Origin of the sequence: Pseudomonas fluorescens (assembly GCF_001307275.1) — a bacterium.
Taxonomy (GTDB): Bacteria; Pseudomonadota; Gammaproteobacteria; order Pseudomonadales; family Pseudomonadaceae; genus Aquipseudomonas; species Aquipseudomonas fluorescens_AA.
On the sequence record NZ_CP012831.1, the window covers coordinates 6,764,468 to 6,822,138 of the forward strand.

A 57,671-nucleotide genomic window follows, 5' to 3' on the forward strand; every position below is an offset into this window, starting at 1 on the left:
GTCGATGAAGGCCCCCAGCGACAGGGTGCTACCGCGCACAAACGTCCCGATACCGTGGCGTGTCTCGACCATTCCAGCAGCCTGCAGACGCGACATGGCCTCGCGCACCACGGTTCTGCTGACCCCATGCTCAAGCATGAGGACCGATTCGGTGGGCAACTGTTCACCACCACGCAGTCGTCCCTCAAGAATGAGCCCTGACAGCAGCGCCTCGAGCCCCTGGGACAGGCTGCCGCGTTTTTTCCCACCGGCCGCCGGCACGTTCACACCTCGAAAATCGCGACGGCGCGGACAAAGCCGGCCGAAGCGTGCCTGATTTTGTAGGGGAAGCAGGACACCTGGAAACCATGGGCCGGCAGGCATTCCAGGTTGGCCAGTTTTTCCATCTGGCCGTAGCCGATGTCGCGCCCGGCCTTGTGCCCTTCCCAGATGATCGAGGCGTCGCCCGTGGCGGCGAAGCGTTCGCGTGTGTACTTGAACGGCGCGTCCCAGCTCCAGGCATCGGTGCCGACCACGCGCACGCCGCACTCGAGCATGTACAACGTAGCCTCGCGGCCGATACCAACCCCGGCATCCAGATACCCTGGCTGACCGAACAGCGCACCGGCGCGAGTGTTGACCAGGACAATGTCCAACGGCTGCAGCACGTGGTCGATGCGCGCCAGCTCGGCTTGCACTTCGGCGGCGCTGACCACATGGCCATCCGGCAAATGACGAAAGTCCAGCTTCACGCCGGGTTGCAGGCACCATTCCAACGGCAACTCGTCGATGCCAAACGCCGGCTTGCCACCGTCCGTGGTCGAGGCGTAGTGCCAAGGGGCATCCATATGCGTACCGCTGTGCGTCGTGATCTGCAGGCGCTCAGCCGCCCAGGATTCGTCGCCGGGCAGTTGCGCCTTGGACAGGCCGGGGAACATCGCGGCCATCTCCGGCCAGCCTTGCTGATGGTCCATGTAGTCGATTTTCGGCAGCAACGGCGGTGGGTCGGTGTAGGGGTTGTTGTCCAGGGTAACGGACAGGTCCACCAGGCGGCGTTTAGTTGATTGCATGATCAGTCACTCCAAGCGCCACCCGTCCACGCACACGACGCGCCGGGGCAGCAGCGTTCAAACTGTTTCGTATCAAAGCGGCAGCCGAGCCGTCATGGCGAAAGCCAAGGGCACGGGCCAGAGGGGTTTTCATTGCAGGAAAGTTGCCGAACAACGCTTGCAGCCCGGCATCCGGTGCGAAGCTGATCAGCGCGCGGCGTTCCTGGCCGTAGGCAGCGGCCAGGGCATCGATGACCTGGGCAATGGACAGGTGCAACAACGGCAATTGCCAGACACGTGACTCGCCAAGTTCGGCGGCGGGCAGTTCGGCGGCCCGTAACAGGTTATCCACGCAACACCGTACGGACATCCACCAGGCCTGCGCCTGCGGCGAAACCGGGCAGCAATACGGCTGGCCTTCGGCGAAGGCGTGCAGCAGATCGCTCATGAACGCCGAACGCAGTCCATTGGGTTCACGTGGACGGGCGACAATGCCGGGCAGGCGCACGGCACGACCGTCCACCTCGCCTCGTCGGGCAAGGTCGTTGAGGGCCATTTCCACCATCGCCTTGTGCGCACCGTAGCTCAACTGCGGGCGCGGCACGGCACGCTCATCGATGCGCGCCGGCAGGTCGCCGCCGTACACCGCCACGCTGCTGGCATACACCAGCACCGGCGCACCAGGCTGCTGGCGCAACTGGTCAAGCAGCTCCAGGCTTGCCAGCAGGTTGACCTGATAGCCCAGTGAATAGTGCTGCTCGGCCGCTCCACCGGGGATGCTGACCAAGTGAAAAACCACATCGATGCCATCGGCCAGCGCGCGGCGCAGTAACGCGGCATCGGTCACACTGCCGCAATGCCGACGCAGGCGCTTATCGTCGGCAAACCCTGCCAACTCTTTATCCAGCAGTATCAACGCGCTGATCGACCGGCCTTGCAGTTCATTGGTTTGGAGCAATCGTTTCACCAGCGCCCGGCCGACAAAACCATTGGCCCCGGTAATCATCACGCGCATGGGAGGCCTCCGCGCACGACACACTGGTCTATCGCCCCGAAAACCGACTGCCCTTGCAGGTCGAAGACTTCCATGCGCACGCGGTCACCAAAGCGCATGAAGGGTGTCTGTGGCGCCCCTTGCTCGATCATCTCAACGGCACGACGTTCGGCGATGCAGGCCGCACCAACCGTGGGGTCGGCATTGGAAACCGTGCCAGAACCGATCACGCAGCCGGCCCGGAGTCGCCGGGTCATGGCCGCATGGGCGATCAACTGATGAAAGCCGAAATGCATGGCGCCGCCATGGGCATGACCAAACCACTGGCCATTCCATTCGACCCTCAGCGGCAGGTGCACGCGCCCGTCGCGCCAGGCCTCGCCCAACTCGTCGGGGGTGATCGCCACCGGGGCAAAACTCGACGAGGATTTGGCCTGGATAAAACCGAAGCCGGTCTTCATTTCACGGGGGGCGAGCGCACGCAAGCTGACATCGTTGACTTGCACGATGAGCCGAACATGGTCGACAGCATCTTGCGCCGAGCAGCCCATGGGGACTTCATCGACCAACACCGCGAATTCACCTTCGAAATCGATACCGTGGCTTTCACTGGGTAGCACGATGTCGTCGTGGGCTCCCAGAAAATCATCGCCACAGCCTTGATACATCAGCGGCGTATGTTCAACACCTTCGATCGGGTCCAGTGCGAACGCTTTCTGCATGCGCTCGCCATGACTGAGGAAAGACGAGGCGTCCAGCCACTGCCAGGCACGTGGCAAGGGTGCGGCGGCTTGCTGCGGATCAAAGGGGAAGGCACCGGTCAGCATGCCTTCGTTCAAGGCGTCATACCGCAAGCGCAAGGCCGCTTCGACGCTCGGCCAACGCTCGATGGCATCCTGCAGCGTCGCGGCAATATCGCTGGCCTCCACCGCCCAGGCCAGGTCGCGCGACACCACCAGCAGGCGACCGTCGCGGCTGGGATGCTTGAGAGTACTGAGCTTCATGACGGTTCTCCTTGCAGCTCGGGGGCGAAGCGGCCATCGAGCAGGACGAAGAGCATGCGGGCCATCTGCTCGGTGCGATTGCTCCAGGCGTGGTTGGTGCCTCGCTGCACGACGATGTCACCGCGCTTGAGATGCACTTCCTCGCCATCGAGCACCAACCACACCTCACCCTCCGTGACCACGCCGTAATCGAGCGTTTCGGTGCGGTGCATCAGCTTGTGTCTCGAATCCGCCTGTCCCGTGCCGGCATGGGCCTGGCCAATTTCGGCGAAGGCGGCCAAGGCGTCCTCGGCGCTGATTTGGTTCTGCATGCTGTCGGGCGGAATATCCACCACCCGGATCACACTGCCCAGCGGTGCCGGACTCAACTGGAGCGGCTTACGAGTGGGGTCGTCGCCGTTATCCAGCACGGCCGGGCTGGCGCCACTGTTCCAGATCTCATGGAAGACCGTGCCGGGTACGGACTTGAGCGGGAAGCTATTGGGCGTCGGTCCGCTGAGCGCGACCACCGCCTGGCCCTGGGCGTCGTGCCCGGTGACCACGCGTTTGAAACCAGGAAGTTGTTGCATGTTCGACTCCTCAATCAATTGGCGAAACACGGCAGCGGGTAAAGATGGATGCATGAAAAAACCTTAAAGATCGAGCACCAGCCGGGCGCTCCTGGCACGCGAGCAACACGGCGTGAACTGGTCGTTGCGGGCCCGTTCGGCATCGGTCAAGAACATGTCGCGATGCTCCGGCTCACCTTCCAGCACGCGCGTGATGCAGGTGCCACAGATGCCCTGCTCGCAGGACAAGGGAACATCGATACCCGCCTCCAGCAGCACCTGGGCAACGCTGAGCGCGGCTGGCACGTGGAAACACTGTCCCGTGCTAGCCAGTTGCACCTCGAAGCTGCCCGCCTCACCCGTCGGGACAGCGGCGGCGCTAAAGTACTCACGGTGCAATTGCGCCTCGGCCCAGCCCTGCTCGCGCGCCGTGCCGAGCACGTGCTCCATGAAGCCAGTAGGGCCACAGACGTACAGGTGGTGATCACTCGCCGGCGCGGACAAGACCCGAGCACTGTCCAGACGCTGAGCATCCTCACCATCGTCCACATGAACGTGCACGCAATCGGCAAACGCCGAATGGCGGGTGTGCTCGATAAAGGCCATGCGCTGGGCCGAGCGACCGCAGTAGTGCAACTCGAAAGGCGCACCGATCCGCGCCAGGCGCTCGGCCATGCAGAGGATCGGCGTGATGCCGATACCGCCCGCGAACAGCACGCTGTACTCCGCCCCATGCTCCAACGGGAACAGGTTGCGTGGCTCGCTGATCCGCAGCCGGGTACCTTCGTGCACTTGCTCGTGCATGGCCTGCGAGCCGCCGCGAGACGCCGGGTCGAGCAACACGCCCAGCAGGTAGCGGTGGTGCTCTTGCGGGTGATTGCATAGTGAGTACTGGCGCACCAGGCCATTGGGCAGATGCACGTCGATATGCGAGCCGGCACTGAAAGCAGGCAGCGTGGAATCGTCGGCCGGGACCAGTTCGAAGCTGTAGATGCCTTCGGCTTCGCGATGCTTGCGGGTCACAACGACATCGATCATCACTGGGCACCCACTGAATGTTCAGCGGCAATCAGCCGATCGAGCACGCGCCGCGCGCGAATGGCTCCGGCATCTCCGATCAGCAAGACCGGTTTAAGGTCCCAGAAGCCCGCATCTCCCATCATCCGCTGCTGAGCCTCCAGCATTGGCAAATCTTCATCGGCAAAAGGCTGGCTGATCGCGGCCACCTGCTCATCAGCGAGTCTCTCGGCGAACTCGCCCATCGCCTTGGGAAAACAGACTGAGAACCAGTAGTGCGTCGTGGTTTCGGTCTCTGGGGTGAACAGATGGGGGATCGGCGTGGAAACGCCCTGCTCCCTGGGGAGCCCTGTCGCCACTGCACCGGAGAACAGCAACATATTCGCAGGGGCATCCCAACGCACGTCGATCCAACGATCCACCGGGATGCCTTGGGGGATGTTCCAGGCCTTGTAGAGAAACTCAGGCATGATTTCCGCAACAGTTTGGCGATTGGACCAGACGGTGTCGCCGTCCTCCCGGACGTTCGTCAGCGCGCTCTTGACACCATCGCCACCCAACGTAGCCGGGTGCAGAAACTCGATATGACTCAGGTCCATGATGTTGTCGGTTTCCAGCACGTAGTTGGCCTTGGCGTGCAGGTAGCGTTTGCCGACATACCAATTGTCATTGTCCATGCAACTGAAATCCGGGATCAGCGCCGCATCGGCCTGGGGCGTATCGCCCATCCAGATCCACAACAAGCTATGCCGTTCAACCAGGGGATAGGCCTTGACCTTGGCGGCCCGGGGAATAGCACCATCGCCGTGGGGGTTGTGCACGCAGGTGCCATGGCCATCAAACGTCAGGCCGTGGTACGGACACTGCACCGCATCGCCCTTGAGCACGCCCATGCCCAAGGGCGCAAAACGGTGTGGGCACCGATCGGCAATGGCTTGAGCGGTGCCTTGGGTATCACGGAAAAACACCACGGGCTCATTGAGCAGGGTTCGTTGGAACAGCGCCCCGGCCTTGACCTCGACGCCCCAGGCGGCCGCATACCAGACGTTGCGTAGAAAACTCATCGCAATTCCTCTTTTCAAAACGACAGGTGGGTCACAGGCTGGCTTGTGTCCTTGCCCGCTCGGCTTCAATCAACCGACGCAGAACACGTCGGCAACGTACGGCGCCGGCATCGACTGGCAGCAACACTGGGTTAAGGCCGAGCAGATCAACTTCGCCAATCTGGCGCTGTTGAGCCTCGACCATGGGTTTGTCTTCACCGGCGAAAATACCGATCAACATGTCCTGGACGAAGGCATTCAACTGAGCATTGTCCTGCTCGAAACTGCGTGTATTGGCAAAGAAGTAATGGGTGTTCGTCGCGTCCTGCGGTGTCATCAGGTGCAGGTTCCATGTCACGGGACCCTCTTCCCTGGGGCACCCTGGAGGCGTGGCGCCACTGCCCAGCAGCATCAGGCCGGGTGCGTGCCAGATGACTTCGGCCCAGACGTCTGCCCGGGTCGGGTCTTCAAGGTGAGCGCCGAAAGCCGGCGGGGGAACGTCATCGGGCGCCCACCAACTGATGCGCACGCGATCGTTGGGCAACTCCTCGATGGTGGCGCGCGTGCGTGACAACGCCCCGCCACCAAGCGTATCGGGGTGCAGGAAATCAACGTGGCTCAGGTCCATGATGTTGTCGGACAGCAACTCGTAGTGCGCACGGGTTGGTAAATACCCATGCCCCTTGGCGTGGGTTGGAGCCTGTTCGAGGAAGGAAAAATCAGGGATCAGCCCATCGTTGGCCTGGCTCGAATCGCCTGGCCAGACCCAGATCGCCCCATGGCGCTCGACGACCGCGAACGCGCGAACACAGGCAGCCTTGGGGACGGTGCCATCGCCATGGGGGTTGTGCGTGCATTGGCCACTGCCATCGAAACGCAAGCCGTGGTACGGGCACTGCACGCTGTCGCCGACAATCTTGCCCATGTGCAGCGGGGCAAAACGGTGCGGACAACGATCGGCGAGTGCCTGGATCACACCCTGGCTATCGCGAAAGAACACGATGGGTTGTTCGACGATGGTTCTGCCAAGCATCCCACCTTGCGCCAGCTCGTCTGCCCATCCAGCGATATACCAGGTGTCGAGCAAATAACTCATGATGTTCTCCTCATTGTTCTTATTTTGATGAAACGACGAATGGGCAGGTCAGCGCTCAGGGTCTGCGGCAACCGCTGTGGGAAAAGCAGACCCGCTGCCCCGCAAACGAATGCAGGCCAAGGCCACCAACAGTTGAACGCCCGCGACGATTCCCAGGGCGGCCGGCAAAGCGCTGATCACCCCACCCGTGATCGCCAGCACCACCAGCGGGCTGGCGAACTCACCGGCGAAGAACATCGCCGTGAAGCCGCCGGCGGCGCGGCCACGCTGCTGGAAATCGACCTGGGCCATGATCCAGGTGAGCAGGGTCGGCATCATCAGGCCGATGCCCAGGCCGTTGATCAGGACGGCGATCACCACCAGCCCATGACTGCCGGCCACCGCCAGCAGCCCGCCACCGATACCGGCCGCGACAAAGGCCAGGAGCATCTGCCGGTGCGCCGGGACACCACGGAACAATCGGAAACCCAGAGCGCCGACCAGTACGCCGAACTGACTGGCGCCCATGGTCATGCCGATCTGCTGCGACCCTTCGACATGCAGCAGGTTGAGCAGATAGCCCACTTGTACCGGCACGATGAACAAGCTCAAGCCGGCCAGGAATGCCAGGGCATACAACGGTGCCAGGGGACGCCAGGGGAATGCCCGGCTCATCGTCGTCGCAGTGACAACCTGCCCACGCGGCTCCCACAGCAACCAAGCCATCAGCGGCAGGAACAGCAGCCCCAACCCATACAGGGCAAACGGGGTGCGCCAGCCGTGCTCGCCGAGCACGCCACCGACGGCAATGAAAATCGCCGCCGACAACGAGGTCGCAACCATCTGCAGGGCGAACATGCGTTCACGCCGTGCACCGCTGTAGTAGTCACCCATCATCGTGGTGCAGCAGGTCATGATCGCCGCCTCGGCCACACCGATGCCGGCGCGGCTGATCACGATGACCTGCAGCGACTCCAGCCAGAGCGGCAGCACGCCACAGACGGTGTAGAGCACCATCGCACCGATCAGCAACGGTTTGCGCCCCAGTCGGTCGGCGATGATCCCGGCCACGGGGGCCAACAACGCAATCATCAACGCCGGTAGCGTCAGGGCAATGGGCACCAGCACCGCCACACCCGGCGTGTCGGCGAAGTGCTCCTGCATACGCGGCAGGATGGGCGCCAGCAGCACCGCGCCAAGTACCGGCAGACAACTGCCGAGCAAGAGCAACAAGGATTGCGGCAGCCGCGCCTGACGTTCAACGTTCATCACGCACCTCCGCTGGTTGGGTCGCGCAGAACGCCATGCCGAAGGCGCTCAGGCCGGCGATAAGGTCAAGCCATAGAGACTGCTGGAACAGATACACACGAGGCATGGGAAAGTCCTTTCTTGTTGTTATGACGCGACGGAATTAGCAGCCGCCGTGGTCGTTTGATCGTGTCCCGACGGCAGGCGCAGTGAGTGCTTCGCGCAGGCCCCCTCCTCGGCTGCGGCAGGCATCAGCGGCAGGCTCGTCGAATGGTTGGGCTTAGCCTCGGCTTGCCCCGTGCTCACCCGTTTGCTCGGCAACAGGAAGTGAGCCAGGGCCGGCAACAGAACCAGCGCGCCGACCATGTTCCAGACGAACATGAAAGCCAGCAGCACGCCCATGTCGGCCTGGAACTTGATCGGCGAAAACATCCAGGTGGCCACGCCGATCGCCAGGGTCACACCGGTCAGCATCACCACCTTGCCGGTGGACAGCAGTGCCCGGTAATACGCCTGCGACAGGCTTGTGCCCTGTCGCATATGACCGAGCAGGATGCTCATCACGTACAACGCGTAGTCGACGCCGATGCCCACGCCGAGGGCGATCACCGGCAGGGTCGCGACCTTGACGCCGATGTTCAGCCAGACCATCAGCGCCTCACAGAGGATCGACGTGAGCATCAGCGGGATCACCGCACAAATCGTGGCGCGCCAGGAGCGGAAGGTGATCAGGCACAGCAGGATCACCGCGCCGTAGACCCAGAACAGCATTTCGCGGTTGGCCTGCTTGACGACAATGTTGGTCGCTGCCTCGATCCCGGCATTGCCAGCGGCCAGGAGGAACTGGACATCGTCGGTATTGTTCGCCGCGGCGAATTGCTCGACGTGATCGACCAGGCGGCTCAGGGTTTGCGCCTTGTGGTCGGAGAGGTAGACGTACAGCGTCAGCAGGCTGCAGTCTTCGTTGTACAGGCCGCGCGGCGCGCCGGCGGTGACCATGTTGAGCATCGCCTGGTTGTTCTGCAGCTCATACCACTTCGGGCTGCCTTCGCTGAGGCCCACCAGCATGCGGCGGTTGAGCAACGCCAGGGAGTTGGTCGAATCGACACCCGGCAAGGTGCGCAACTGCCAGTCGAGGGCATCGACCTTGTTCAGGATGTCATAGCGCGAACAGGCGCTGGCGGGGGTCTTGATCATGACCGCGAACAGATCGCTGCTGGCGCCGTAATGCCGGGTGAGGAATGCATCATCCTGGTTGTAGCGCGAGTCGGCCCGCAGCTCGGGCGCGCCCGCATCCAGATCCCCGACTTTCAATTGCAGGCTGACCACGAAGCCGAGCGTCGCCAGCGCCAAGCTCAGGGCGATGCACAACGCCGCCCAGCGGCGCTGAGTGAACAGATCCAGGAAACGCCAGAACCCATGGCGATGCTGGCCCGCTTGTTCGGCATGCTCGCTTTTCAGGCTCAGTCGCGCCGCGCGGCCGCTGACCCCAACGTAGGAAAGCAATATGGGTAGCAAGATCAAGTTGGTGAAGATCAGCACAGCCACGCCGATACTGGCGATCATCGCCAGGTCCTGGATCACCTGAATCTTGATGATCATCAGCACCGCGAAGCCGACCGCATCGCACAGCAGCGCGGTGAGACCGGCAAGGAACAGGCGACGGAAAGTGAAGCGCGCGGCGACCACCCGGTGCATGCCGCGCCCGATGTCCTGCATGATGCCGTTCATCTTCTGTGCGCCATGGCTCATGCCAATGGCAAACACCAGGAACGGCACCAACACCGAATAGGGGTCCAGTTGATAATTCAGTAGCGGCAGCAGGCCGAGCTGCCAGACCACCGCCACCAATGAGCAGAACACCACCAGCAAGGTGCTGCGTATGCAGCGGGTGTACCAATACAGCACAACCGTGGTGATCAGGATCGCCACGGCGAAGAAGATCAGGATCTGCTGCAGGCCGGCGATCAGGTCACCGACTTTCTTGGCGAAACCGGTGATGCGAATGTCGATGCCGTCGCTCTGGTATTGGCTGCGCAACGACTCCAGTTGTTGCGACAGCTGGGTGTAGTCCAATGGCCGGCCATCGGGGGTCCGCTGCAACAGCGGTACCTGGATGATGCTCGAGGTCTGGTCGAGCGCCACCAATTGGCCGATTTCGTTGGACAGCTGCACATTGCGCCGCAATGCTGCAAGGCTCGCGGCGCCGCCATCGTAGTTATCCGGAATGACCGGCCCACCCTCCAGGCCCGCCTCGGTCACCGCCACCCAGCGCGTGGCCGGTGTCCAGAGCGATTTCATGTATGCACGGTCGACACCGGGCAGCAGGTAGATCTTGTCGCTCAACGCCTGCAGGGTCTTGAGGTAGGTGCTGTCGTAGATATCGCCCCGCTTGTTGACCACCGCGATGCGCACTGCATTACCCAGCCCGCTCAGTTCCTTTTGGTGCTCAAGGTAGTTGGCGATATAGGGCTGATGGGTGGGGATCATTTTTTCGAAACTGGCATTGAGCTCGACACGACTGGATTGCCAACCCAGCACCAGCGTGGTCGCCAGGCACAGCAGCAACACCCACAAGCGATGGTTGAACAGGGCTCGCTCGAGCACCGAACCGGAACGCGGATCGAAGTCTTCGAACGCATTCGCAGGGGACTGGGAAAAATTACCAGGGGACGTCATAACCTCACTCCGAAGCGGCAGTGGCTGGCTGCGCAAGACGCTGCAGCCCGGTGAAACCGGCAACGATCAGGCTGCCATCGGCGGCCTCGATCACACTTGAAACAGGCTTGCCCAAGGGGTTGCCCAGTGGCAGAAGCGCCGCCCCGGTCTGCTCGCTGTTGCGAAACAACGTGCCGCCCTGATTGACCAGCAGCAGTTGGCCGTCGGCCAGGCGGGTGGCGTCGTTGAAAGAGATGGGTACGGGTACCGACAGACGCTGGAAACTGGCACCAGCGTCGTGGGAGATAAAGGCATTGCCCTTGAGACCTGCGACCACCAGCGCGCCATCCGCGCGATTCTGCAAGGTGAAGAAACTGCCTTCGTAGGGGCTGTCCAACTGGCTGAACGACGCCGCGTCGTCGTCCGAGCGCGCCAGGTAACCCTGTTCGCCAGCCAGGAACCAACGTGTGCCCTGACGACTGATGGCGTACAAGTGCAAGCCGTTCGGGTTGGCGACATGCCCCATCAGCGACTGCCAGGTGGCGCCACCATCGGTGGTCAGCAGCGCCAAACCGTAGGCACCGACGATCAACCCGCGGCGCGCATCGACGAATTCCAGCGCCAGGAACGGTTTGTCTGGACCATCGGCGACAAGACGCTCGGCATTTTGTACCCGTACCTGGGCGGCATCCAGGTCGGCAGCCGTGGCCTGGTCCGCCCTGGCGGCGTCCAGCTCCAGCTGTGCCACGCGCGCACCGTCGAGCTGCAGCGTCCAGTGTTCACCACCATCCAGCGTCGCCAGCACCACACCCGCGTGGCCGACAGCCCACCCCTTTTGCGCATCCACGAAGCGCACCGCCGTCAGGCTGACCGAAACCGGTACCGAAGCCTGATGCCAGCTTTGCCCATTGTCGTCGGAGAACAGCACCAGGCCGCGCTCGCCCACGGCCACCAGACGCGTGCCGGCACGCGCCAGGTCGATCAATACGCCATTCTGCGCAGCCGGTACCCGCATGGCCGGGGTATCGAGCGGCACGCCCACCGCAACCGGCCCGGCCAGGCACACGCTCGCGGCGAAGGGCAAATACAGGGCCAAGAGCAAAGCGCCCGCCTGACTGATTCTGTTCATAACCTACCTCGGACAAACACTCGTACCCCAAGGACACGCCGACAGGCATGTCCTTGACTCTCAGCTCAGTTAACGCACGCCGCGCCCCGCCATCGCCGCCGGCGAGAACTCCGAAGCCTTGTAGCGATCAACCGCGTGATACTGTTCCGGCAAGCCGGCGTAGAGGTTCTGGATAAACCACGCGCCGGAGGTCAGGTCATAAAAACCGGCAGACAGTTGCACCAGGCCTGGCAGGTCGGGCAATACGGAAGGCAGCGACCAGAGGGTCTTGGCCAGTTGACCGCTGGCATCCCAACGGTCACCGAGCAGGGCCTGCCAAGTGTCCTCGTCGAGGTAGTAACGGCCCTTGGGCAACTGGTGACGCTTGCCGGCGGCCAGCGTCGACTCGACCACCCAGACGCGGTGTAGCTCCCAGCGCACGTAATCCGGGTTCAGATGATGCTTGCCTAGCAGGTCCTGCGGCTGTGCAGCGTTCTGCGCCTTGTTGGTGTTGTAGGGGACGTACATCTCCTGCTTGCCCACCAGTTTCCAGTCGAACCGATCCGTGCGACCGCCCCATACGCTCAGCTCGTCGAAGGACATGACCCCGGCGGTGGACGGCGTCGGTGTATCGCAGCAGGCGTTGGGCAGCGTGCGCACCCGACGCTGGCCGCTCAGATAGACATGGGCCTGGGATTTGTCGCCATTGATGTTCTCGCGCCCCAGGATCTGCTCGCCGGCACGAATCGCCGGGCCAAGATTGACAAAGTGCACCAGCCAGTAGTCACCCGAGTAGTTTTCAGGACCGCCCTCCTCGAAGTAGTAGGGCATTTCCTGAGTCAACAGGCCGTCGCTCGTCATCACCTGGTTGCCGTCGGCCGTCATCAGATAGTGGCGAAAATGCGCCGCGACCGAGGTACCGCGCCAGTTCAGCAGGTGGTTCCAGATGGCTTCGGTACCGTTCTGGGGAATCGGAAACGGGATCCCGCCATAGGCACCGTCGGGGATCAGGCCGGCGCTGCTATTGACCAGTTTGGCGCGGGTCGCATTCTTGAGCGTGTTGTCATAGACCCACTGCGGCGCGGCCGCCGTGCGCCGGGTCGGATAGACGTCGATGCGATAGGTCTCCGGGAAGCGCTTGAACAGCTCCTTGGTGCCGTCACTGAGCTTGTCGGCGTACTTGGCCAGGTTCTGGCTGGTGATGCTGTACAAGGGTTTGTCCGCGGCAAACGGATCACCCCGCTTACCACCCGGGACGTAGCTCGGATCGACCTTGGTGTAGCCACCGTCCCAGGCCGGGATGCTGCCATCGGCATTGCCGGCTTTCTCGGCACCGAAGGGTGTCAGGGTCTTGCCCAGCGCGGCCGCTTGTTCAGCGCTGGCGGCCAAGGTCATCGGCGCGGCGGCGGCCAGCAGGGTTAAGCACAAGGCCTTTAGAGTGAACTGAATGGTCATGCGCAAATCCTCTTAGAACGTGGTCTTGACGGAGAAAGCCAGGTAATCCCGGTCCTTCAGCGACTGCTTGTAATTGAACTGGTTGGCGGCGTTGAGGCTGGTGTCCTCGGGACCGTAGAAGTGGGTGTAGGTCAGCCCCACGGTCACTTGGTCCAGGTAGGTGGCGGAGACGCCGATGTTCATGTCCCCTCCTCTGTCGGGGCCGAACCCGCTGATCACAGCCGACTTGCCCATGGGGAAATAGCTGATGCCCAGCGGCACGCTGATGTCCACGCCCGGGAAGAACTGGCGATAGGTGGGTGTGTACACCAACTTCAAGCCCAGGCCGTCATCGGTGGCGTTAGGGTCCAGGGCGGCGCGGTTCCTGGTCACGGCGAGCAGGCGGTTCCAGGCGATTTCCCCTAACAGGCTGGCTTCATTGGCGACGAAGGAAGGGCCCAGCGATGCCAGGACGTTGAGGTTGACGTGGGCCGTACGGCCGACGGCATAGAGGGCGTCATCGTTGTTGTCCGCCTCGACGCCCGGCAGGACGGTCTGGGCGTTGGACACCAGCGGCATGTTCCAGCGCATCGATGCCTCGCCGGCAAAGCTGTACTCGTCCACGGAGGTCGCGAAACTGGCGCCCAGGACACGGATATCTTCCGGGTAGACCCAGGAATATTCGCCGACTTGCCCGGTACTGAAGTTCGGCCCGGTGGCATTCGGTTTCAAATACAACGTCGGCGTTTTCTCGTGATATTGCAGCGCGTAGAGGCCGTAATCCATCGTCCCGGTGTTGTACTTGAGCTGCAGGCCGCCCTGGCCGGAACTCCTGGCTTTCTTGTCCTTGCCATGGAAAAACGCGGCCGGGCTGTTGGCATTACCGCCAAGAAAATCCGGAAACGGCCCGCCAGTGATCAGCCGTTCATTGCCGTCGCCGATGGTATCGCTGGTGGAGAAGTAGCTGCCGGCGCCCGGCAAGCGAGTGGCTTCCCACTCCAACTGGTAGAAGGCCCCCAATGACACGTCATCGGTCAGTTGGTAGGCGGTCGAGAGCTGGTTGACCGGCCGGGTGATTTCCTTGAATTGGGTGTTGGGCACCGATTGCGCCTTGACCACGTCCACCGGCGCCATGGCCCCGGCAATGCCGTTGCCGCCGAAGAACAGGCTCTCGCCCCAGATCAGGCCATGGCGCCCCGCGCGAACCGACAAGGTACGGTCGGCCAGCTCACCGTTCCAGTAGACAAAGGCATCCAGCAGTTCACCGTCACCGCCGTGCAACTGGCGGGTGTCGCTGGTGAATTCGTCGAAGCCCACCGAGCGCTGGTTGGCACTGGCCGCATCGTTGTTGTCGTTACGGTCCTGGTAGACGGTGTCGTACCAGGCCGCACCGCTGAGACGGGCCCCGAAGTTGTGAAAACCGATATCCAGTTCGGAAAGAATATCCAGGCGATTGGAGATCAGCCCCTTGCCGAAGTTGTGATCGCCGTCATTCTGGTTCAGCGCCGTCTGGCCCTCGCTGAGTTTGCTGCTGGGGTCCTTCAGGCGCCAGGCGGCGCTGTACTTCAGCGTGTTGTCCCAGCGCAAGCTGAGATCGGGATTGCCGGTATCGATCTGAAAAGCCTGGGCAGCCGAGGCGCCAAGCCCCAGGCTGGCCGCAAGGGTCAGGGTGAAGGGGACGCGCCGTGACGCAGCGATCTTGCGAGTAGCCATCGAAGTAACCCTCTTTATTGTTGTTGTATGTCAGCTCTTCTGGTGAAACAGCGCCCGCAGTCCAACCGGGCCAAGCCTGTACAGGCATGAAGCATCCATGGGAGAGCGAATTCAGTTTTTGCCGGTGCCTCAGATGGGCGCCGCCGTGACGTCGAGCATCCGCCTGACCAGACCGATCCGGTCGAAGCTGCTGTCGTGGGCCATTTCCTTGTCACCGGCCAGCACCGAGCTGTCGCTGATGAATTTGCAGCGCTCATAACGGCGCGCCATAAAGCGTTCGAGCTGCTGTGCGACGCTGCCGCCGGCGACCAACTCTTCGCCAAGCACGACGGCATCCTCAATGGCCATGCCGGCGCCCTGGCCCAAGTGCGGCGTCGTGGCGTGCACCGCATCGCCAATCAACACGACACGGCCGCGGAACCAGGGCTCGCTGACGAACACCACCTCCAGCGGCTTGTAGACGACTCGGTCGCTGTCGATTATTTGCTCGCGCAGTTCGCCGACCAGCCCGGTGAAACCACTCAGGCGCTGGCGCATCTGGGTCGCCAGCGTGGCGGCCTCCATCCTGGGGTTGGCAGGCTCATGGGAGGTCACGAACAGGTACATCTGGTCGCGGCCCAGCGGTACCAGCCCGGCATTGCCGGCGGCTCCCTGGAAGGTGGCCAGATGATCGATTCCGGCGGCGCGTGGAAAGTTGTAGCGCCACACCGCCTGGCCGGTGAAACGCGGCGAGTACTGCTCGCCGAACAGCAAGCCGCGCATCTGGGAGTACAGCCCGTCGGCGCCTACGACCAGGTCGTAGCGACCACGACGGGTATCGGTGAATAGCACATCAACGCCCTCGCCCACCTGCTCCAGCGATTCGACGCTCAGGCCCAGACGAACCGAGACGCCAAGGGCAGCCACGGTTTCGCTGAGGACTTGATGCAGGGCCAGGCGCGAGATGCCGACGTTGGCTGGATACTCGGGGCCCGCCAGGCGCTGGCCGGGGATTCGCGCCAGCTGTTCACCGGCGGTGGTATTGATGGTCACATCCTCGAACGCGTAGGCGGCATCCAGGTAGCCGTCCAGCACACCCAACTTGGCCATCTCACGGACGACATTACTCTGCTGGATGATGCCAACGCCGTAGACTGTCCACTGCGTCTTGAGCTCGACAAGATCGACTTCGATGCCCTGGCGACGCAGAGCGATTGCGGCGCATAGACCACCGATACCACCACCGACGATAAGCACTTTTTTCACTGCGTTCATGCTCGTCTCACTCTTATTCTTGTTATTCACGCAAGCGCTCCGCCGGAGCGATCCCAGGCTGCACTGCCGGCTGTTTCTGCACGCATTCGCTACCGCGTTGTGTTCACTTTCTCGGCAAAGCAGGCGTTTGACTAATCGCATGTAGGGATACGATGTATCAGCTACCGCGATACGTTAGCTAAGGTGCTCACGCCTCCAATTGACCGGCTTCGAGCACCAGCCAATCGGCCTCTGCATGCCATTGCAGCGCACTCAGGCTTTCCCCCAGACACGGCCCGTAGACACACAGGCCACTGTCCGGAAGGAAGCGGGCACCATGGGCGTAACAGACGATCTGGCGGCCATCGACGCTGAGAAAACGATCCTTGCGATACTCCAGCCGCACCTCCAGGTGCGGGCAGCTATTGCGATAAACCCGCACCTCGCCGCCATGGCGCAGGGCGAACACACTGTCCTTCCCCGTGCCCAGGGGATCGAACCCGCGTGCGTGCCCTTCGACCAACTCATCCAGGCGACAGAGAACATGAGTGTCGTGACTCATGGACGACATCCGCACTCAGGCCTGCTTGGGCGGCGGGCCGCTCGGGAACCATTTTTCCCGGGAGGTGAACAGGAACAACTGCGAGTTGTCCGCCGACAACGGCGCCTGGCGCGCTTGCCAGGCGTCATCGTGCTTGTCCATGTCTGCGTCGTATTCGATGTGGCAGCCCAACGGACTGTTGAAGTACCAGAACCAGTTGGAGCCAAAGAGGTGCCGCCCCGGCCCCCAGAAGCTGGTCCAGCCTTGTTGCTCGAAGCGACGCCCGGCCAACAGCACCTCCGTGCCGCTGCCCATGTGAAAGGTGAAGTGCTCGCAACCCTTCATGTGCGGTGGCGTCTGGATCATGAACAGGCAGTGATGATCATCGGAACCGGCCGGGCGCATGAACGGACCGGCACCGACAAAGGTGTCGGTGGTCACGAAGCCCAGGCGCTTGTAAAAAGCTTCGGCCTTGGCCGCATCCGGCACGAAGTACACCACGTGGGACAGCGTCCGCGGCAAGGCCTGCATATCAGGGTTGATACCCGGCTGGTTGACCGGTCGCTGGGGGGCATGGCCGGGGGCATTGGTCAGGTCGGCTGGTGCGCTGTAGGGACGCCGCACACTGATCTGGAACCCAATGGCAAACCCCATATCGTCCACGCTGTGCACGGAGCCATCGGCACCGCGGGTCACCAGGCGATCGTGCCCCAACTCATCGGCGATGGCCTCGAGATCAGCCACGCTTGCCACGCCATAAACGGTTTCACGAATCGAGGGGGCAGGCCCGATGGCTGCCGGCAGACGGGCGTCGTCAGCACGACGGATGATCACCGCCGTACCGTCGAGCGCTTCAAAACGTCCGCCCTCGCTGTCGACATCGACAGGATGCAGGCCATAGTCACGCAGGCAATGGGTACAGGCTTGAATGTCGTCGACGCCAAAAATCAAGGCATCAAGGCCAATGATGTTCATTGAGTTACCACTCCATTGTAATTATTCAGCGCAGGCCGGCACCCCGCTTACGGGAGCCGTGCCAGGCGCAGCGCTGCCGAGGCTGGTCTTGGAGTCGATCAAGCGTCACGCCAACCGACTGTGGGCCGATACTGAAGGGGTACAAACCCACTGACTAATCGCTTGTCAGGATGCGACCTATCGGCAAATGCGATACCTGGCTGCACAGCGCAAAGGGTCTGGAAAATCGAACAGGCATCGTTCGATTCACCCACGCTCGGGACTTGACGCCGCGATAGGAAGGCCGGAAGGTATTTACAAAATAAATACAAGAATCGAGACCGCCATGCGCTTTAACCACCTGGATCTCAATCTCCTGGTGGCGCTGGATGTGCTACTGGAAGAGCAGAACATCACCCGCGCCGCCGAACGCCTGCACATGACCCAATCCGCCACCAGCGGCGTGCTGGGCAGGCTGCGCCTCTACTTCGAAGACGAACTGCTGGCACAGGTCGGGCGCAAGATGCAGCCCACGCCCTACGCCCGCGAACTGGCGGCACCCGTGCGCCAGGTGCTGCTGACGATCCAGTCCTCGATCACCGCCAAACCGGTGTTCGACCCCGCCACCAGCAAGCGTCATTTTCGCCTGATCACTTCGGACTATCTGATCAGCGTCCTGTTTGCCCGGGTGATCCAGAAGATCTCCCTGGAAGCCCCGCACATCACCTTCGAACTGCTCGGCCCCGGCGACACGTCCACCGAAATGCTGATGCGCGGCGAGGCCGACATGATGATCGTGCCTGAGCGCTATCTCATCGAAGGCCATCCATCGCAGCTGCTATTCGAAGAAGAGCACGTTTGCGTGGTGTGGGACGGCAACACCCAAGTGGGCGACAGCATCACCCTCGATCAATACATCGAGATGGGCCATGTCTCCGTGATTTTTGGCCGCAACCGGCAGTTGAGCGTCGAAGAATGGCTGATGAGCCAGTACGGTTTCACCCGTCGCATGGAAGTGGTGACCCACGACTTCAACACCCTCCCGCAGTTGATCGTCGGCACTCAACGCGTCGCCACCATGCTCCAGCGCATGGCCAGGCTCTACGCCAACTACCTGCCGCTGCGCATCCTGCAACCACCGGTGAAAATCCCGGTGATGCGTGAGTTCATGCTCTGGCACCGGACCATGGAGGGGGATCCGATGCACCGTTGGCTGCGGGCGAAAATCAGTCAGATCATCAACGAGCTGGAGCAGTAGTTGCTGCCGTAGCCTGGAGACGAGTCAGGTACGGAAGTGCCCGACGGCCGTCTTGAGCTCGCCGCCAACCCGTTGCAAGTCGTTCGTTGAGACTTGCAGTTGCAGGCTTTCCCTGGCGCTACCCTCCGCCACTTCGCGCACCCGCGTCATGCTCTGGCTGACTTGCTCGGCCACCACGCTCTGCTGCTCGGCGGCCGCGGCGATCTGCTGGTTCATCTGCTCGATGCGGGACACCGCCCGGGTGATCCGCGCCAGCGCCTGGGAAGCTTGCGCGGCAAGCACTACCGTTTCATCGCTTAGCGCATGACTGCCTTGCAAGCGCTCGGCGGCCTGTTGGGCCACACCGCTCAAACGAACGATCAACCCTTCGATTTCCGTGGTCGAACGCTGAGTGCGCCGTGCCAGGCCACGCACCTCATCGGCAACCACCGCGAAGCCACGCCCCTGCTCGCCCGCCCGCGCGGCCTCGATGGCGGCATTCAGCGCCAGCAGGTTGGTCTGCTCGGCCACCGCCTTGATGACATCGAGCACGCCACCAATCGCCGCGCTCTCCACCAGCAGGTTGCGCATGGCTTGCGCGCAGCCACTCATTTCCCTGGCCAGATGGTCGATCTTGCCACCCGCCTGGCGCACCAACTCATCGCCCTCGCGCGCTTGTTGATCGGCATGCGCCACCGCTTCGCTGGCCTCACCCGCGTTGCGGGCGACCTCCTGCGCCGTGGCGGCCATCTGTTGCATCGCGGTGGCGGCCAACTCGGTTTCCTGGCGTTGGTGTTCGACACCGCGACTGTTGCTCAGGGTCACTTCAGCCAGGCTGCCGGCCATGCCGTTGAGCGAGCCGACACCAAGGTCGATGCGCCCGACCAATCCACGCAGGCTGCCCAGCATGCTGCCCACGGTGCCCAACAGTTGGCCCAGCTCATCTCGACGACCACTGCCTGACGGCGGATCACTCAAGTCCCCCGCAGCCACGCGTTGGACCAACTGCACGGCCTGGCGCAGTGGCTGCACAATCAACTGGCGAATCAGCAGACTGGCACCCATGCCCAAGGCCAGTGCCAAAACAGTGATCAACCCCAAGTGGCGATCGGCATCGCGGTTATCGTCCAGCACCGCCTGCCTTTGCTGTTCATCGGCCTCGGCCAGCAACCTGCTCACCTGGTCGGTCTGTGCGTTCATCGCCGCGCTGCTTTGCGCGCTTTGCTTGCGGCTGTCGACGAACTCGACGAAGGCCTTGCGATAGTCGCCCAAGGCCCTGCTCGCCTCCTGCAGCGACTCACTTTGCTGCTCGCCAAGATCCAGCGCCTGCATGGCGGCGAGCAGGTCACTCATGCTCATTTCCCAGTCGCTGCGGTAACGCTCCTCGCCATCGAGCGAGTAGTACAGCTCGCTGTCACGCAGCTTGGCGAGCTTGTCCCGCAACGCGACCGTCTGTTCGAGCAACACCATCTGCTCGCTGCTCGGTGGCGCCCCCTGCCCCAACCGAGTGTTAAGCGCATCCAGTTGGTCGAGAAACAGCAGGGTAAAACTGTCACCAGCGGTCTGCGCCAGTGCCTGCATGCGCAATCGCGCTTCGCGAGCCCGGCGCAACGAATCGGCATAGCCGAGGAACTGCTCCAGATAGGCGCTGACGGCCGTGCGTACGCTGGCGCGCGCTGCGCTGTTGGCCGGATCATCATCGAGTTGTTGATTCAGTTTGCCGATCGTCTCGCGGACCTGGTCCAGGCGCTGCGGAGCGAGATCCAGGGCAAATGCCTTCTCGGCGATACGCGCACGCAGGATCAGTGCCTGGATCGATGACTCCTGACGCGATTGCTCACCGCGCTGCTGCAGCACACCCAGGGAACGAAAAGCCGTGAGCGCTACCCCCAGAGTCACCAGCAGCACCAGGCCGAACCCCAGCGACAGCTTGGCCCCCACCGACAGATTCGCGAGCACGCGATTCAGTACGAGCATGCCCGACTCCTCGCACGGTCGTGGAAAAACAGCCTGCCCTTGGCGCCCGGGCTGATCGTTGTGCCGCAATGGGACTCACTCATCTGCCAATACCTTGTTCTTGTTGTTTTGTACGCCCGAGGCGCCAACCAACGGCGCGGTGCAGCGCCAACTCTAGTGAGTCGTCCCCCAATGACACCAATCGCATCCTGCGTTATGAGCAATCGCAAAGTACGATGGTAGGTATCCGGATTCGCGGCTTGATCGGAGAGGAAAAACCTCCTGGGTCGACGGCGCACATACGCTCTATCTCCGTTCGCAATACCTCCCATCCCGACTCGCGATTGGCCAAACAATGGTCCTCCCCTTAGCCTGCTTCGAACCGCCAGGGCTGGCGATCTCCGCCCGGACCTGGCCGCCTGCCTTTGCTTGCACAAGGACAATCACCATCATGTTTCGCTACTTCCCGACCAACTACGTGTGGAATCTTTCCGTCGACCTGGCCATTGAAATGGGCGCCCGCATCGGCGAAATCGAGGAAATGTGCGCGCCGCTGCAAGAGGCCGCCAAGCAACCGGACGCCGCCGGCAGCAAAGCCTTTCGTGAGACCTGGGCGAACATGGCCGACAAGCTGTGCGGCCTGGCAGAAGAAGACGAAGGCAAGGGTCGAATGTTGTCTGCCGGTGAAAAATACAACCGCGCCGCCACCTACTACCTGAGCTGCGAACGCCTGCAGGCCCATGGTGCCCCTGGCCGTACGCAGCTGTACCAACGCTTTCTGCACACCTTCCAACGCGGCATCGAGCTGGCACGAGAAAACTGCGAGCGCGTTGAAATCCCTTACGAAGGCAAACACATATCCGGTCTGCTGGTCCGTGCCGAAGGCGTCAGCGGCCCAGCGCCGATTCTGGTGCAGGTCAATGGACTGGATTCCACCAAAGAAATGAAATACCGCGTCGGCCTGCCCGCCTGGCTGGCCAAACGTGGCGTGTCGTCATTGATCATCGACCAGCCCGGCACGGGCGAGGCGCTGCGCCTGCATCACCTGACGGCGCGTTTTGACAGCGAGCACTGGGCCAGTCGTGTGGTGGATTGGCTGGAGACCCGCGACGATGTCGACGCCAAACGCATTGGCCTGGAAGGTGTGTCGCTTGGCGGCTATTACTGTCCGCGCGCGGTCGCCTTCGAGCCACGCTTCGCGTGCGGTGTGGTGTGGGGCGCCAACCACGACTGGCGCGATGTACAGAAACGCCGCCTGGAGAAAGAAGGCAGCTTCCCGGTGCCGCATTACTGGTCGCACGTGGCTTGGGTCTGGGGCGCCAAGGACACCGACGAGTTCATGGCCATTGCCGAGAATGTCCATCTGGACGGTATTCTGGATCGCATCAAGGTGCCTTTTCTGGTCACCCACGGTGAAAAGGATTCGCAGATTCCACTGAAATGGGCACACCGCACCTACGAGCAGTTGGTCAACAGTCCGAAGCGCGAGCTGAAAGTCTTCACCGAACGTGAGGGTGGCGTGCAGCATTCGAGTTTCGACAACAGTATCAATGCCGGCCAGTACATCGCCGACTGGGTGGCTGAAGTGCTCGGCGGTCGCACTGCATGACAGGGGTGAAATCCAGGCTCCGGTACGCGGCCAGGGCTTGAACCTTCGGGGCGACGGCACGATTGGGCGATGGGTGTCTACTCACCCATCCCCAAGCATCTGCCACAACGACGCCCCCACTCCGGTAATGCTCTCCCCGGCAATCAACCCCGCCGCCGCGGTAATGGCGAAGCGTTCGGTGAGGCTCGGCCAGCGACAGCTCACCAGCCACGTCAGCACCGCACCGAGCGCCATCATCAAGGACACGGAGGCCGGCAGGACGAAGGCCAGGCCCAGGGCCGCCGTGCTCGGCAGGTAGCGGGCCCGATGCGCTGGCAGCAGGCTGTCGAGGATCCCCAACAACAAACCCACCAGGCCGCCGATGAAAATCGCCCAGCGAATGCTCGCTGACAATGAATCCAGACCCAGGGTCAGGGTTTGCGCCACGGCCTTCCAGGTGGCGACCGCCGGGGCCGGCCACTCTTCGGTGAGCAGCATGGTTTGCGGGTCCGGGATCAGGGCCAGATAGGCCAGCACGCCGACGATGCTACCGATGAAAATACCCAGGGTCTGGGCGATCAATTGCTTGCGCGGCGTGGCGCCAATCGCCCGGCCGACCTTGAAGTCGTTCATCAAGTCGGTGCACTGCCCGGCCGAACCACCGGCGGTGTTGGCGCTCATCAGGTTGATCGGCACCTGGCCCGGGGCGACGATGCCGAAACTCAGTTGGGACAATTGCCCGATGGCGCCGATTGGCGGAATACCCGTGGCGCCGACCACCCGGGCGGCCACCGCCGCCAGGCAGATCGCCAGGGGAATGGTCAACAAGGCCATCCACGGGTTGATACCGAACAACAGCACTTGCAGGCTGATCACCAGGATGATCGACAGTGCGAAACCGGCGGCAGGCCCAGGCTTGGGTATCGTCCAGATCGCCCCGCCGCCCGCCTTGGTGGACCGGTGCAATGCCCACAAGCGAATCGCCAGTGAGGCCAGGGTCGAACAGACCATCAGGCTCACCCCCGGCCAGAGCAACCACTCCACCAGCGCCGCGAACTGCGGGCCGCTGCTGCCGTGCGGCAACTGCACCAGGCCCTGTTCCAACAGCCACGGCGCCAACCCGCCCCACGCCAGCACAGCACCGAGCAGCAGGGTCAGGCCCACGCGAATACCGATGATCCCGCCGAACCCCACCAATAGCAGCGAAGGGTCAGCGGTAAAGGTCAGGCGCTCCAGTTGAGCGCTCGGAGACCAGCGCGGGATGGCCCACATGAAGGTGTCGACCGCCTTGACCAGCCCGGACAGCAGCGCGGCGCTGAGCAGCACCTTCAAGCGCGTCGCGGCTTCGTGGCCGTGGTTGTAGATGTGCAGCAACGTTTCCAGGGTCGCCATGCCTTCGGGAAATTTCAGCGCCTTGTCATTGAGCAGTGAAGGTCGCAGGTACCAGGCGATCCAGATCCCCAGGAAACTCACCGAAAAGACCCAGGCCACCATGGGAATGGCATCCAACTGCTGGCCGGTCAGCAGGGTGTAGGCCGGGATGGGCGCGACCAGCCCACCGGAAGTGATCGACGCCGCGGCAGAAGCCACCGTCTGGTTGATGTTGCTTTCGTGCAGGGTCCAGGGCAGTCGCCCCACTGATCGACTGGCCAAGCCTTGCCAGATGCCATAACCGATCAGCAAGGCAATGATCGACATGTTGAACGACCAACCGATCTTCAACCCGGCATAGACATTGGAGGGTGTCAGCAGGATACCGAGGACGATCCCCGTGCTGACCGCGCGCGGGCTGAGCTCGCGTTCAACTGTGGCGTTCAAGGGGAATGTGGATGAGGTTGGGTGCATGCGAAGTCCTTATCGGCACTGGGGCCACCGTCAGATTCAGACTGCCCCCCTGTGGGAGCGAGCTTGCTCGCGATGACGGTGGATCAGTAACAGGGATAGAGACTGACGCTCCGTCATCGCGAGCAAGCTCGCTCCCACAGGGTCATGTAAAGCGGCAACTCAATAAGTGAACGCAGTATTGGCGCAAGGTTCACACGATGGAGGGAAAACCTGGCAAGCGTACTCGCCAGAATCGTCAATCCATGGGCAGGAAGTGAGGCATGTCGCGAGCGCTGCCAAGGGCCAGGCGGCGCATCGCGACCAGGCAGCGTTCGACTTATTGCTGGCCCTCGCAATTGACCATCCAGGCGATTCCGAAACGGTCTTCGAACATGGCGAAGCGTTCCGCCCAGAAGGTCTTGTCCAAGGGCATCTGCACGTGACCGTCCTCACTCAAGCGCTCGAACAGCCGCTCGGCCTCCTTCACGCTGTCGACATTGAGGGAAATCGATACGCCTTGTGGTTTGCTATACGGCTGGCCCGGTGGGCAGTCGGACGCCATCAGGCTGAAATGGCCCACGGTCAGGCAGGCGTGCATGATCAGGCTGGCGTCCTTGGGCATGCCGACGTCCTCAGGTGCCTCGGCATAGGACATGGAAAACAGATCGCCGCCAAGCACGTCCTTGTAAAATGCAAAGGCTTCCTTGCAGCGGCCGTTGAAGGTCAGGTACGGGATGATTCTCATGCTGGGTTCTCCTGTCGTCGGTTTCACGATTGACCGGCCATCTGCGCCCGCAAGCGCTCCTCCTGCTCGCGCAACTCGGGGGTAAAGGACTCGCCGAACTCCTCGAGTTCGAAGATCTGGCGGATTTCGATTTCGCTGTCGCTGACCATCGGATTCGGGCAACGCTTGACCCAATCGATGGCCTCCTGCAATGACTGGACCTTGAAGATCCAGAAGCCGGCGATCAGCTCCTTGGTCTCAGCAAAGGGCCCATCGACGACAGTCCGGTTCTTGCCGGAAAACTGCACACGCACGCCTTCGGCACTGGGATGCAGGCCTTCACCGGCGAGCATCACCCCGGCCTTGACCAACTCTTCGTTGTAGGCGCCCATGGCGGCCAGCAGTTCTTCGCTGGGCATTTCTCCGGCTTCCGATTCCGGACTGGCCTTGACGATCACCAAAAATCGCATGCTCGTATCTCCTGAGAATGGCCACCCTTGTGGCGGCTCTACGGACTAATCGAATGGCAATGGTCCAAATCGACAGGTCGACGCGATTATTTTTCGATAGATCGTTGGCGGCCTGGGAGCCATGTCAACGCTCAGGGATTCCATTGGAATCGATAGATCTCTCGATAACCATTGCTTGGGTCGTACAGCAGCTTCGTCCCGCCGTCCAAAGCGATATTGTCGGCATTGACCAAGTGAACCGGTGCCACGAAGCCGCTCACCGGCTGGCCCGCCATCAGTCGATTCAATTCATCGATCACTTGCCAGCCATGCACATTGAGCGGTTCGGCCACGGTGACGGTCTGGTAGTTTTTTTCCTGTATGCGCAAGAACGCCGAAGCGCTACCGTCACCGGCAGACAACAGACTGATGCCGTCGCGGGGTATCGCGGCGCTGGCCAAGGTGGCAACCGCATAGTCGAAATAGATATCGTTGATGGCCAGTGTGTGGGTCCAACGCTTGCCATGGCGCTGAAGCAGTTCCGTGGTGATCGCCGGCATCTTCTCGCGACTTTCGGAGATCGCGACGTCGCGCACCTCCAGCAACGAGCACTCCCGACAGGCCCGAATGACGCTTTCCATGGCCTTGGCCTTCGCCATGGCGATGCTGTACCTGGAGTCGGTCAGGATCACCACACCGGCCTTTCCGTTCGACTGTGCCACTGCCGCCATGGCCGTGATGCGAGCCACTTCGAGCGGGTCGGTCGTGACATTCATGGCCATCGGCGTGCCAACAATCGGCCCGGGGCGCTCCCCGGCGTGCCAGCCCACCACCGGCACGCCCTTGTCGGCGAAGACGGCCAGCGCCGCCTTGTTTTCAAGGGCATCGGCACCGCACAGAATGAGCCCATCGGGGTTCGCCGCCAGGGCGTCGGCAAAGGCCTTTGCACGCCCGGCCGAGGATCCAGCGCCATCGAATACCCTCAGCGTCCAGCCCATCGCCTTGGCGGCCTCGCGAGCGCCCTGGGCGACGCCGACAATGCCGCCGTTGCGCATATCTTCCGCGACAATGGCGATGCTCTTGCCGCGCTGGGCGGGCGGGCCGGACTCGGGGCCGCTCCAGGGAACGGCGCCGAGGGTGGCCTTGGCCACCATTTCCTGCGCTTGAGCCACCGTCACCGTCGTGTCCGTCGCGACGGGCAGGTCCTGGGCATACCCAGGCGTTGCCGTGAAAAGACAAAGCATCGTCATTGAAACTATCCGGAGCAACCGGGACCTGGTCAAACAGCTTCGATCACCGCGTGAGATGCCGGGCCTGGAGCCTATGGCGCGATCATAATGTGACATGGCGTCTCTTTTTTTATGGATGCAGCGTTTACGTTCAGTGTCCGCAAGGATAGTCGCTCTGCTGTCATCGGCCCGAAAGGGAAATAGCAAGTTTGTAACATCCTTTCTGCCCCGGCCCCCTGATCGGTTCCGGATCGCTGAAGGCCCACCCTTGGCGCGCCCAGCCTGGATCTGGACAAGCAATCGTGCTCGACATCCATTGTTCGACGCACCACGAAGTGAGGAACCTGTCGCGCGCATAGTCTGTGAGCCACCCTGGAGGAGATGGCGATGACACACACCCGTTTTTTTGGCAAAACCGTACTGGCCTGCACGTTCATCCTGGCGATGATCGGTTGGGGAATCGGCTTCTATGGCCCGCCGATTTACATGCAGGCGGTCATTGAGCGCACGGGTTGGCCAATCGCCCAAGTCTCGGCTGCCGTGACCTTGCACTTTCTCAGCGGCACGATGGTCATCGCCAACCTGCCACGCCTTTATGCACGCTTCGGCATCCCCGCCATCACCTTGCTTGGCAGCATCGTCCTGGGCATCGGCGTGAACCTCTGGGCGCAGGCCAACCAGCCCTGGGTGCTGTATGCCGGCGCCGTCTGCTCGGGTATCGGCTGGGTGACATTGGGGGCCGCGGCCGTTAACACCCTCATCGCGCCGTGGTACGTCAAGGAAAGACCCAAGGCCTTGGGCAAGGCCTATAACGGCGCCAGCCTGGGAGGCGTGATCTTTTCGCCGCTGTGGGTGTGGCTGATCGAGCGTTTCGGCTTTGCCCCGGCGGCGGCGCTGATCAGCGTCATCGCGGTGCTGCTCATAGGCGCTTTCGCCTTCCTGGTTTTCAACAAAACCCCACAAAGCCAGGGACAACATCCCGACAATGCAGCCCCGCCGGCCCCCGTGCCAATCAGCGCCAGCCCCGCGCAGTGGACCGTCATGCAGACGCTCAGGTCGGCCAGTTTCCGCACCCTGGCAGCCGGCATGTCCTTGGGGCTGTTCGCCCAGATCGGCTTGATCGCGCACCTGTACTCGATCCTGGTGGGACGCATGGGGGCCCATGACGCCTCATTCGCCATGGGGCTGGCCACCGCCAGTGCGATAGGCGGGCGATACGTCGCCGCACGCTTGATGACCCAAGGTATGAATCGCCGACAGCTGGCTTGCCTCGGTTATACCGTCCAGATGCTGGGCACGCTGATGCTTCTGGGCCTGGACCTTCACCCGACAGTGGCCTGGATAGCCGTGGTGCTGATCGGTTCGGGCATTGGCAATGCCACCTCCTTGCCGCCGCTGATAGCACAGGCGGAGTTCAGCCGTGAACACACCGCCAGGGTGATCGCCCTGATGGTTGCGATCAGCCAGGCCACCTACGCCTTCGCCCCGGCCTTTTTTGGCCTGTTGCGCGCCGCCTTCACCGATCCGAATCACGCCATCGTCGCTGTCGTGACAGCAGCCGTCATCGTGCAGGTGCTGGCCATTTTGTCGTTCTATCGGGGCGTCTCCGTTCGCCCCTTCAAGAAAACCGTTTTCTGACTCCACTTAGCCAGGCAATGGGTTGATCGGGCGGCAAACTGACCGCCCGTTTCACCGTCAGCGTTGCGCCACCCGCTACGAACGAAACGCATCGACCTTGAGCCCAAATCGACTCATTTTGTTGTACAGCCCGCCACGTGACACATTCAACCGTTGAGCGGCCAGGCGGATATTTCCGCGCGTGTCCTTGAGGGCGGCGATGATGGCATTCATCTCATGGGTGCCCAGGTCCGGAGCCGTCCGCGGCTCAGGCACACCTACCCACGGCGATGGCCGTCCTCGCTGCCTGATTTCCAGCGCAAGATCGCTCGGTTCGATCAGTTCGGTCAGCGCCAGGTTGGTCGCTCGCTCAATGACGTTTTCCAGCTCACGGACATTGCCCGGCCAGTGATAGCCGCCAAGCATCTCCAACGCCCCTGGTGAAAGGTCCTGCATCGTCTTGCGTAGCGACCGGGCACACCGCGCAAGAAAATGCCGCGCCAGCAACGGCACATCTTCGCGGCGCATCCGCAGCGGCGGCACCGTCAGGTTCAGCACGTTGAGCCGGTAGTAAAGGTCCTCACGAAAGGCGCCCTCGGCCACCGCCTGGCTCAGGTTGCGATGGGTGGCGGCGATGATGCGAACGTTGACCCGCAGCGATTTCTTCGCCCCCACCCGTGTCACCTCGCCTTCCTGCAGGACACGCAGCAAGCTGACCTGCGCATCGAAGGACATGTCACCGATTTCGTCGAGGAAGATCGTCCCGCCATCGGCCAATTCGAACTTGCCTGCCGACCCACCGCGAGCCGATCCGGTGAAGGCGCCTTCGACATGACCGAACAGTTCGCTCTGCACCAGGTCACGGGGAATGGCCCCGCAATTGACCGCCACGAAAGGCCCGCCACTACGGTCGCTGGCATTATGGATGGCCTGGGCGAACAGTTCCTTGCCCGTGCCGCTCTCACCGAGGATCAGCGTGGTGGAATCACTGCGACTGGCAATCCGGGCCAGGTGCAGTGCATCCTGAATCGCCTGTGAGCGGCCCAGGATGGTTTCGAAGGTGTAGCTGGCCTGGGTGCCAATGATCCGCCGGGTGATTTCACGGATGCGTCGGTTCTCGCGCAACGAAACAATCCGTCCACCTTGCTCCAGCGGGCAGACCGACACCAGGCAGGCCAGATGGCTGCGGTCGTGCAGTTCAAAGGTGCAATCCAGGTCCCGTACCCCTTCCCCGCCCCCGAACAGGACCGCATCGGTCAATTCGCTCTTGCCCAGGCTCTTGAACGGACTGCCGAGCAGGTCATGCCCCACGCGGAACAATTGTCGGGCGTAATGGTTGAGCGCCTTGATGCAGCCGCGCTCATCCAATACCACCAACCCCTCGTTGAGCACTTCAAGGACGGTTTGTTGCTCCTCGAGCAAGGCTTGCAGTGTCATCTGCCTGGAGACGGCCTCGGCCGCGGCCTGGACGGTGCCCAGCGTATGGAAATGAAACCAGCCCGGCTCCGCCGTCAAGGTCAACATACCCAGCGTCCGGCCCTGGGCATCGCGGATTGGCGCGGCGGCACAATGCATGCGGCGCTGGCGCAGGCCAAGCCCGAAGTTCTCCTCGGCCAGCACATACACCAAACGGTCTTCGACGATCGCCAGACCGGTGCAATTGGTGCCCTGTATCGATTCCAGCAGTCGACTGCCTATGGGGGTGAGGTCCAGGCCACAGAAGTACAACGTGGTGCCTTCGGCATCGGTCAGGTTGATATGGCCCCTGGGGTTATAAGCGAGCAAACCGCGCATGACTTGCGCCGCCGCGGCGATCAGCAGCCGGTTGGCGGCCAGTGTCGCGGTCAGGTCGGCAGGCGCGACAAAACGGTACTCGCCGTCTTCCGGATCGAGGCCGGCATTGACGCTGCGCAACCAGGACGCCCAAATCACCCGCCGGATCCCGGCAGGACGATCAATCTCCCCCCGCAAGCACGCCCGCCAGGCCTCATCCAGCGCCGTGCTGGGTCCTTCGTTCAACGACGCAGGGCCCAGGGTGGTGAGGTAATCACGGTCTTCGGCGCTCAACGCTGCAGGTTGCTGATCCATTGTCCCGCCATATGTTCATATTTTCGACATGTCAGTATAGACATGTCATTCAAATGAACAGCAATTCAAATAAAAATCGTTAAACATCAACAAGATAACTATTGGCACAGCGCTTGCTCCCTGGATGAACAGACGAGGACATTCTTACCGCCGAGTCGTAAAAACAATAAAGGGAGTCATGTTCATGAGCACATCCAAGATCCTCCGCCTGGGCCTTATCGGCGCTGGTCGCATGGGCAGTTTTCACGGCCTGACCGCCGCCCGGCACATCCCCGGCGCGTGCCTCGCCGCCATCGCCGATCCTACCCCTGGCCAGGCCGCACGCCTGGCAGTAGAACTGGACGTACAGAAGGTCTATGCCGATCCACAGCAATTGCTGGATGACCCGGACATCGACGCCGTGCTGATTGCCGCCCCGGCACGCAGCCATGCCGAACTGGTGATCAGTGCGGCCCGGGCCGGCAAAGGGGTGTTCTGTGAAAAACCGATGGCCATCACTCTGGACGAAGCTGACCGCGCCATCGCCGCCGCTGCCGATGCACGAGTGACGCTACAAGTCGGCTTCAACCGCCGTTTTGCCAGAAGTTTCCGCACCGCTCACCTGGACGTCGTTGCCGGCCGGATCGGTACGCCACAGCTGCTGCGCTCGCTGACCCGCGACCCGGCGCTGAACAACCCGGCCGCGTCGCCGCAATGGGTGATCTTCCTGGAAACCCTGATCCATGACTTCGATACCCTGCGCTACCTGAATCCGGGTGCCGAGGCGGTTGAGGTCTTTGTGATGGCCGATGCCCTGATCGCCCCCGCCTACAAGGACAAGGGCTTTCTCGACACCGCGGTGGTCACCATCCGTTTCGACAATGGTGCCATCGCCACGGCCGAGGCCAACTTCCAGGCCGTGTATGGCTACGATGTCCGCGGCGAAGTGTTCGGCAGCGCTGGCATGCTGACCATGGGCAACGTCAACGACTCTGACTTGCTGCGGTACCTGGCCAATGGGGTCCAGGCCGACACCCAGCGCATGGACACCGACTTGCTGCGGGATGCCTATGTGGCCGAGCTCAACCACTTCGCCAACTGCGTTCGCAGCGGAGAAAAACCCTTGGCCAGCGGTGAAGACGCGCGTGCGGCACTGGCCATCGCCCGCGCCTGTATCGAGTCCTTCCAACAGGGCAAGACGGTGCGTGTGCAGGGAGCGCTTTCATGAGTTTCATACCGTTCAAACTGGCAGTCAGCGCCGAGATGGTTTTCATCGACCTGCCCTTCATCGAACGGGTCAAACGCATCCATGCGTTGGGCTTCAGCGTCGAGATATGGAACTGGGCGAGCAAAGACATCCAAGCCCTCGCCGCGACCGGCGCGGACTTCACCTCCATGACCGGCTACCTCTCGGGCAACCTGACCGATCCCGAGGCGATCCGGCAGCTGCTCGACAGCGCCCAGGAGTCCTTGGCCGTCGCCGCTCAATTGGGTTGCCCGAGCCTGAACCTGCACGGCACCGGCCTGGATGCTCAGGGCTTGCCGGTCAAACCCGTGGCCCAGGCCACCGGCCGCATGTGGTTGAGCGCCTGCAAGACGCTGGAAAAAATCGCCCGCCTGGGCGAAGACGCGGGTCGGGTATTCCTGCTGGAAAACCTCAATACCGAAGTCGACCACCCCGGCACGCCGTTCGCCCGCGCTGACGATACCCTGGCGCTGATCGAAGCCGTGGGCAGCCCGCACCTGAAGATGAACCTGGACCTCTATCACGCGCAGATCGGCGAAGGAAACCTGATCGAACTGATCCAGCGCGCCGGCAACGCCATCGGCGAAATCCAGGTCGCCGACGTCCCCGGGCGCATGGAGCCCGGCACCGGTGAAATCCACTATCCCGCCATTGCCAGGGCCCTGTTCGGCATGGGATACAGCGGTGTCGTCGGTCTCGAAGGCTGGGCCAGCGGTGACAGCGAGGTCGCGCTTGAGCGTTTCCGGCAGGCCTTCACGCTTGATGGATAAAGCCGCGCCGAATTCAAAACGTGCGGCAGATTTTCATCTCCTGGTGACGTACAACCCATAACAACAAAAGGAAAATCATCATGCGTCGTTGCACACTGCTTTTCGCCACCCTGCTGTTGCTGTTCAGCCAATGGGCCGCCGCCGAATACCGCATCGGCGTCAGCATCGCCAGGGTCGACGACAACTTCATGACCTATGTGCGTAACGGCCTGGACGAGGCCGCGAAAAAGGAAAACGTGCAGATCCAGTTCGAGGACGCCCAAGGCGATGTGGTGCGCCAACTCAACCAGGTCCAAGGTTTTATCAACCAGAAAGTGGATGCGGTCATTGTCCTGCCGGTAGACACCTCCGCCACGGCCAACATTACCCGCGCCGCGGTCGAAGCGAAGACGCCACTGGTCTACGTCAACCGTCACCCGGACGAGCGCACCTTGCCCAAAGGCGTCGTTACGGTGGCGTCCAATGACATTGAGGCCGGACAACTGCAGATGCGCTACCTGGCCGAAAAGCTCGGAGGCAAGGGCAATCTGGCGATCATCATGGGCGACCTGGCGCAAAACGCCACCCACGACCGCACCGAAGGCGTCAAACAGGTGCTCAAGGACTATCCCGGTATCAAGATCGTCGAGCAGCAAAGTGCCGAGTGGCAGCGCAACAAAGGGATGGACCTGACCAGCAACTGGTTGCTGGCCGGCAGTCGGTTTGACGCCATCGTCGCCAACAACGACGAGATGGCTATCGGTGCGGCCATGGCCTTGCAGCAGGCCGGCAAAGCCAAGGGCGAGGTCGCAATCGTCGGTATCGACGGCCTGCCCGACGGCCTGGCGGCGATCAAGCGCGGGATGCTGGTCGCCTCGGTGTTCCAGGACCCCAAGGCCCAGGCGACCAGCGCGGTACAGGCAGCACTCAAGATGATCAAGGGAGAGCCGGTGGAAACGGACGTCTGGGTGCCCTTTCAGTTGATCAAACCTGAGCAGTTGGCGGTGTTTGAACAACATTACAAATAGCCTCAGGCGTTAAACAATAACGCCGCTGTCCCGACCAGGGATCAGCGGCGTTTGTCGTTGTATGAACCGATTGCAACAGCTGCGGGATGAACCTCTTGTTGTGCGCATCAAAGCCGCTGAACGCGACGATAAAAGCCAGGCATCTCAGAAAGAACCAATGAAGAAGCCGACTGAGAAAAACGCCCAATGCTCGACTAGAAGTTCAGCGTATAACGAACAATGAGGCGGTTTTCGTTTGCGCTGTCGGCGTAGGTCGAGCGATTGGTCGAGTTTCTCCACTGCACGGCGACACCTTTCGCCGGGCCGCCTTGCACAACGTAAGTAAGGTCAGTCACACGCTCCCACTCTTTCCCCTCTTCGTCTTCCGCTCTCAACGCAGCCGCCTGGCGTGTCGTCAGCACCGTTGGGTCAACATCTTGGCCGCTCACATACTTGAGGCCGAGGGTAAGTCCGGGAACGCCAACGGCTACGAAGTCGAAGTCATAGCGCGCGAACCAGATACGTTCATTGGGCGCTGTAAATGTGCTCGCGAGCGACTCAGCGAACAGATAGGTGTCCGTTCCATTAACAAAGGCGAACGGGGTGTCGCCCCATGCTTTCTGATACCCACCGCCTAAGGTATGACCTTGAAGGCTGTAAGCGAAGTAGCTACTCAGTGTCCGATTGTCCACCTCCCCTAAGTTCTTATCTCCGGCTTCTTTCGCATCGAACAGGCGAATGTCTGCGATAACGCTACCGCGAGTGATGGGTTGGTTCAGCTTCATGCCAAAGAAGTTCGACCGATATAGATCCTCAAGCTGTGCGGCATGCGCACTGAGCGTCAGCGTGGGTAGAGCCTTATAGTCGAACGCAAGATAGTTGAAGTGATCGGCTTCAATAGCCCGATAGCCAAATGTGGTTAGAGACTCGAAGTCTGTGGAGTTACGCTGCCTGACGGCATTGACTCTTATCGCCGTAATGGAGAGTGGATCCAGGTCATTGGATACCAGCATGCCGCCGCGAAACACTTGCGGCAGCAGCCTGCTGTTGTTGCTCCATAGCAGGGGCATCAGCGGGCTGAGCCCGCCTATTTTCATTTCACTTCGCCCCATACGCGCTTTCGCGGTCAAGGTCATCTTTGCGTATTCGTCTTCGACGTTCCGCTGGGAATCGTAGGCGAGGAGTCCAGAACCCGTTCGATCCGAACTCGAGTCCAGCTTCACACCTAGAAGGCCTTGGGCATCGATACCGAAGCCAACCCGGCCTTCAGTGAAGCCTGACTGCAGATTAAGAATGAAACCTTGAGCCCATTCATCCCGCTTCGATTGAGTTGCCCCGTCGTTTCGGTAATCGCGGTTGTAGTAAAAATTACGGAGTTCCAGACTTCCTTTTGCATCCTTTACGATATCGGCGTATGCGACGGATGCAGGGGAAGCAATAGCTAAAACCAACCACAGTTTATTGTTTTTGTTCGACATTGTGGGCGCCCTTTGTTTTTGTAGTGTGCATGAGTGCTCACTGCTTGATGGGTGGCAGCGTGTGAGTTGGATGCGAAACGCTCGATGACGATGCGGTGGAAATATCAACGATTGAGCCCTACCGCCTTGGGCGAAATGAACTCGGCTCAACCACTCGATGCTAAACGCACAATTGCATCGCGACTGCCGGCTTGTTCTCGCAGAAGAAACTTCTGGATTTTCCCGGTCGCGGTCTTGGGCAACTCCATGAAGATCACTCTGCGAGGACATTTGAAGCGGGCAAGGCGCGCTTGGCAGAACGCGATCATGTCGGCTTCGGTAGGCCGCTCAGCCCCGCCTTTGAGTTCGATAAACGCGCACGGAACCTCGCCCCATATGTCATCAGGCTGCGCGACGACGGCCGCATGCAAAACAGCCGGGTGACAGTGGATGGCCTCTTCAATTTCGACGGACGAGATATTCTCTCCTCCGGAAATGATGACGTCCTTGCAGCGGTCGGTGATTTGTATATAACCGTTAGGGTGTACCACTGCGACATCACCGGTGTGGAACCAGCCACCTTCAAAGGCTTTGCGCGTCGCGTTTTCGTTTTTCAGATAACCCATCATCACGGTGTTGCCTTTGAGCAGCAGTTCTCCGGTGGTGTGGCCGTCTTTTGGAACCGGCTGCAGGGTGTCAGCGTCAGCCACCATCAGGCCCTCAAATCCAGCCGCGCGAGCGCCCTGGCGTACGCGCAAGGCGCCTTGGTCACTTTGCGCGAGCGCATTCCAACCGTCCTGCCAGACACAACTGATCGGTGTGCCGGATACTTCGGTAATGCCGTACACGTGGTCAACGTCGAAGCCTAAGGAAACGACGGCATCAAGCACGGTTGCCGGAGGCGGAGAGCCCGCCGTCAGCACGCGAACCGGCGTTTCAAGCGGGGGACGATCGGCTGAGTTGGCGATCATGGCCATCACAATAGGTGCCGCGCAGAAGTGATCGACACCCTGGGTATCTATCGCATCGAACACCGCTTCTGCCGAGACCTTTCTCAAACACACGTGGGTGCCAGCAGCGGCAGTGATAGCCCAGGTAAAACACCAGCCGTTGGCGTGGAACATAGGCAATGTCCACAGGTACCGTGGCGCCCGGGAAAGGGGCCAGTTGGTCATCTGCAGCATGCTCATGAGATAGGTACCGCGATGGCTGGCCACGACCCCCTTCGGATCGCCTGTGGTGCCGGACGTGTAATTGAGTGCGATGGGCTGCCACTCATCACTGGGCCACACGCCTTGGAAATCCGGGCTGCCGCGGCCGATAAAGGTTTCGTAGTCGACATCGCCAATGCTGCTGCCCAGGGGCGCCAAGTGATCATTGATGTCGATGACCACGGGTGGGTGCTCGAGGCGTTCAAGGGCGGCAACGGCGAGCGCCGCAAATTCGCGATCCACCAACAAAAGCTTGCATTCCCCATGACGCAGGATGAATGCCACGCCTTCCGCATCGAGGCGGTAGTTGACGGTATTGAGCACCGCGCCGCAAAGCGGCACGCCAAAATGGGCTTCGAGCATGGCAGGGGTGTTGGGGGACAGGATCGAAACCGTGTCCCCTGCCCCCATGCCCTCGTTGGAAAGCGCACTGGCGAGCCGATAGCAGCGTTCGCGCGTTTGGCGCCACGTTCTGCGCAGGTCACCATGTACCACGGCGACCCGGTCCGGGTGGACAAGGGCCGCGCGATCCAGAAAACCAAGGGGCGTCAGGGGCAGATAGTTGGCCTTGGATTGCTCCAACCCATTCTCGTAGGCACCAGGTTTCATGGTGTTGACTCCTTATTATTGTGATGAAACGTAGTGAACGCGCTCACTGGCTCACGATCAGTCACCAACGTATTTTCAATGCTGTTTTCGTCGGCGTAGCCAAGGCTCATTCCGCATACCAGCATCTGTTCGGCGGGAATCTCGAGCGCGTTGGAAATAACCTCGTGGTACTTCAAAAAGGCTGCCTGTGGGCAGGTATGCAACCCTCTTCCTCGCGCCGCCACCATCACCGCCTGCAAAAACATGCCGTAGTCCAGCAGGCTCCCCTCCTTGAGCACCCGGTCAATGGTGAACAGCAAACCGACAGGCGCATCGAAGAAACGGTAGTTGCGGCCGTGCTGAGCGTGCATGCGCTGCTTGTCACCCTTGGCGATGCCCAGCAGGCCATAAAGGTCCCAACCCACTTTCCTGCGCCGGTCCACGTACGGCGATGTCCATTCTCGTGGGTAGTACTCATAGGCGTCTTCAAGGTCACCGCTGAGCGACGGATCGTTGTCCAGTTCAGCGATAGCCCGTGAAACCTGAGCCTTGGCGGCACCGGTGATTACGTGGACACGCCAAGGCTGCATATTCACGCCTGTCGCGCAAAAACGGGCGACATCCAGGATCGCCTCGATTTCTTCCCGTGGTACAGGCGTGGGCAGATATGCCCGAATGCTGCGTCGTGAAGCGATCGCCCAATCAATCGTCTGGCTAAGTAGCTCAGCTGGTACTGGCGGCTGGGATAAGCGGTTCATTTTCATGCCTTATGGCTTACAGATTCGGGTACAGGGGATACGCAACGCTTCAGGGAGTGAGGGCCGCTGCCTTTCGAACGTGTGTAGAGTCAGCGCGCGACTGATTGATCAGGGTGACCGCGGCCGCGCCAATCAGGCCAGCCAGGCTGATGGCCATGAAGTTTTTCTCGAGCGGCAGGTTCAATGACACCAGCCAGCCGATAAGAACAGGGGCAACGATGGCGCCGATTCGACCGACCCCCGACGCAAAGCCCACGCCAGTCGAACGAATCGTTGAGGGGTAGAAATCACCCGCATAGGCATAGGCCAGCAACTGGGTACCCAAGGTGGACGCCCCGACAACGAATACCACCGGAAACAATAGCGTCGTTGAGCGCGTATAGCCCAAGACAGTCAGCGCAATGGCGCCCACGATGTAGAAACCGACCAGCACGTGCTTGATGTTGAGCTTGTCGCTCAGCCAGCCACCACCAATAGCACCCACGATGGCGCCCACGTTGAACACGATCACAAAATTCAACGCCGAGCCCAGGCTGAAACCAGCCATCGCCATCAGCTTGGTCAGCCACGAGTTAAGGGCGTAGACCATAAACAAGCCAGTCATGAACGCCGCCCAGATCATCACCGTGCTGAAACCCCGGCCCTCCTTGAACAGGTGCCGAACGGGTGCCTGCTGTTTATCCAGGACCGCAGCGTTGCCCACCATCACGGTGTTCTCGTCGATCTGGAGCGTCGGGTCTATTTTGCGTGCGATAGCCCGCAGTTCCTCCTGACGGCCGGTTTTGAGCAGATAACCGATGGACTCTGGCATGGTCTTCAGGATCAGGGGGATCAGCAGTACAGGCAGCAGTGCTACATAAAACACCCACTGCCAGCCGTAGCTCTCAATGAGCTGCTTGCCAGTGAGCGCCACCAGAATACCGCCTACGGAGTAGCCCGCGAAAACCAGGGTCACCAGGCGCGTGCGAAGTTTGAGCGGGGAAAACTCCCCCATCTGCGCTGTACAAATGGGCAGTACACCGCCAATACCAAGGCCGGCGACAAAGCGAGAGATGCTGAAACTGATAGGGTCGCTGGTCAGCCCTGCCGCGGCGGTAAAAATGCTGAACAGCGCTACGCAGATGGCGATCATTTTCGGCCGGCCAATACGGTCCGCCAGCGTGCCAAGAAAAATTGCGCCAAGCATCGTTCCAAAGAGTGCAGCACCGGCCATGACGCCGGCGCTGGTCGGATCGATGTTCATGTCTTTCATGATTGCCGGAAGAGCAGCGCCGACGACGGCGAGGTCATAGCCATCGATGATCAGAATGAGCACACACCAAAAAAGTATGAGCCCATGGAAGCGGTTGAACGTTGAGTCCACCGCAAGTGCATAAACATTTACCGGCTGCATAGTGTGTCTCCTTCGATCTTGTTTTTGTTGGTGAAGTGCACATGTCCCTGCGTCACGAGGCGCATGGTCGTGGTTGCGGTCGGGGAGAAGACACACCGGTTCGACAATCGGCGGCTTGCTTGATCGACGCGCACCCTGGGATTACCTGGTTCGCATCGTAGGAGTTGGGTTGGCTGTGGCCTATGCCCTACGGCATCGTTTTGCGTGACCGTTTTGGACAGTCGTGGCCGCCTGACACGTCGGGGCGGTGCTGGCGTGGAAGAACCGAGGGTTCAGGTCGGGAAACGAGTTGCGGTTTTCAAGGAAACTCTTGCGCGCGAACACATGCAGGGCTGTTCAGCCCTCGCTCGAGTCGTCGGCGTTAGATCGACGATAGGCGCCTGGGCTGACGCCAGTCCATTTCTTGAAGGCCCGGTGAAAGGCGCTGCTTTCCTGGAAGCCTGTGAGCGCCGCCACCTCCATGACCGTCATGTCTGGCTGACAGAGCAGATTGATTGCCATATCCCGCCGCAAGTTGTCCTTCAGGCGCTGGTAACTGATGCCTTCGGCCTGCAGCCTTCGCTGAAGGGTCGAATAGGACATGCCAAGAACCTTCGCCAGCTTGTCGAGCTCTGGCCATTGTTCCGGGTCAAGCCCCCTTAATCTCATTCGGACCTGGACGCTGATACTGTCTTCGTTGCGATATTTGACTAACAGGCTGGCAGGCGACTCCTTCATGAAGGTCGACAGGGTAGCCTGGGTCTGCACCACCCTCAGGTTCAGATAACTGCGATCAAATCGCACCCTGCTGGTTGGGGCGTCGAACTGAATGTCTTCGCAAAAACGCATGCGGTAGTCGCTGTCGTCAGCGGGCCGGGAGGGCCTGAAGCAGAGCGTCTGAATTGGAATGCGCCTGTTACCCAGCCAGCACAGCAGGCCATGGACCAGGATCAGCCAGGTTCCATAGCTGAACAGGCGTCGCTCAACGCCGCGATCATGAATGACGATGACGGCGCAGTCGCCGTCAAACATCAGTTCACCGTAGATGTCGTCGAGTACGAGCCGAAGAAACTTCAAAATCCGATGCAACGCCTGTTCTAGCGACGTGGAACCAATCGACGCCTGGCACATCAGTCGGAAGCTGCCTCTTCGCATTGGGTGACTATCGATGCCGAAAAACTCATCATCGAGAAGGTCTGAAAGCGCAACCCACAAACGAGAAAATGCAGCTGCCGAAACGCGCGCCTGGGGCGAGGTGAGGAGCTCAGGATCGATGCGTGCTTGCTGCAGGACGCCAGCGGTATCCAACTGGCGCCGCAATGCGCCCTCGAGGGCTTCATGCACCAAGCTGATTGAAGTAGTCCCTTTGTCTTGGGCGAGCACGCGTATTTCTCTCTGCGGGTGGCCTCGCGGTCGAGGTTGCGTCAATAAGTTCTCGCGCCAACGCAACGCGTGTCAACCCGAAGGTGGTGCAGGTTGAGATCAATTGGGTAACAGCGCCGTCAGGACCTCGATGCCAAGCCCCATTGTCCAAAGCGTTCAGCCAGGCTGAGGTGGTTGAACATTGCCGTGAGCCCTGGTCACCGCCACTATCCATTCCAGAACCTCAATGGTCATGACACAAAAAATGGAGACATCGCGATGGAAAAGGCGCTGTTTTGGGAAGACTTTACGCCTGGCAGAACATGGGCTGCCACGCAGCCTGCCGCCATCACAGAGGGGCAAATTATTGCCTTTGCGACCGAGTACGATCCTCTGGACATGCATATCGATCCGGACCTGGCCCATTCGAGCCCGTTAGGGGTGCACTGTGCCAGCGCGGTGCAAACCTTCGGTTTTGCGCAGCGCTTGATGTGCGAGGCGTTGTTTCTTCAAACAAGCCTCGTGGCGGGAGGGAAGATCGATGCGTTCAGGTTGATTGCTCCTGTAGTGCCAGGAGACAAGCTCAAACTTAGCGCCCAAGTCCTCCGATTACTCATTCACACCAGAAACCCAAACCGAGGCTGGGTTGTGTTCGATGTGGAAGTTGCTACGACAACGGGAAAAGCTGTCCTCGCGTATGAGATCACGGTGTTAATACTCCGCAGAAGCTAGGGCCCTTGTGACGCTCCGAACATTGTCCATTCGTAAACATTCAAAACGAACACGTGCCTGGCCCCGGACTAACGTGCCGGCTCCGACTGCGTCAATGTCAAAGGCTTCAGGGAAAACACCTGGTCATCCGTCAGTTTTTGCACATCGACACGATGGGGGAAAATGTTTTTTTCCACGAACAAGTCATCGACTTGCTGCAGTGCCTGGACATCCTGCGGTTCGAGCGGCAACAGCGCCTCATCCCCCCAACTGCGTAGTCGTTGCGAGACTTCCAGGGGAATATCGTTGACCTTGGCGAAGACCCGTGCGTACTCGTCAGGATTCTGCCGGGCCCATTCGAAGGCCTTGGCAAAGCGTTGCAATACGTCGCTAAGTGCCTTGCGCTTGAGGGGATCGGCCAGGACGTCATCGGAGGCGGTGATGAAGGTCAGGCCGGTATTGATGCCCTCGCCGCTGATCAGCACCCGCGCGCCCTGCTGCTCGGCAAACGCCTGATAAATCCCGAAGGTGGCCCAGGCTTCGATCTTGCCAGCGTTGAATGCGGACAAGGCATCGGTCGGCAGGACAAATCCGACATTGACCTCCTTGTCCTCGACACCGGCATTGGCCAGTGCGCGAATCAACAGGTATTGGGAAATGCTGGCGCGAGCCGAAGACACCACGACGTTGCGGCCTTTCAAGTCGGCAACGGTGCGGATCTGCGAATCAGCTGGAACCAGGATCGCAATGCCCCTTGATTGACTACGTCGTACCGCGACGATGCGCAGTGGCGTACCACCGGTCGCGGCGGCGAGCACCGGCGTATCGCCAGCCGGTGCCAAATCGACGGCACCAGCGCGCAAGGCTTCGAACAAGGGCGCGGCCCCCTGGAAGTTCGCCCATTCAATTGTGTAGTCGATCCCTTCCAATGCATGTGCCGCCTCGACCACAGTGCGCAAGCCCTTGGCTTGATCGCCCAAAATCAACTTGACGCCGGACAAGTCTGACTTGGCAGCAGATGGAGATTGGGACTCGACCGTGTCACCGCAACCGCTGAGTAGCAACGCGACGCAGGACAACAACACCAGCGCAGATTTGCGAACGTGTATCGGCATGACAGCACATCCCTGTATCAATGAATTGAAAGCAGCGTCAGCCATGGGCAAAACGCCGGACAGCCTTGTTCGTGAGCGGTCGTTCAGCCACGGCAACGGTCTCCACCTCGACCCCCAACAACCCCAGCAAGCGCGCACGGATCGCTTGGAAACCCTGCTGCCCGGTATCTCTAGCCCGCGGCAGATCGATCGACAATTGCTCGGCGATCTTGCCATTGGCCAACACGATCACCCGATCGGCCAGCAGGATGGCTTCATCCACGTCATGGGTGACCAGCAACACCGCCGGGGTGTGCTTGCGCCACAACTCGATGATCAGCCGATGCATGCGAATCCGGGTCAGTGCATCGAGCGCGGCGAAGGGTTCGTCGAGCAGCAACAGCTTGGGTTCGCGCACCAGGCCACGGGCCAGCGCCACGCGTTGCGCTTCACCGCCGGAGAGCGTCGCCGGATAGGCCTCCAGACGATGGGCCAAGCCGACCTCCGTCAGCGCTTGCACCGCTCGCGCCTTGGCGTCCGGGGTGTGCAGACCGAGAACCACATTCTTCCAGGCGCGCTTCCACGGCATCAACCGCGGCTCCTGAAACACCGCGGCCCGTGCCTTGGGCACCAGCAACTGACCGCTGTCGATACTGTCCAGGCCGGCCAGGCTGCGCAGCAAGGTGGTCTTGCCCGAACCGCTGGCCCCGAGCAGCGCGACGAATTCGCCTGGTGCGATGTCCAGGTCCAAGCCATCGATGACCCGTTGCTCGCCGAATTGGCGTACCACATTACGCAGTTGTACCGGTGCTTCTGACTGCAGGTTTTTTGCCGCGATAGTCGACATGTCAGTTCCTCACAAAAGATGGGCGCCAGGCCAGGGCAAAACGCTCGAGCGTGCGGATCAGTCCGTCGATCAATAAACCGAGGACGCTGTAGATAAGCAGGCAGATCACGATCACGTCGGTGCGCATGAAATCCCGCGCATCACTGGCCAGAAAACCGATGCCGGCGGTGGTGTTGATCTGTTCGACGAACACCAGGGCCAGCCAGGAAATTCCCAGGGAATAGCGCAAGCCGACAAAAAACGAAGGCAAGGAACCTGGCAAGATCACATGCCAGATCAACTCGCGACGATTCAGGCCCAGGGTGTTGGCGGCCTCGATCAGCTTGGGGTCGATGTTGCGAATCCCGGCGAACAGATTCAGGTACACCGGAAAAGTCGTACCGGTGACGATCAGCGCGATCTTGGTGAACTCGCCGATGCCGAACCAGAGGATGAACAACGGCACCAGCGCCAGGGAAGGAATGGTGCGCAGCATCTGCATCGGCGAGTCGAGGATGACCTCACCACGCTTGGACAAACCAGTGATCAGCGCCGCAATGACGCCGACGCTGACCCCGATGCTCAACCCCAGCAACGCGCGCTGCAGCGACACCAGCAAATGCTTGCCCAGCTCCCCGGACACAATCATCGCCCAGAGGGTGCCGCCTATTTGCGAGGGGGCGGCGATAATCCGTTGGGGGATCAGGCCGAGCTGCGACGCCAGTTCCCACAAGAGCAGCAACGCAACCGGACTGAGCAGGCGCAGAAGGACTTCCGGGGTTCGCCAGTTGTGTAGCCAGCCGGGAATCAGCTTCGACGCACCCCGGCTCTCAACAGCCTTGCTGACAGAAAACGAGCTACTCGTGCTCCGCGTATCGAAGGTCTTTTCGGTCATCAGGCTTCCTTCCTCATCAAGAATACGGCTTCGAATTCATGCTATTCGCATAAAAAACACCAGTGAAATTCTTTTTGGGAATAACCTAATATGATTAAAAATCAGATATAAAATAATCCAGATAAATTATTTGCATAATAAAAGCTCGCAGTCCACGTCCCGCGGCGGATGCATCCCTGACACACCTTAAAATGCGCATTTCTGATATTTATTATTTCATATGATTCATTTAATTAATAATTAACTTAGAACAAAACGGCATTTCACAGCCCTGCCCGCTGCGCCTACTTTCGACGTCACAGACCGACCCCCTGCCCGGTGGAGGCTTGAAATCACGCCTATCCAAAGACAAGGAACCCAGCATGAGCATCGAATTCATCGGTTACATCGGTGGCCATCAATCCTCGGAAACCCAGCCGCGCAGCGGCCCGGTGTTGCAGCCCGAATATGTAGAGACCGTCGCCCGCGCCCATGAGGAAGCCGGTTTCGACCGCGCCCTGGTCGCGTTCCACTCCAACAGTCCGGACAGCACGCTGATTGCCTCCCATGCCGCCAGCGTGACGAAAAAGCTGAAGTTCCTGATTGCCCATCGACCGGGATTCGCCGCCCCGACCCTGGCCGCACGACAGTTCACCACCCTCGATGTGTTCAATGGTGGGCGCACCGCCGTGCACATCATCACCGGCGGCGATGATCGTGAATTGCGCGCCGATGGAAGCTACATCGGCAAAGACGAGCGCTACGCCCGTACCGATGAATACCTTGATGTGCTGCGTCAGGAATGGACCCGCGAAAAGCCCTTCGACTATCAGGGCAAGTACTACCAGGTCGAGGGTGCGCACTCGCAAGTCAAGTCGCCGCAACAGCCACACATACCGCTGTATTTTGGTGGCTCATCGGCGGCGGCCATCGCTGTAGCCGGCAAGCATGCAGACGTTTACGCATTGTGGGGTGAAACCTACGAACAGGTGCGCGAAGTGGTGAATCAGGTGCGCGCCGAGGCGGCCAGGCACGGGCGCAGCATTCGTTTCAGCCTGTCGTTGCGACCGATCCTGGCCGACACCGAAGCGCAAGCCTGGGACCGTGCCGAGCGCATCCTGCAACAGGCCACAGCGTTGGCCGAACAGAACGGCTTTGTGCGTCGCGAACCGCCGAACGAAGGGTCCCGACGCTTGCTGGCGGCCGCGGCCCAGGGCTCGCGCCTGGATAAACGCCTGTGGACCGGGATCGCCGGTCTGCTCGGCGCACAAGGCAATTCGACTTCGCTGGTCGGCACCCCGGAACAAGTGGCCGAAGCCCTGCTCGACTATTACGACCTGGGCATCACCACGTTCCTGATCCGCGGTTTTGACCCACTTGATGACACCATCGATTATGGCAAGCGTCTGATCCCGCTGACCCGTCAACTCGTCGCCGAACGCGAACGGCAAGCGGCGGAAAAAGTCGCGTAAAGCACTGAGTATCTAATGTGGGAGCGAGCCTGCTCGCGATTAGGCCATCACAGTCAGCATCAATGTTGAATGTCAGTCCCCTATCGCGAGCAAGCTCGCTCCCACATTGGGTTGTGGTTGGATGGGCGATTCGTGCCCCGCCCACTCATCACTGTGGGAGCGAGCTTGCTCGCGAAAGCGGTGAGTCAGGCAAAGACAGAGCCGCCTGGCACACCGCTTGAAAACTCAGTTCTTGTAGTCGATGTCGGTCCGTTCCAACTGCCGGATCAGCGCATTCCAGTGCCGCGCAACACCCGGCCCGTCACCACTTTTGAACACTTCGGCCTGTTTCTCGACCTTGGCCACCACTTCGGCCGGAGGAAAGATCAAGTCGGCATTGCCGCCAGCCTGTGCCGCGATCTGAATGTTGCAGGCGCGCTCCAGCCCTTGCAGTTGCTGGAATGCGTGCTCGACGCTGATCCCCGCCGTCAGCAAACCGTGGTTACGCAGAATCAGCACACTCTTGTCCCCCAGGTCCGCCACCAACCGTTCACGCTCGTCCAGATCCAGGGCGATACCTTCGTAACCGTGGTAGGCCACCCGCCCGGAAAAGCCGATGGAGTGCTGCGAGATCGGTAACAGCCCGTCGCGCTGGGCCGATACCGCGATGCCATCGCGGGTATGGGTATGCAGGACCGCTTGCAGGTCGGGACGCGCACCGTGGATAGCGCTGTGGATCACGTACCCGGCGTAGTTGATGCCCAGGCCGGTCGGGTCGTCGACGATGGTTCCGTCAATGTCGACCTTGACCAGGTTGGACGCGGTAATTTCATCGAACAACAGCCCGAAGGCATTGATCAGGAAATGCTCCTCAGGCCCCGGCACCCGCGCGGAAAAGTGCGTGTAGATGTGATCGGTCCACTTGAACAGGGCCGCCAGCCGATAGGCGGCGGCCAGTTTTACCCGCACCTCCCATTCCTCGGGACTGACACGCTGGCGAACATTTTTCGAAACGCTGGATAACGGACTGACGCTGCTCATGGCAAAACTTCCTGGATGGCCTTAAGGATCTCCAGGAAGCCTAGGGGAAGGCAAAAAATAATAAAAAGCACATTTTAATCTAAGCTAATTATTATTATTTTTTATGATACGCCGCCCCTTCTCCCACTCATGCAGCATGCTTGACCTTCTGCAACGATCCAGCCACCCGTTTGCCGAAGGCATCCACCGGCCCTTGAAGGTTGCCCAGGAAGTGCGGGTAGATCAGCCATAGGTCCATCACCGGCTTGAAATCCTTCAGCGGCATCACCGCCAGGTGTTCGCGATGAACACTGCGTTCCAGCAGCGGACGCGGCACCAGGCCGAGGCCCAGGCCATCGGCGACCAGGCCCAGTTGCAATTCGGTACCGAAGGTTTCCAGGTTGACCCGCAAAGCCAGGCCCTGGTCCGACAGGGTTCTCTGCAACCCGGCACGGAAACCGCAGCCGTCCGGATTGAGGATCCAGCCATTCTGGTAGACGTCGGCCAGTTTGCAGGGACGCTTGGGCAACTGCGCGTTGGCGCACACCACCACCAGTTCCATCTTGCCGATCGACTCACCGACAATGTTGTCTGGAAAAATCTTGCCCGCGGGAAACAACGCCGCCGCTGCATCCAATTCGCCACGCTCGATCTTGCCGACCAACTGGCTGCCCCAACCGGTGACGACCTGGGCACGTAGCTCGGGGTACTCCACGCGCAAATGCTTGAGCGCATCGAGCAGTACCACATCCCCGATCGTTTGCGGAACGCCCAGGCGCAACAGGCCGGTAGGCGGCGCATCGGTGGCGACCAGCTCGCGCAGGGCATCCATCTCCCGCAGGATCAGACGACACTGCTCGTAGACTCGCGTACCGATCAACGTGGGCTTGAGCGGCTTGGTGTTGCGGTCGAACAATTCCACGCCCAACGCTTGCTCGAAGTTCTGCACGCGGCGTGTGATAGCCGGTTGCGTCAGCTGCAAGGTCTCGGCGGCATGGCTGATGGACTGGCAACGAATCACTTCGACAAAGGCGTCAATATCGTCAATTTTCATTTGGCCCGCACATAGAGAACAGTCAATAAAATGTTTGAAAAGCATAATGCGCTGTAAAAAATCATAGTGCCATTGCGCATGCCTGGATAGCCCGGCGCACCGATCGATAACCTCTAAGTCTATTCACAACTGTTCTAAATTCTTTTCAGCTATAACCTAATCATTAAAAAATAGCATATTAAGAAAAATCATTATGCTTAAATCATGGCAACAGATATTCAACACAACGACGGAATCGCCATGACCCAGGCCCGACACCCGGAGAGACTCAGAGCATTCATCGGCGCCCTGGCGGAGCTGATCGATGGCAATCCTCGCGAAGGCGACCTGCTGCATCGCGGTGGCAAGCTGCTCGCTCAGTTGGTCAGCCACGACGATTGGCTGCCCGAGGATTTTGCCCAGGCAGACCCCGAGCGCTATCAGCAGTACTTGCTGCATGCCGATTCGCGGCAGCGTTTCAGCGTGGTCAGTTTTGTCTGGGGACCGGGGCAACGTACGCCGATCCACGATCATCGGGTCTGGGGGCTGATTGGCATGCTGCGTGGCGCCGAGCATTCCCAAGGCTTCGCCCGTCATCCCGACGGCACCCTGGTGCCCGAGGGCGCGCCCACACGGCTGGTACCGGGCCAGGTCGAAGCGGTGTCTCCCAAGATCGGCGACATCCACCAAGTCAGCAACGCCTTCGATAACCAGGTGTCCATCAGCATTCACGTGTACGGCGCCAACATCGGCGCCGTTCGCCGTGCGGTGTATCAGCCCGACGGCAGCGAGAAGTTGTTCATTTCCGGTTATTCCAACGCCTTCCTCCCCAATATCTGGGACCTGTCCAAAGAGAGCCAAGCCCTATGAGCACCGCACCTACCCGCTCCTACGCCGAGATTCGCCAGGCGTTGCTGAACCGTGAAGAACTGGCCCTTGTCGATGTCCGCGAAGAGGCCCCGTTCGCCGAAGGGCATCCGTTGTTCGCCGCCAATATTTCGCTGTCCAAGCTTGAGCTGGAGGTGTATTCGCGCATCCCGAGGCGCGATACCTCGGTGACGGTCTATGACAACGGCGAGGGTCTGGCGGGCATCGCGGTGCAGCGTTTGCAGGACCTGGGCTACATCGATGTCAGCGTGCTCGAGGGCGGCCTCGAGGGTTGGCGCAAGGCCGGCGGCGAGTTGTTCATCGACGTCAATGTGCCGAGCAAGGCCTTTGGTGAGCTGGTGGAAAACCAGCGTCATACACCTTCGTTGGCGGCGGAAGAGGTCCAGTCGTTGCTCGACAGCGAAGCCGACGTGGTGGTGCTCGACGCCCGGCGGTTCGACGAATACCAGACCATGAGCATTCCCGGTGGCATCAGCGTGCCGGGGGCGGAACTGGTGTTGCGTGCTCGCGAACTCGCGCCAGACCCGACGACCCGCATCATCGTCAATTGCGCCGGGCGTACCCGTAGCATCATCGGCACCCAGTCGCTGATCAACGCGGGCATCGACAACCCGGTGGCCGCCCTGCGCAACGGCACCATCGGCTGGACCCTGGCCGGTCAAACCCTGGAGCACGGCCAGGCACGCCGCTTTGCCGTCACCGGCGAAGAACATCGAGACGTCGCCGCTCGCGATGCCCGCCGTGTCGCCGACCAGGCACTGGTCGGGCGCGCTACCCTCGCCGACCTGCATCGCTGGCAGCAGGAACCGACACGCAGTACCTACCTGTTCGATGTGCGTACTCCAGAAGAATTCGAAGCCGGCCACCTGCCCGCCTCGCGCTCCACCCCCGGTGGGCAACTGGTGCAGGAAACCGATCACTTCGCCAGTGTGCGCGGCGCGCGCCTGGTGCTGGTGGATGACGACGGCGTACGCGCCAATATGTCAGCCTCCTGGCTCGCGCAACTGGGTTGGGAGGTGCACGTGCTGGATGACCTGCAACCGGCGCACTTCAGTGAACAGGGCACCTGGAAAGCGCCGGTGCCTGCACCGCCGCAAGCCGAGGAAATCAGCCCCGGAACCCTTGAACAATGGCTGACCGAAGGTGACACCGTGGTGCTGGATTTCACCGGCAGCGCCAACTACGTCAAGCGCCACATCCCCGGCGCCTGGTGGGTATTGCGCGCTCGGTTGAGCGACGCCTTGGCCAAGGTGCCACCGGCCCAACGCTATGTGCTGACGTGTGGCAGCAGCCAATTGGCCCGGCTGGCGGTCCCCGAAGTCGAGGCGCTGACCGGCAAGGACGTATTTCTGCTGCGCAGCGGCACGGCAGCATGGATCGCCGAGCAACGACCACTGGAGCACGGCGAAACCCGCCTGGCCTCGCCGCGCATCGACCGCTATCGCCGACCGTACGAGGGCACCGACAACCCACGGGAGGCCATGCAGGCCTACCTGGATTGGGAGTACGGCCTGGTGGACCAACTGGCCCGCGACGGCACCCATGGTTTTTTCGTGATCTGAACCCGTAAGGGGTCGGTTGACCGGCCCCTGTCCACACCAGCCGACCCCTTCTCCAGGCGGAGGCGCTGAACGCAACACTCAGCCTGGAGCCTCCGATGCGCCTGACTCTACCCCTGCTGTTGATCACCCTCGCCTTTGGCCCGGTCCATGCCGCCGACTTGCAGCCGCTGCGGGTCGCCAATCAGAAATCCACCATCAAGGCCTTGCTGGAAGTTTCCGGCGAGCTCAAGGAGGTGCCCTACGAGATCCAGTTTTCCGAGTTCCCCGCCGCCGCGCCGCTGGGCGAGGCGCTGAATGCCGGCGCCGTGGATATCGGCGCCCTGGGCGATGCGCCCTACGTATTCGCCCTGGGCGCGGGTGCGTCGCTCAAGGTGGTCAGCATCATTCATGCCGAGGGACGTAACACCACGGCCATCCTGGTGCCCAAGGACTCCCCCATCAAGCAAGTCGCCGACCTCAAGGGCAAGCGCATCGTCACCACGCGCGGCTCCATCGGGCATTACCTGGCGATCAAGGCCCTGCGCAGCGTAGGCCTGAGCACCCAGGACGTGCAATTCGTGTTCCTGCTGCCCAGTGAATCCCGGCTGGTGCTGGACAACGGCACCGCAGACGCCTGGTCCACCTGGGATCCCTTCACCACGGTCGTGACCGCCCAGAGCCAGGCGCGGGTCCTGGTCAGCGGCAGTAGCTTGTTGAGCAATCACCTCTACCTCGCCGCCACCAGCCAGGCCATCGCTGAGAAGCGCCAGCAACTGGACGACTTTGTCGCCCGCGTAGACCGGGCCTACCGCTGGAGCAACGAGCACCCCAATGAATACGCCGCCGCCCAGGCCAGGATCACCGGCCTGCCCCTGGCGGTTCACCTGAACGTGGCCAATGCCACCCACATGCAGCCGGTGGTGATTGACGACGCCGTTGTCAGCGGCTTGCAGGCGACCGCCGACATCTATCAGCAAGAAGGCTTGCTGACCCACCGCATCGACGTCTCCCAAGGTTTCGACAAGAGCTTCAACACCCTGCGTGCCCCCCTCACCCAGGCCTCGCGCTAAAGGAGCAGAACCATGAGCAGACAACGCCAACTCAAACTCGGTGCAATGGTCCATGGCGTCGGCCACGGCTGGGGCGAATGGCGCCACCCGCAGGCGCGACCCAATGCCAGCACCGATTTCGGTTTCTACAAGCAGCAGACGCAACTGGCCGAAGGCGCCAAATTCGATTTCGTGTTCATCGCCGATAGCCTGCACATTCACGAAAAATCCAGTCCCCATTACCTCAACCGCTTCGAGCCACTGACCATCCTTTCGGCGCTGGCGGCACTGACGTCGAACATCGGCCTGGTGGCCACGGTGACCGTCAGCTACACCGAGCCCTACCAGGTGGCGCGCCAGTTCGCTTCGCTGGACCATATCAGCGATGGGCGAGCGGGCTGGAACGTGGTGACGTCGTGGCTCAGTGGCACCGCCGATAACTTCGGCAAGGCCGAGCACCCGCCGCACGCCGTGCGTTATCGGATCGCCCAGGAGCATGTGGCGGTGGTCAAGGGCCTGTGGGATTCCTGGGAAGACGACGCCTTCGCCTGCAACAAGCGAACGGGCGAATTCTTCACCCCCGGCAAGCTGCATGCCCTGGAGCACAAGGGCGAATTCTTCTCGGTGAAAGGCCCGCTCAATATCGCTCGCTCCCGCCAGGGTCAGCCGGTGATTTTCCAGGCCGGCACGTCCGAGGACGGGCGCAACTTTGCCGCCGGCAATGCCGACGCCATTTTCGTCGGCGCCGAGGGCTTCGACGAAGCGCGCGCCTATTATCAGGACCTGAAAAAACGTGCCCAGGGCTTCGGGCGCGACGCTCGAGAACTGTCGATCCTGCCCGGCATCCGCCCGATTGTCGGGCGCGATGCAGCGGAAGTCGAAGACCGCTACCAGCAAGCCGTGGCACTGGTGAGCATCGAAGATGCCATCGTCGCCCTTGGCCGCCCCTTCAATGACCATGATTTCAGCCAGTACCCCCTGGACGCGCCCTTCCCCGAACTGGGCGACCTGGGCGCCAATAGCCAGAAAGGCGGCTCGGAGCGGATCAAGCAGTTGGCCCGGGACGAAGGCCTGACGTTGCGCGAAGTCGCCCTGCGTTTCTCCCAGCCACGGCGAGACTTTGTCGGCACCCCCGAACAGGTGGCCGATGCCATTGAACACTGGTTCGAAAACGGCGCGGCCGATGGATTCATCATCAATTCACTGCTGCCGGACGGCCTGCAATATTTCACCGAACTCGTGGTACCGGTCCTGCAGCAGCGCGGGTTGTTTCGCAGCGAATACAACGGCGACACCTTGCGGGACAACCTAGGCCTGCCGGTGCCCGCCAACCGATACGCACGGCCCCTGGCGACAGACGCGGCCCGCGAGGCCGTAGCATGAGCAAGGGCCCGACCATGATGAAAAACCTCACGCCAGGGCAATTCAATCGTCGCGATTTCCTCACGGCCAGTTCCATCGCCCTGGGTGCGTTGGGGCTATCCGCCCTGGGGTTTGCCCCACGTGCCTGCGCCCAAGGCAAAGGGCTTTCTGACCTGACGCTGGGTGTCGCCACCTACCGGGGCCAGGATTCCTATTTCGTCGACGATGCCGGCACCGGCAATACCCCCTACAAGATCGAATACGCCGAGTTCGCCGGTGGCAACCTGATCGTCGAAGCGCTGGCCTCGGGCAGCCTGGACGTGGGCAGCATGAGCGAAATCCCACCGATCTTTTCCATCCAAAGCCACCGCCAGCCGCGCCTGATCGCGGTGCTGCAAGGCGATGTGAACAACCAGGTGATTTTGATTCCCAAGGATTCCTCCCTCGAATCGATCGGACAACTGCGTGGCAAGCGGGTCGGCTATGTGCGCTCCACCACGTCCCACTACTTTCTGATCAAGGCCTTGAAGGAACAGGGCCTGACCATGAACGACATCACGGCGGTGGCGCTCACGCCCCAGGATGGCTTCACGGCGTTTCAGAGCGGTCAGCTCGATGCCTGGGTGATCTATGGCGTATTCATCCAGTTGGCGAAGTTCCGCAGTGGTGCCCGGGTGTTGAAAACCGCCCTGGGCTACTTGTCGGGCAACTACCTGGTCGCCGCGCGCCCCGCAGCCCTGGAAGACCCGCTGCGCAAGCAGGCGATCCAGGACTATATCCAACGGCAGGCGCGCACCCTGGAATGGATCAACAACAACCCCGAGCCCTGGGCCGCCAAGTCGGCACAGTTGCTGGGCGTCGATAAAGCCGTGTTCCTGGACATGTACAACAACCGCAGCCAGCCGTCGAAAGTCGTCGAAGTCAGCGACCAGGCCATTGCTTCGCAACAAGAAGTCGCCGACCTGTTCTTCAACGCCGGCGTGTTGAACGAACGACTCGACGTGAGTCCGCTGTGGGACAGGAACTTCCGCCTGCTGCCGCTTTGAACGCCTGTGACGGGGGAGCTTGTTCCCTCGCCATAAGGGTCGCATCCGGGCCTCACCTTTTTGATCGAGTGAACGCACCATGAGCCTTTCTTCTCCACGCCCACCCTCGCTGCAATCGGTCGATGTCGCCGACTTCGACACGTTGCTCGAACGCATCGGCAGGCAACTGGCAGCCACGGCCCACGTCTATGACGAGAGCGGCGCCTTTCCCCGGGACAATTTCACGTTGCTGCACGAGCATGGCCTGTTGGCCCTGACGGTGCCCAAGGCATTGGGCGGTGGCGGCGCCAGCCTGGTGCAGGCACGCAAGGCGATCAGTGCGGTCGCCAAGGGCGAGCCTTCCACGGCGTTGATTCTGGTGATGCAGTACCTCCAGCATTCGCGCCTGCAGGACAATCGGAACTGGCCCGAGGCATTGCGCTTGCGAGTGGCCCAGGATGCTGTGGGCGAAGGCGCGCTGATCAATGCCTTGCGTGTCGAGCCCGACCTGGGCACCCCGGCCCGTGGCGGGCTGCCGGCGACCATCGCCAGGCGTACCTCCGAAGGCTGGCGCATCAGCGGGCGCAAGATCTATTCCACCGGCAGTCACGGCCTGACCTGGTTCAGCGTCTGGGCGCGCAGCACCGATGAAGATCCGCTGGTGGGTGCCTGGCTGATCCACAAGGACACACCCGGGATCAGCATCGTCGACGACTGGGACCACCTGGGCATGCGTGCCACCTGCAGCCATGAAGTGCGGTTCGACAACGTGCTGGTGCCACTGGATCACGCGGTCAGTGTCAGTCGCTGGAGTGCGCCGCAGCCCGAACTGGACGGCGATGGCTTCCTGTGGATGTCGGTGTTGCTGTCGGCGGTCTACGACGGCGTCGCCCAGGCTGCGCGGGACTGGTTCGTGGATTGGCTGGAACAGCGCAAACCGTCCAACCTCGGCGCTGCATTGGCGACCCTGCCACGCTTCCAGGAAACCGTCGGGCACATCGACACCTTGCTGTTCGCCAATCGCAGCCTGCTGGATGCCGCCGCCGAAGGGCGCACCCCGGCGGCCCATGCCGCGCAATTGAAATACCTGGTGACCGGTAACGCCATCCGCGCTGTCGAACTGGCCATCGAAGCCTCCGGCAACCCTGGCCTGTCGCGGCACAGCCCGCTGCAACGGCATTACCGCGACGTGCTGTGCAGTCGCGTCCACACCCCGCAAAACGATGCCGTGCTGCAAGGCGTCGGCAAAGCGGTGTTTGCCCAACGCCAGAAAAAGGACCTTGCATGAGCACGCTCGTGATCGCCAGCCAGCTGGATAAAGACTTCAACGATGTGATCCGCCAACGCCTCGAACAGACGCACCCCGGCGCACAAGTGCTCGACGCGCCGGCCGGCGTGCCAAGCGACCTGCCGGCCGAAGTCAGTGTGTTGCTGGCCCGGCCCATCAACGTGCGCGGCTACCTGGCGCCGGACACGCCACCGCCGGGCTGGCCCTACGGCCTGAAATGGGTCCAGGTGGTGTCTTCAGGCATCGACTTTTACCCCAAGTGGCTGTTCGATGGCCCGCCGGTGAGTACCTCCCGGGGCAGCGCCGCCGACAACATTGCCGAATTTGCCCTGGCGTCGATCTTCGCGGCGGCCAAACGCCTGCCGGACATCTGGGTGCACGACTCGCAATGGCAGTTCAGCGCCCTGACGCCACTCAAGGGCAGCACCCTGGGCATTCTCGGCTTTGGTGCGATTGGCCGCAGCCTGGCGGCCAAGGCCCGTGCCCTGGGCATCCACGTGCTGGCGTTGCGGCAAAGCCAGGCGCCGTTCGAAGTGGAAGGCGTCGAGGCCGCGAAGGACATCCACCAGCTGTTTTCGCGCTCCGATCACTTGGTACTGGCCGCGCCGCTGACCGATGCAACGCGGCATATCGTCAACCGTGCGGTGCTCGCCAGTGCCAAGCCGGGCTTGCACCTGATCAACATCGCCCGCGGCGGCCTGCTGGACCATGGGGCGTTGCTCGCGGCCCTGGACGATGGCACCCTCGGCCTGGCCTCACTGGACGTCACCGACCCCGAACCGCTGCCCGACGGCCATCCGCTCTACGCCCACCCCAGGGTGCACCTGTCGCCCCACACTTCGGCGATCTCCAGCAACAGCCGCCATGAAATAGCCGACAGCTTTCTGGCCAATCTTGAGCGCTTCGTGAACGGGTTGGCGTTGGAGAATCAGGCGAACGTACAACGCGGGTATTGATTCCAGCAGAACCATCGTCATCGCGGGCAAGCCTCGCTCCCACAGGTCATGTACATAACCTGTGGGAGCGAGGCTTGCCCGCGATTGCGTCATGTCAGCCAAAGACAAAACATCAGCTTTACGCATTTAATCAGAAAACTTAATGCCTATTTTTTATAATTAACTTATAACAAATCGGACTTTTACAGCGCTCTGTTATACAAATACTGTTACAACCATCACCGACCCCTGACCAGGTGGAGGCTCTCGGAACGCTATGTTTTTCCGGCCGACACCACCCCACGGTCAATTGCACACCCAAACCTGAAACCGGCCCGAAGCCACCGCCGCCATGGCGTTCACCGCCATGACCACGGCAACGCTTTGCCCAAAAAAAAGACCACACCCACGCAGCATCTACACACCAGGGGTTCACCATGCACGACACCTTCACTTCAAACCGCTTGGCACTGGCCGTATCGCTGGCCTTGTTCGGGCTGTCGGCCCACGCCGAAGAAAACACCCAGGAGGGTGCCCTCCCCGTTGTCACCGTTACCGCCGAACACCGCAGCGAGGACTTGCAGAAAGCCCCGCTGGCGATTTCCGCGTTCGATGAAAACGCCCTTGAGGACAAGCAGATCAAGAGCATCCGCGACCTTTCCGGGCAGGTTCCGAACCTGACCCTCAGCCGCCAGTCGATCTCCTACAGCGCGCAGACTTACGGGATTCGTGGCATCGGCGAGACCGATCCGATCCAGGAAGCCGCCGTGGCGGTCTACGCCGATGACCTGTACATCCCCCGGGCGATTTCCTCGATGCTCGACTTCAACGACGTCGAGCGCGTCGAGGTCCTGCGTGGCCCCCAAGGCACGCTTTACGGGCGCAACAGCAGCGCCGGCGCGATCCGCGTGATCACCCGCGACCCGACCCAGGAAACCCGTGGTTTCTTCGAGCTTGGCGCCGGCAACTACAACGCCCGGAACGGTCGACTGCTGATCAGCGGCCCACTGGTAGACAACGCCCTGTTCGGCAGCTTTTCGGCGATTCGCCTGACCCGTGACGGCACCGTCTCCAACCCCACCCGCGGCGAGGACGTGAATAACGTCGACCTGCAGTCCTACCGCGGCAAGTTGCGTTTCAACCCCATCGATTCGCCCTGGGATGTGCAACTGACGCTGGCCGGCACTTTCGACCGCGGCGACACCACCAGCTATACCCCCTTCGATGCCGACGGCCACTTCGACAAGTTCAAGAGCTACAGCAGCCTCAATCCGAAGAACCGCCTCGATCAGGGCAGCTCGGTGCTGCGGGCGATCTACACCCTCGACGATCATCTGAGTTTCAAATCGGTGACTGCCTACTCAGCCTTCAACCAACCGGTGGACTATGACAATTCCGGGCAGGCGGCCCTCATTCAGAACAGCCTGATCACCTACAAGCAGGACTATGCCACCCAGGAGTTCCAGCTCAACGGCGACTACGACGATTTCAGCTTCAGCACCGGCCTGTACCTGTACCGGGAAAAATTCGATGCCGAGCGAGACAGCCTGACTTACTCGATTGCGCGCAACCGAGTGATCGGCCAGGGTCAATACAGCACGACCGATACCGAAAGTTATGCGTTGTATGGCCAGGGCAGTTACAAAGTCACGCAACAACTGTCGCTGATCGCCGGCCTACGGTTCACCCGCGAACACAAGAACTTCGACTACACCAACTACGTGGTCAACACCGACCGGCAGATCACCGGCACCAATTTCAGCGCCAACTCAAGCAAATCCTGGCAATCCACCAGCCCGAAACTCGGCTTCGAATACGCCTGGACGCCACACCTCAACCAGTACGCCTACGTCGCCAAAGGCTTCAAGGCCGGCGGCTACGACAACCGCGCGCCGACCCAGGCCGCCGCCGAGCAAGCATTCTCTCCCGAAGACGTGACCACCTGGGAAACCGGCTTCAAGGGCGACTTCTTCGACCGTCGCCTGCGCGCCAACCTCGCGCTGTTCTACAACGACTACAAGGACCTGCAAACCAACGCTTATGACCCGGCCCTGGGCGTCAGCCTGCGGACCAACGTGGGCCAGGCCCACACCTACGGCGTCGAATTGGAAACCCTCAGCGCGCTGACCAACGACCTGCAACTGACGTTCAACCTTGGCTACCTGCAAAGCCAATACGACGACTTCGAAAACGCCAGCGGCGCCGGGATCGATGCCAACGGCAAGCAACTGGTGTACTCGCCGCGCTGGAACACCAGTGTCGGCCTCAACTACACCATCCCGGCGGGTTTGCCCGGCACCTGGTTGGCTGGCACCGATGCGCAGTTCCAGACCAAGTCCTATGCCAATGCGCTGAACGACGACGTCCAGGAAATCCCCCAGCAGACCTTCTGGAACGCCAACACCCGCTACATCTCCGGCGACGGGCACTGGACGACCACACTGTCGGTGAAAAACCTGCTCGACCGCGCCTACCCGCAAGCGGTCGGTTATGTGCCCGCAAGCGGTGCTCGCTACTACTCCGTCAACGATCCGC

The 57,671-nt window shown here is 61.3% G+C and carries 48 protein-coding genes and 1 pseudogene (2 of these 49 running past the window's edge); 16 read left to right on the forward strand and 33 right to left on the reverse strand.

All coding sequences use genetic code 11. The annotated features are described in order from the left end of the window. The 16 genes from AO356_RS29115 to AO356_RS29190 all read right to left on the reverse strand — a co-directional run. A protein-coding gene (locus AO356_RS29115; RefSeq protein ID WP_060742794.1) for a FadR/GntR family transcriptional regulator crosses the window boundary here: on the reverse strand, positions 1–267 show its 5' end (the start). The gene continues 465 nt to the left of window position 1, outside the view; only the first 267 of its 732 coding nucleotides appear in the window; it begins with the start codon at positions 265–267; its stop codon lies off the left edge, out of view. Beyond that, positions 264–1,049, reverse strand: coding sequence for a cyclase family protein (locus AO356_RS29120; RefSeq protein ID WP_060742795.1), 786 nt, complete (start codon positions 1,047–1,049; stop codon positions 264–266). The genes AO356_RS29115 and AO356_RS29120 overlap by 4 nt, the downstream gene beginning before the upstream one ends. Next, positions 1,036–2,043: an NAD-dependent epimerase/dehydratase family protein gene (locus tag AO356_RS29125; RefSeq protein WP_060742796.1), complete on the reverse strand. Its 1,008-nt coding sequence runs from the start codon at positions 2,041–2,043 to the stop codon at positions 1,036–1,038. The genes AO356_RS29120 and AO356_RS29125 overlap by 14 nt, the downstream gene beginning before the upstream one ends. Beyond that, the gene (locus tag AO356_RS29130) at positions 2,034–3,026 is read right to left on the reverse strand and encodes a fumarylacetoacetate hydrolase family protein (protein WP_060742797.1); all 993 of its coding nucleotides are present in this window, start codon (positions 3,024–3,026) and stop codon (positions 2,034–2,036) included. The genes AO356_RS29125 and AO356_RS29130 overlap by 10 nt, the downstream gene beginning before the upstream one ends. After that, positions 3,023–3,595, reverse strand: a complete 573-nt coding sequence (locus AO356_RS29135) for a cupin domain-containing protein (protein WP_060742798.1) — start codon at positions 3,593–3,595, stop codon at positions 3,023–3,025. The genes AO356_RS29130 and AO356_RS29135 overlap by 4 nt, the downstream gene beginning before the upstream one ends. Before the next feature lie 63 nt (positions 3,596–3,658). Then, a complete protein-coding gene (locus AO356_RS29140) occupies positions 3,659–4,612 on the reverse strand; it encodes a PDR/VanB family oxidoreductase (RefSeq protein ID WP_060742799.1) in 954 nt (317 codons plus the stop codon). Beyond that, a complete protein-coding gene (locus tag AO356_RS29145) occupies positions 4,612–5,655 on the reverse strand; it encodes an aromatic ring-hydroxylating dioxygenase subunit alpha (RefSeq protein WP_060742800.1) in 1,044 nt (347 codons plus the stop codon). The genes AO356_RS29140 and AO356_RS29145 overlap by 1 nt, the downstream gene beginning before the upstream one ends. Positions 5,656–5,686: 31 nt before the next feature. After that, a complete protein-coding gene (locus AO356_RS29150) occupies positions 5,687–6,730 on the reverse strand; it encodes an aromatic ring-hydroxylating dioxygenase subunit alpha (protein WP_060742801.1) in 1,044 nt (347 codons plus the stop codon). A 48-nt stretch (positions 6,731–6,778) separates the two neighbouring features. Continuing rightward, positions 6,779–7,978, reverse strand: a complete 1,200-nt coding sequence (locus AO356_RS29155; protein ID WP_060742802.1) for an MFS transporter — start codon at positions 7,976–7,978, stop codon at positions 6,779–6,781. 126 nt (positions 7,979–8,104) lie between these two features. Beyond that, positions 8,105–10,636 (reverse strand): efflux RND transporter permease subunit, encoded by a 2,532-nt coding sequence (locus tag AO356_RS29160; protein WP_060742803.1) that lies wholly within the window; start codon positions 10,634–10,636, stop codon positions 8,105–8,107. 4 nt (positions 10,637–10,640) lie between these two features. Beyond that, positions 10,641–11,744 (reverse strand): WD40/YVTN/BNR-like repeat-containing protein, encoded by a 1,104-nt coding sequence (locus tag AO356_RS29165; RefSeq protein ID WP_060742804.1) that lies wholly within the window; start codon positions 11,742–11,744, stop codon positions 10,641–10,643. Positions 11,745–11,813: 69 nt separating this feature from the next. Further along, positions 11,814–13,178: a DUF1329 domain-containing protein gene (locus AO356_RS29170; protein ID WP_060742805.1), complete on the reverse strand. Its 1,365-nt coding sequence runs from the start codon at positions 13,176–13,178 to the stop codon at positions 11,814–11,816. A 12-nt stretch (positions 13,179–13,190) separates the two neighbouring features. Beyond that, positions 13,191–14,870 carry a DUF1302 domain-containing protein gene (locus tag AO356_RS29175; RefSeq protein ID WP_060742806.1) on the reverse strand — a complete coding sequence of 560 codons (1,680 nt, stop codon included), beginning with the start codon at positions 14,868–14,870 and terminating at the stop codon, positions 13,191–13,193. Between the two features lie 129 nt (positions 14,871–14,999). Next, the gene (locus AO356_RS29180; RefSeq protein WP_060742807.1) at positions 15,000–16,124 is read right to left on the reverse strand and encodes an FAD-dependent oxidoreductase; all 1,125 of its coding nucleotides are present in this window, start codon (positions 16,122–16,124) and stop codon (positions 15,000–15,002) included. A 187-nt stretch (positions 16,125–16,311) separates the two neighbouring features. Continuing rightward, the gene (locus AO356_RS29185; RefSeq protein WP_060743237.1) at positions 16,312–16,665 is read right to left on the reverse strand and encodes a Rieske (2Fe-2S) protein; all 354 of its coding nucleotides are present in this window, start codon (positions 16,663–16,665) and stop codon (positions 16,312–16,314) included. 15 nt (positions 16,666–16,680) lie between these two features. Beyond that, positions 16,681–17,619, reverse strand: a complete 939-nt coding sequence (locus AO356_RS29190; RefSeq protein WP_060742808.1) for a VOC family protein — start codon at positions 17,617–17,619, stop codon at positions 16,681–16,683. 325 nt (positions 17,620–17,944) lie between these two features. On the opposite strand from AO356_RS29190, the gene AO356_RS29195 reads away from it, so the two are divergent. Next, positions 17,945–18,856, forward strand: coding sequence for a LysR family transcriptional regulator (locus tag AO356_RS29195; RefSeq protein ID WP_053178948.1), 912 nt, complete (start codon positions 17,945–17,947; stop codon positions 18,854–18,856). Between the two features lie 24 nt (positions 18,857–18,880). On the opposite strand, the gene AO356_RS33525 is transcribed toward AO356_RS29195, so the two are convergent. After that, entirely contained in the window at positions 18,881–19,744 is an 864-nt protein-coding gene (locus AO356_RS33525) for a methyl-accepting chemotaxis protein (RefSeq protein ID WP_409077844.1), read from the reverse strand. 42 nt (positions 19,745–19,786) lie between these two features. Next, positions 19,787–20,812 (reverse strand): annotated as a pseudogene (locus tag AO356_RS33530) (methyl-accepting chemotaxis protein); the annotation flags it as partial. Positions 20,813–21,242: 430 nt separating this feature from the next. Between AO356_RS33530 and AO356_RS29205 the strand changes: the two are divergent. Then, positions 21,243–22,400, forward strand: a complete 1,158-nt coding sequence (locus AO356_RS29205; RefSeq protein WP_060742810.1) for an alpha/beta hydrolase family protein — start codon at positions 21,243–21,245, stop codon at positions 22,398–22,400. An 81-nt stretch (positions 22,401–22,481) separates the two neighbouring features. Here AO356_RS29205 and AO356_RS29210 read toward each other — a convergent pair whose 3' ends face one another. The 4 genes from AO356_RS29210 to AO356_RS29225 all read right to left on the reverse strand — a co-directional run bounded on the left by AO356_RS29210 (position 22,482) and on the right by AO356_RS29225 (position 26,548). Beyond that, the gene (locus AO356_RS29210; RefSeq protein ID WP_060742811.1) at positions 22,482–24,224 is read right to left on the reverse strand and encodes an OPT family oligopeptide transporter; all 1,743 of its coding nucleotides are present in this window, start codon (positions 24,222–24,224) and stop codon (positions 22,482–22,484) included. A gap of 316 nt (positions 24,225–24,540) precedes the next feature. Beyond that, entirely contained in the window at positions 24,541–24,948 is a 408-nt protein-coding gene (locus tag AO356_RS29215; RefSeq protein WP_060742812.1) for a VOC family protein, read from the reverse strand. A gap of 23 nt (positions 24,949–24,971) precedes the next feature. Continuing rightward, a complete protein-coding gene (locus AO356_RS29220; RefSeq protein WP_060742813.1) occupies positions 24,972–25,397 on the reverse strand; it encodes a YciI family protein in 426 nt (141 codons plus the stop codon). Positions 25,398–25,528: 131 nt separating this feature from the next. After that, on the reverse strand, positions 25,529–26,548 hold the full coding sequence (locus tag AO356_RS29225; RefSeq protein ID WP_060743238.1) for a substrate-binding domain-containing protein: 1,020 nt from the start codon (positions 26,546–26,548) through the stop codon (positions 25,529–25,531). A 444-nt stretch (positions 26,549–26,992) separates the two neighbouring features. Here AO356_RS29225 and AO356_RS29230 point away from each other — a divergent pair, with 444 nt between their 5' ends. Further along, positions 26,993–28,243 (forward strand): MFS transporter, encoded by a 1,251-nt coding sequence (locus tag AO356_RS29230; protein WP_060742814.1) that lies wholly within the window; start codon positions 26,993–26,995, stop codon positions 28,241–28,243. 75 nt (positions 28,244–28,318) lie between these two features. Here the strand turns inward: AO356_RS29230 and AO356_RS29235 are convergent, their stop codons facing one another. Continuing rightward, positions 28,319–30,310 (reverse strand): sigma-54 interaction domain-containing protein, encoded by a 1,992-nt coding sequence (locus AO356_RS29235; protein ID WP_060742815.1) that lies wholly within the window; start codon positions 30,308–30,310, stop codon positions 28,319–28,321. Between the two features lie 184 nt (positions 30,311–30,494). On the opposite strand from AO356_RS29235, the gene AO356_RS29240 reads away from it, so the two are divergent. From AO356_RS29240 to AO356_RS29250, 3 genes are all read left to right on the forward strand, one after another. After that, the gene (locus tag AO356_RS29240; RefSeq protein ID WP_060742816.1) at positions 30,495–31,517 is read left to right on the forward strand and encodes a Gfo/Idh/MocA family oxidoreductase; all 1,023 of its coding nucleotides are present in this window, start codon (positions 30,495–30,497) and stop codon (positions 31,515–31,517) included. After that, positions 31,514–32,305: a TIM barrel protein gene (locus AO356_RS29245; RefSeq protein ID WP_060742817.1), complete on the forward strand. Its 792-nt coding sequence runs from the start codon at positions 31,514–31,516 to the stop codon at positions 32,303–32,305. Before AO356_RS29240 ends, AO356_RS29245 begins: the two co-directional genes overlap by 4 nt. An 80-nt stretch (positions 32,306–32,385) precedes the next feature. Further along, positions 32,386–33,312 carry a sugar ABC transporter substrate-binding protein gene (locus AO356_RS29250; RefSeq protein ID WP_060742818.1) on the forward strand — a complete coding sequence of 309 codons (927 nt, stop codon included), beginning with the start codon at positions 32,386–32,388 and terminating at the stop codon, positions 33,310–33,312. A gap of 194 nt (positions 33,313–33,506) precedes the next feature. Here the strand turns inward: AO356_RS29250 and AO356_RS29255 are convergent, their stop codons facing one another. The 5 genes from AO356_RS29255 to AO356_RS29275 all read right to left on the reverse strand — a co-directional run bounded on the left by AO356_RS29255 (position 33,507) and on the right by AO356_RS29275 (position 40,060). Next, positions 33,507–34,769 (reverse strand): OprD family porin, encoded by a 1,263-nt coding sequence (locus tag AO356_RS29255; RefSeq protein WP_060742819.1) that lies wholly within the window; start codon positions 34,767–34,769, stop codon positions 33,507–33,509. Between the two features lie 146 nt (positions 34,770–34,915). Beyond that, entirely contained in the window at positions 34,916–36,568 is a 1,653-nt protein-coding gene (locus AO356_RS29260) for an AMP-binding protein (RefSeq protein WP_060742820.1), read from the reverse strand. Further along, positions 36,565–37,305 carry a nitroreductase gene (locus tag AO356_RS29265; protein WP_060742821.1) on the reverse strand — a complete coding sequence of 247 codons (741 nt, stop codon included), beginning with the start codon at positions 37,303–37,305 and terminating at the stop codon, positions 36,565–36,567. Before AO356_RS29265 ends, AO356_RS29260 begins: the two co-directional genes overlap by 4 nt. 49 nt (positions 37,306–37,354) lie before the next feature. Then, positions 37,355–38,698, reverse strand: coding sequence for an MFS transporter (locus tag AO356_RS29270; RefSeq protein ID WP_060742822.1), 1,344 nt, complete (start codon positions 38,696–38,698; stop codon positions 37,355–37,357). Positions 38,699–39,034: 336 nt separating this feature from the next. Then, positions 39,035–40,060 carry an AraC family transcriptional regulator gene (locus AO356_RS29275; protein ID WP_060742823.1) on the reverse strand — a complete coding sequence of 342 codons (1,026 nt, stop codon included), beginning with the start codon at positions 40,058–40,060 and terminating at the stop codon, positions 39,035–39,037. A 174-nt stretch (positions 40,061–40,234) separates the two neighbouring features. Between AO356_RS29275 and AO356_RS29280 the strand changes: the two genes are divergently transcribed. Further along, positions 40,235–40,771, forward strand: coding sequence for a MaoC/PaaZ C-terminal domain-containing protein (locus AO356_RS29280; protein ID WP_146042596.1), 537 nt, complete (start codon positions 40,235–40,237; stop codon positions 40,769–40,771). 68 nt (positions 40,772–40,839) lie between these two features. Here AO356_RS29280 and AO356_RS29285 read toward each other — a convergent pair whose 3' ends face one another. The 3 genes from AO356_RS29285 to AO356_RS29295 are packed head-to-tail and all read right to left on the reverse strand — an operon-like array spanning position 40,840 to position 43,565. Next, positions 40,840–41,865: an ABC transporter substrate-binding protein gene (locus AO356_RS29285; RefSeq protein WP_060742825.1), complete on the reverse strand. Its 1,026-nt coding sequence runs from the start codon at positions 41,863–41,865 to the stop codon at positions 40,840–40,842. A gap of 37 nt (positions 41,866–41,902) precedes the next feature. Further along, positions 41,903–42,691 (reverse strand): ABC transporter ATP-binding protein, encoded by a 789-nt coding sequence (locus tag AO356_RS29290; protein WP_060742826.1) that lies wholly within the window; start codon positions 42,689–42,691, stop codon positions 41,903–41,905. Between the two features lies 1 nt (position 42,692). Continuing rightward, positions 42,693–43,565 carry an ABC transporter permease gene (locus AO356_RS29295; RefSeq protein WP_060742827.1) on the reverse strand — a complete coding sequence of 291 codons (873 nt, stop codon included), beginning with the start codon at positions 43,563–43,565 and terminating at the stop codon, positions 42,693–42,695. Positions 43,566–43,927: 362 nt separating this feature from the next. On the opposite strand from AO356_RS29295, the gene AO356_RS29300 reads away from it, so the two are divergent. After that, the gene (locus AO356_RS29300; protein ID WP_060742828.1) at positions 43,928–45,016 is read left to right on the forward strand and encodes an LLM class flavin-dependent oxidoreductase; all 1,089 of its coding nucleotides are present in this window, start codon (positions 43,928–43,930) and stop codon (positions 45,014–45,016) included. Positions 45,017–45,241: 225 nt separating this feature from the next. Here AO356_RS29300 and AO356_RS29305 read toward each other — a convergent pair whose 3' ends face one another. Both AO356_RS29305 and AO356_RS29310 read right to left on the reverse strand, forming a co-directional pair. Next, the gene (locus AO356_RS29305) at positions 45,242–46,036 is read right to left on the reverse strand and encodes a class II aldolase/adducin family protein (protein WP_060742829.1); all 795 of its coding nucleotides are present in this window, start codon (positions 46,034–46,036) and stop codon (positions 45,242–45,244) included. Positions 46,037–46,163: 127 nt separating this feature from the next. Next, the gene (locus tag AO356_RS29310; protein WP_060742830.1) at positions 46,164–47,069 is read right to left on the reverse strand and encodes a LysR family transcriptional regulator; all 906 of its coding nucleotides are present in this window, start codon (positions 47,067–47,069) and stop codon (positions 46,164–46,166) included. Between the two features lie 240 nt (positions 47,070–47,309). Here AO356_RS29310 and AO356_RS29315 point away from each other — a divergent pair, with 240 nt between their 5' ends. From AO356_RS29315 to AO356_RS29350, 8 genes are all read left to right on the forward strand, one after another. Next, the gene (locus AO356_RS29315) at positions 47,310–47,918 is read left to right on the forward strand and encodes a cysteine dioxygenase (protein WP_060742831.1); all 609 of its coding nucleotides are present in this window, start codon (positions 47,310–47,312) and stop codon (positions 47,916–47,918) included. Further along, entirely contained in the window at positions 47,915–49,498 is a 1,584-nt protein-coding gene (locus AO356_RS29320; RefSeq protein WP_060742832.1) for a rhodanese-related sulfurtransferase, read from the forward strand. Before AO356_RS29315 ends, AO356_RS29320 begins: the two co-directional genes overlap by 4 nt. A gap of 95 nt (positions 49,499–49,593) precedes the next feature. Then, positions 49,594–50,547, forward strand: coding sequence for an ABC transporter substrate-binding protein (locus AO356_RS29325; protein WP_060742833.1), 954 nt, complete (start codon positions 49,594–49,596; stop codon positions 50,545–50,547). Between the two features lie 12 nt (positions 50,548–50,559). After that, positions 50,560–51,909, forward strand: a complete 1,350-nt coding sequence (locus AO356_RS29330) for an LLM class flavin-dependent oxidoreductase (protein WP_060742834.1) — start codon at positions 50,560–50,562, stop codon at positions 51,907–51,909. 14 nt (positions 51,910–51,923) lie between these two features. Further along, the gene (locus AO356_RS29335; RefSeq protein ID WP_060743239.1) at positions 51,924–52,934 is read left to right on the forward strand and encodes an ABC transporter substrate-binding protein; all 1,011 of its coding nucleotides are present in this window, start codon (positions 51,924–51,926) and stop codon (positions 52,932–52,934) included. 79 nt (positions 52,935–53,013) lie between these two features. After that, on the forward strand, positions 53,014–54,201 hold the full coding sequence (locus AO356_RS29340) for an acyl-CoA dehydrogenase family protein (protein WP_060742835.1): 1,188 nt from the start codon (positions 53,014–53,016) through the stop codon (positions 54,199–54,201). Continuing rightward, positions 54,198–55,157: a D-isomer specific 2-hydroxyacid dehydrogenase family protein gene (locus AO356_RS29345; protein WP_060742836.1), complete on the forward strand. Its 960-nt coding sequence runs from the start codon at positions 54,198–54,200 to the stop codon at positions 55,155–55,157. Before AO356_RS29340 ends, AO356_RS29345 begins: the two co-directional genes overlap by 4 nt. A 416-nt stretch (positions 55,158–55,573) precedes the next feature. Continuing rightward, positions 55,574–57,671, forward strand: the 5' portion of a protein-coding gene (locus AO356_RS29350) for a TonB-dependent receptor (protein WP_060742837.1). Its footprint extends 35 nt past the window's final position; the window shows 2,098 of its 2,133 coding nt (coding positions 1–2,098); it begins with the start codon at positions 55,574–55,576; its stop codon lies off the right edge, out of view.

What these genes read in the sequence shown, in the direction of transcription:
- AO356_RS29335 (WP_060743239.1), top strand. Translation starts at nt 51,924, where the DNA reads ATGATGAAAAACCTCACGCCAGGGCAATTCAATCGTCGCGATTTCCTC.
- AO356_RS29265 (WP_060742821.1), bottom strand. Translation starts at nt 37,305, where the DNA reads ATGAACCGCTTATCCCAGCCGCCAGTACCAGCTGAGCTACTTAGCCAG.
- AO356_RS29325 (WP_060742833.1), top strand. Translation starts at nt 49,594, where the DNA reads ATGCGCCTGACTCTACCCCTGCTGTTGATCACCCTCGCCTTTGGCCCG.
- AO356_RS29165 (WP_060742804.1), bottom strand. Translation starts at nt 11,744, where the DNA reads ATGAACAGAATCAGTCAGGCGGGCGCTTTGCTCTTGGCCCTGTATTTG.
- AO356_RS29245 (WP_060742817.1), top strand. Translation starts at nt 31,514, where the DNA reads ATGAGTTTCATACCGTTCAAACTGGCAGTCAGCGCCGAGATGGTTTTC.
- AO356_RS29330 (WP_060742834.1), top strand. Translation starts at nt 50,560, where the DNA reads ATGAGCAGACAACGCCAACTCAAACTCGGTGCAATGGTCCATGGCGTC.
- AO356_RS29305 (WP_060742829.1), bottom strand. Translation starts at nt 46,036, where the DNA reads ATGAGCAGCGTCAGTCCGTTATCCAGCGTTTCGAAAAATGTTCGCCAG.
- AO356_RS29175 (WP_060742806.1), bottom strand. Translation starts at nt 14,870, where the DNA reads ATGGCTACTCGCAAGATCGCTGCGTCACGGCGCGTCCCCTTCACCCTG.
- AO356_RS29135 (WP_060742798.1), bottom strand. Translation starts at nt 3,595, where the DNA reads ATGCAACAACTTCCTGGTTTCAAACGCGTGGTCACCGGGCACGACGCC.
- AO356_RS29185 (WP_060743237.1), bottom strand. Translation starts at nt 16,665, where the DNA reads ATGAGTCACGACACTCATGTTCTCTGTCGCCTGGATGAGTTGGTCGAA.
- AO356_RS29295 (WP_060742827.1), bottom strand. Translation starts at nt 43,565, where the DNA reads ATGACCGAAAAGACCTTCGATACGCGGAGCACGAGTAGCTCGTTTTCT.
- AO356_RS29270 (WP_060742822.1), bottom strand. Translation starts at nt 38,698, where the DNA reads ATGCAGCCGGTAAATGTTTATGCACTTGCGGTGGACTCAACGTTCAAC.
- AO356_RS29340 (WP_060742835.1), top strand. Translation starts at nt 53,014, where the DNA reads ATGAGCCTTTCTTCTCCACGCCCACCCTCGCTGCAATCGGTCGATGTC.
- AO356_RS29170 (WP_060742805.1), bottom strand. Translation starts at nt 13,178, where the DNA reads ATGACCATTCAGTTCACTCTAAAGGCCTTGTGCTTAACCCTGCTGGCC.
- AO356_RS29190 (WP_060742808.1), bottom strand. Translation starts at nt 17,619, where the DNA reads ATGAACATCATTGGCCTTGATGCCTTGATTTTTGGCGTCGACGACATT.
- AO356_RS29210 (WP_060742811.1), bottom strand. Translation starts at nt 24,224, where the DNA reads ATGCACCCAACCTCATCCACATTCCCCTTGAACGCCACAGTTGAACGC.
- AO356_RS29250 (WP_060742818.1), top strand. Translation starts at nt 32,386, where the DNA reads ATGCGTCGTTGCACACTGCTTTTCGCCACCCTGCTGTTGCTGTTCAGC.
- AO356_RS29255 (WP_060742819.1), bottom strand. Translation starts at nt 34,769, where the DNA reads ATGTCGAACAAAAACAATAAACTGTGGTTGGTTTTAGCTATTGCTTCC.
- AO356_RS29345 (WP_060742836.1), top strand. Translation starts at nt 54,198, where the DNA reads ATGAGCACGCTCGTGATCGCCAGCCAGCTGGATAAAGACTTCAACGAT.
- AO356_RS29145 (WP_060742800.1), bottom strand. Translation starts at nt 5,655, where the DNA reads ATGAGTTTTCTACGCAACGTCTGGTATGCGGCCGCCTGGGGCGTCGAG.
- AO356_RS29315 (WP_060742831.1), top strand. Translation starts at nt 47,310, where the DNA reads ATGACCCAGGCCCGACACCCGGAGAGACTCAGAGCATTCATCGGCGCC.
- AO356_RS33525 (WP_409077844.1), bottom strand. Translation starts at nt 19,744, where the DNA reads ATGCTGGGCAGCCTGCGTGGATTGGTCGGGCGCATCGACCTTGGTGTC.
- AO356_RS29205 (WP_060742810.1), top strand. Translation starts at nt 21,243, where the DNA reads ATGTTTCGCTACTTCCCGACCAACTACGTGTGGAATCTTTCCGTCGAC.
- AO356_RS29240 (WP_060742816.1), top strand. Translation starts at nt 30,495, where the DNA reads ATGAGCACATCCAAGATCCTCCGCCTGGGCCTTATCGGCGCTGGTCGC.
- AO356_RS29260 (WP_060742820.1), bottom strand. Translation starts at nt 36,568, where the DNA reads ATGAAACCTGGTGCCTACGAGAATGGGTTGGAGCAATCCAAGGCCAAC.
- AO356_RS29220 (WP_060742813.1), bottom strand. Translation starts at nt 25,397, where the DNA reads ATGCGATTTTTGGTGATCGTCAAGGCCAGTCCGGAATCGGAAGCCGGA.
- AO356_RS29120 (WP_060742795.1), bottom strand. Translation starts at nt 1,049, where the DNA reads ATGCAATCAACTAAACGCCGCCTGGTGGACCTGTCCGTTACCCTGGAC.
- AO356_RS29235 (WP_060742815.1), bottom strand. Translation starts at nt 30,310, where the DNA reads ATGGATCAGCAACCTGCAGCGTTGAGCGCCGAAGACCGTGATTACCTC.
- AO356_RS29140 (WP_060742799.1), bottom strand. Translation starts at nt 4,612, where the DNA reads ATGATCGATGTCGTTGTGACCCGCAAGCATCGCGAAGCCGAAGGCATC.
- AO356_RS29125 (WP_060742796.1), bottom strand. Translation starts at nt 2,043, where the DNA reads ATGCGCGTGATGATTACCGGGGCCAATGGTTTTGTCGGCCGGGCGCTG.
- AO356_RS29230 (WP_060742814.1), top strand. Translation starts at nt 26,993, where the DNA reads ATGACACACACCCGTTTTTTTGGCAAAACCGTACTGGCCTGCACGTTC.
- AO356_RS29215 (WP_060742812.1), bottom strand. Translation starts at nt 24,948, where the DNA reads ATGAGAATCATCCCGTACCTGACCTTCAACGGCCGCTGCAAGGAAGCC.
- AO356_RS29310 (WP_060742830.1), bottom strand. Translation starts at nt 47,069, where the DNA reads ATGAAAATTGACGATATTGACGCCTTTGTCGAAGTGATTCGTTGCCAG.
- AO356_RS29180 (WP_060742807.1), bottom strand. Translation starts at nt 16,124, where the DNA reads ATGAACGCAGTGAAAAAAGTGCTTATCGTCGGTGGTGGTATCGGTGGT.
- AO356_RS29155 (WP_060742802.1), bottom strand. Translation starts at nt 7,978, where the DNA reads ATGAACGTTGAACGTCAGGCGCGGCTGCCGCAATCCTTGTTGCTCTTG.
- AO356_RS29150 (WP_060742801.1), bottom strand. Translation starts at nt 6,730, where the DNA reads ATGAGTTATTTGCTCGACACCTGGTATATCGCTGGATGGGCAGACGAG.
- AO356_RS29320 (WP_060742832.1), top strand. Translation starts at nt 47,915, where the DNA reads ATGAGCACCGCACCTACCCGCTCCTACGCCGAGATTCGCCAGGCGTTG.
- AO356_RS29130 (WP_060742797.1), bottom strand. Translation starts at nt 3,026, where the DNA reads ATGAAGCTCAGTACTCTCAAGCATCCCAGCCGCGACGGTCGCCTGCTG.
- AO356_RS29300 (WP_060742828.1), top strand. Translation starts at nt 43,928, where the DNA reads ATGAGCATCGAATTCATCGGTTACATCGGTGGCCATCAATCCTCGGAA.
- AO356_RS29195 (WP_053178948.1), top strand. Translation starts at nt 17,945, where the DNA reads ATGCGCTTTAACCACCTGGATCTCAATCTCCTGGTGGCGCTGGATGTG.
- AO356_RS29290 (WP_060742826.1), bottom strand. Translation starts at nt 42,691, where the DNA reads ATGTCGACTATCGCGGCAAAAAACCTGCAGTCAGAAGCACCGGTACAA.
- AO356_RS29160 (WP_060742803.1), bottom strand. Translation starts at nt 10,636, where the DNA reads ATGACGTCCCCTGGTAATTTTTCCCAGTCCCCTGCGAATGCGTTCGAA.
- AO356_RS29285 (WP_060742825.1), bottom strand. Translation starts at nt 41,865, where the DNA reads ATGCCGATACACGTTCGCAAATCTGCGCTGGTGTTGTTGTCCTGCGTC.